Here is a 57,671-nt window from a genome sequence, read left to right as displayed (position 1 = left end):
AATTCTTATGGCACCAATCGCACTTATTGCTTCGACCACACTGGATATTTCGCCGGCGCCATTCTTAATAACTGTGGCTATAAGTGCTTCAACAGCTTGTTTATCTCCTGTAGCTACACCTACGAACGCTATGGTGATGTCTGCCGGTAATTACAAATTTGTAGATTTCTTTATAGTTGGAGCCCCATTACTTTTATTAATGTTTCTTACCACCATTTTACTGGTTCCGGTAATATGGTCTTACTAGAATAATAAATAACCTAAAATTAATAATTATGGAAAATGTTCTGAACCGTCCAAAACCCAATAACCTCATAAGGTATGGATTGAAGGATAACGTGGTACAATGGAATCTCAGTGGAGAGGAACTTCAAAAGATCACTATTGAGAAAGGAATGGGCAGGGAAACCTCAAACGGGACACTTGCCGTGAATACGGGAAAATTTACTGGGAGATCACCACAGGATAGATTTCTTGTACAGGATGAATATACCAGTAAGGTATGGTGGGGGAAAATTAACAAACCTCTTTCACCTGAAAACTTTGATTTATTGTACGACAGGGTAACCGCTTACCTTTCTGGTAAGGAAATTTATGTACATGATGGATATGTTTGTGCCTATCCTGAATATAAGATGGATGTAAGGACAATTACAGAATATCCTGCGTCCAACTTTTTTGTAAAGAATATGTTTTTAAGACTGAAAGAGGAAGAATTAGAAAATTTTGAGGAAGACTGGCTGGTACTTTGTGCACCAGGGTACTCTGAAGAAAATCCTGAAAAGTATGGTTTGCGCCAGGGAAACTTCAGTATTCTAAATTTCACCAGGAAAATTGCCTTAGTTGCAGGTTCTGCCTATACTGGTGAGATAAAGAAAGGGATTTTCTCCGCATTAAATTTTATTCTTCCGCTGGAAAAAAATGTACTGCCTATGCATTGCTCTGCCAACGTTGGAAAAGATGGAGATACTGCTATTTTCTTCGGTCTTTCTGGTACCGGAAAAACGACTCTCTCCGCAGATCCCCAAAGAAAACTTATTGGTGACGACGAGCATGGCTGGACAGCAGAAGATGTGATTTTTAATTTTGAAGGGGGATGTTATGCTAAAGTAATTGGTCTCACAGAAGAAAACGAACCAGATATCTATCGCGCCATAAAACCGGGAGCACTTCTTGAAAATGTGATTTTTAAAGAAGGCACCGGAGATGTGGATTATTTTGACGGTGCAATTACTCAAAACACCAGGGTTAGTTATCCTATAGATCATATTGAAAATATTCAGGAGAATTCTTATGCAGAGAATCCACAAAATATTTTCTTCCTTACCTGCGATGCGTTTGGAGTATTGCCGCCGGTCTCAAAACTCACGCCGGGACAGGCCGCCTATCATTTTATTTCAGGATACACTGCAAAAGTTGCGGGAACAGAGGCAGGAATTACTGAACCTGTTCCATCTTTTTCTGCTTGTTTTGGGGAACCCTTCATGCCTTTGCATCCCACTGTTTATGCAGAAATGTTGAGTAAGAAGATGCAGGAATCAAATGTAAATGTTTGGCTGATTAATACCGGTTGGAGTGGAGGTCCTTATGGTGTAGGTTCCAGGATTAAACTGAAATATACCCGAAATATGATTTCTGAAATTCTTAATGGCAGCTTGCAGGATGTCGATTATGAAACTCATCCAATATTCGGTTTAAAAATACCCAAATATTGTCATGGCGTTCCTTCCGAAATGCTGAATCCAATTAATACCTGGCTTCAGAAGGGGTTGTATATTCAAAAATCTATTCAATTGGCACATTCATTCCATCTCAACTTTGAAAAATTTGCAGAAAAAGCTTCAAAGGAGATTCTTGAAGGAGGTCCACCTATTGATGAACACCACAAGATTTCATCAGATTTTTAAAATTTAAAAAATTGGGATTAACACAAAAAGATCGTAATCTTTTCATGTTCAACAGATTACGATCTTTTGGATTTAAAATCAGTAATTCTATTGAAATTAAAATGAGAGTGGGAGAAAAGCCTTTACATTGCGGCAGAGCTTAGATGCTCAGTTTTAATGAGGAAACTATAATTGAGTGTCTTTGATTCAGCAAAATGATTAAATCAGGCACTTGAAGAATTTAGAAAGAATATTAAACTTTAAAGACTAAACTAAAAGTAGAACCCTTATCCACCTCACTTTTGAGGCTTACAGTACCTCCCAAAGTGTTCATATAATCTTTAACAAGATAAAGCCCTACGCCTTTACTTTCTGTATGACCGTGAAACGTTTCGTGTAAACGGAATACTTTGTCTTCTACTTTATTCATGTTAAAACCCAAACCGTTATCATTATATATTACATGAACGGTATTTGCAATTTTTTTTGAAGTGATTTTAATGATCGGAGGAACGCCGGGTCGTGCATATTTTATTGAATTCGAAATCAAATTAAGAAATATACTGTGTAAATAGAAAGAATTAAAATTGACGAATTTCACTTCAGAAAAATCTGTATCAAAGCTTGTGTTTGTGCTCTGGATGAGATATTTGATAGGATTAATTGTATCCTGAAATACTTTATTTATATCCAGTTTCTCCGTTTTAACCAGAGATTTACCGGTTTCTTTTATGGTATCTATGTAGTTATTTAATATATCCTTTAAACTTTCAGCAGATTCTTTTAATAAATCCATGTAGAGCAGATTATCTTCATTTTTAATTTCAGTAGTATCCAATAAACTGAAGAGTGAGATCAAATTGTTTACAGGAGATTTCAGATCATGTGTAGTCGTATAGGATAATTTAGTTAATTCTTTATTTAAAAATGAAATGTTCTTAATAAGAGTATTCCTTTCTTGCTCCTGGTTTTTAATGTGAGTAATATTCTTGGCAATTGCATAAATAAGTTCCTGAGATGGCACTGGTATGGAAGTCCAGGTGAGCCAAACGATTTCTCCTGTTTTTGTAATATACCTGTTTTGAAAATTTAAAAGTGGAACACCTTCCCTTAATTGTTCTCTTAAATTTGCTGTTTTCGTTCTATCAGGTTGAAAAATTAACTCACTAATTGGGAACGAAAATAATTCCTTTTCTGAATATCCCAATAATTTTACAAAAGCCGGATTTATGCTTCTGAAATAACCATCAAATCCTGCAATACACAAATAGTCCTCAGATAATTCGAAAAAGGGAGCTAAATCGTATGCTGTATCTTCAGGGGGAGATGAGATAATTTTCATAGAGATTAAAGTTATGAAAAATAATCTTAGATGTATAATTCACATACGGTTACTGGACAAAGAAATAAATGTCCTTAATCTGGTAAAGAAAATAATAGAGAAGACATCTTCGCGAAATTCAAAATAATAATAATGCTGTTTAAAAATAGCAAATTAATTGAAAGAATATATTTCACTCAATAACTCAGCAGACAAGTGATGTTAATGAGTCAGTAGAAATAAAAAGCCCCGTAAATCACCCCGTAAATTACTCTATTACAGAGCTTTTAACACTCCGTAATTGGAGGTTTATCAGCTCTAAAAATAGCCAAACTTTACCGTAACAGATGGTAATAGAATCTTTCTTCAAATGAATAAAACAGAATAAAAAAATTCATGGAGGCCAGTCCGAAAATCCAGTCAAAATCCATATTTGGGTTGATTAGTATCTATCTTATTGTGGGGCGTGTGGACATGAAATGAAAAGCAACTTCCCAATTGATGAAATCGTACAAATATTAGGGATTTCAGTATTCTATAAAACTCTTTTGAATGAAACTTTAATCGAATATCGAATAAATTAAAATGACAAAGAACAACTGAACTTACTTGAGTACTAAAATTACGCATCAGTACTAATCCTCAATAACTATTTACTTTCAATCTTTTCAAGCCAATCGGGGTTAATTTCGACCATAAGGCTGGCCAAAATGAATGGACCGGTAGCCTTGCCGTCATTTGACACAACCGGTTCACTAATGTAGTATTCAAAGGAACCGTCTCTTCGGGTATTGCCTTCCGGTCCCAAACCGGCCACACTGCAAACAGAATTTATAGTCAGATTTCCATTCGCTTCGACTTCTATAAAATTTCTCAATATCCCATTATATGCTTTAATGGCAGGTTGCAGATAATTTCCTTCATCAAGAATGCCCTTTTTCATTCCTTTAAACATACCATAAGTAAACATACTTGCGCAGGAAGATTCCAGGTAATTTCCTTCGCGATTTGGCATATTGACAACCTGATACCACAATCCTGTTTCTTCATCACGGTAACGGAGTAGAGCATCTGTCAAATTAGTATACATTTCAACGATCTTTTCCCTGTCTTTGTGGTCTTCCGGCAGAAAATCGAGCACATCTATAAGGGCCATGTAAAACCATCCCATTCCTCTTCCCCAAAAATTTTCTGAACGGCCTGTTTGAGGATCGGCCCAAAAGATACTTTTACTTTCATCCCAGCCATGGTAATAAAGACCTGTTTCCTCATCCAGAAGATGTTTTTCCATAAGCAGGAATTGATTAGTTATGTCGTTGAAAGCGGATGGATCTCCAAAATTCTTCACGTATTCAGCATAAAAAGGGGCTCCCATATATAGGCCATCCAGCCACATTTGGTTGGTATAGATCTTTTTATGCCAAAAGCCCCCTTCTGAAACTCTAGGATGCTCCCTGAGCTGATCCATAAGTAATTCTACGGCGTCTCTATAACGCTCGTCCCCTGTTTTTTCATAAATGGGAAACAGCATTTTCCCTGCGTTAATATGGTCAATATTGAACTCTTCCTTCTCGTATCCCATAATATTTCCCGTGGAGTCTATCAATTGATCTACAAAGGTTGTTTTGACATAATCGTAATATTTTTGATTGCCATTTATTTCCCAGACATTTAGGATGGCCGTATTTACCAATCCGGATACGTAACTCCAATGGGGCTCATCATCCCGTCGCTCCATTTCCGATTCTGCCATCCATTCAGAATAGGTTTTATCAACTTGATTTTCTATTTGTTTTGTTCTTGCCTTGCATTGCACAAGCAACAGTGAAAGGAAAAGTAATAGTGCAACATGCTTTATATTCTTTTTCATGTAATGGAATTTTTCTAGGGATAATCATTTATTTGTAAATTTCCTTTATTACGCAGCTTCGCCAGAAGCACAACTGCCATCCGGTCTGCACGATCTTCCTGAATTAGAATTTCTGATCTCTCAGGCACTTTATTTTGTTTTTATAATAGCTTATTTAATGCTGTTAATATATTTCTCAAGCATGGTATAGCCATCTGGTGCCAATTTATTTCTATCCTCGGGATTATTTAGATCAAGGTTATTTTTAAGTTCCCAATCATCTGGCATACCATCTTGATCTGAATCTTTAGGGGCGGATGTGCTCTTAAGTTCAGGCCATCCTCCTACATCTTCCTGACTTTTAATAATTTTACCTTTTCTATTCCTAACATCATCTGCAATACGTTTATCAACTATATCGCGCTTTGGTAAAATAGCCCCACCCGAATTTACCACCTTTTCATAAGCTATTTGGGCATCTTCCTTTTCCACAGGTTCTGCCGGAAATGGTTTACTTTTCTTGTATGCACGGATTTCCTTATTAGTCCAGCCATCCCGAAAATCCACTAAGCTCCAGGGGTTATCAGGAAGCTGATGGTCATAGTAATTTCCGGAAAAGTAAGCGCTGTTATAGGTCGATCCGGTGCGGTAGGCGATTCCATTATGCTCCGAATTTACGCCAGGTATGAGGTAATTATCTAAGTAATTAAGTCGGGTAGCACTTTTGGAATCAGCATTGTATCCAGCATATCCCCCTCCCCAATTATAAAGCACATTGTTCCTGAAGTCGAGCAGTAAACCTTCCGGGTCCTCATTATATGGATTAGAGTCATAATTTCCCGGCCTGGGATTACGGCCATGGTTATGAGCATATAGATTATGCAAAAAACTGTATTTCGCATTTTCGGTTCCACGGATCAAGGAACCGAAACCGTGTCCATCTACATTTAATCCCTCAGTGATAAAGCACCATTGTACGGTTACATTCGTTAATGTTGGGTTTCTGGTAGAACTGGACAGAACTTCATCAAGGCTCCAGCTGGCAGAGCAATGATCTATAATAATATTTTCACCCTCGGATATGCTGATAGCATCTTTACCCTGTTTACTGCCCTCGCCATGTTTCCCATCACCCAGGCGTACTCGCAAATATCGTATGATCACGTCACTGGCAGCAACAAGAAGGGTTTCCCCTTTTAAAGCGATCCCTTCCCCCGGAGCAGTTTGTCCTGCAATAGTTATAAATGGGTTTTCAATGTTTAATCTATCTTTGAGTTCGATTGTACCGGAAATTCCGAATACCACTGTACGAGGTCCTTCTTGTTCCACGGCCCAGCGAAGGCTACCCGGTCCACTGTCTTTTAAATTAGTAACATATAGTACTTTTCCTCCGCGTCCTCCTTTGGAGTAAGCACCATAACCCTCCGCCCCTGGAAATGCGAGTTTTTGGGACCATAAACTAGACATTGATAAAACAGAAATTAATCCCGCTATAAGTATACCTTTCATATTAAAAAATATCATTTAATTATTTAAAATTAAGCTTTAACTTTTATGTTAAAATTCCGAAGCATTTATCTGTTATAAGAATTATTCCACTATTTCCAAAAGAGCTACACAGGGGCTGTTGGAGGGAGTTTCCAGTGTAATCATTCCTTTAAACCCCCAGTCGTTTTTACCTCCATCCCATTCCACTTCTACCATTTCAGGTTCCGACCACTTAAGATCATTAATGTCAAGCCACTGCAGTCTCAATTCATCAGCATAGACCCAAGGGTCTACATCCACTTTATAGCGTCCCTGAGGAAAATAAATTGCATACTGATGCCCGATGTTGGCGATGACGTAAGCCTCCATCATGGAGGGAACAGACACACGGGGCGACAGCAGGTCATTGTGGGGAGCGCATTCAAAAATATCGAGCTTCTGCAACAACATATCCATTGCCTTCAGGTTTACCTGTACACGCTCATTTAGGCCAGATCCCCATCGCTTCTCTGGCACTGAAGGCCTATGAAATCTTACGGATGCACAACCGGCGAAGATGTTGCGCCAGAAACGATCGATAGCTTCTGTTTCTGAACCCGCGGAAAAGTTTGTACTTCCATCCGTTGCCCCATATATTTTTACGTTGTTCATTGGCATAGGATCAAAGGATGCTATCTTCTGACGTAAGAACATAAGATAGTCCCAATGGGCAGCCCCTCTTGCTCCCTTTGAATCCTGATTGACCTGTGAAATATCCACAAAATCGAAAATTTCCGGATTTGACATGACATGCCTCACGGCGTTAGTGGCTGAAAGCTGCATGTTCGTGACATATATTTTCTGTCCCGTTTTACCGGCCTTATCTTTAATGTACCGGGTCCAATAGTTCTCCCAGCCCCCGCTTTCACTACTTTCGTTATTTATGTTGTAAAGGACATTGTCGTATTTAAAAGTGATGGAGAGGAGCTTATCAATATAACCCTGCTGAAAAGCCAGCTGCTGGTCGTCCTTCCTGTCCACGGTTGAGAAGAAATCTTCCCTGCCATTGAGGGAACCGGTCTTTATATTGATATTTTGATCAGAATCCCAGGGATGTTGATCCCCAATATCAAACTTGTCCCACAGGGTCAACTGAACAATAATACCTCTTTTGGAAGTTTCATCAAGAAAAAAATTGAGCCTGTTCCAATACTCATTATTCCACTTGGTGAGGTCATATTTTTCATCTTTTACTTTTTTGAAGGCGTAGACATTTCCTTCATCTCTGTCAGACATTGTGTTTCTAATGTAGTTCGCACCAACAGAGGTCATTAGGTCAAGATGATCTGTCAGCTTCTTACCTGTCCATTGATAAGGGTTATCATCGTCGCTGCCACCCTTCAAAACTACAGGCTCTCCATTGTACTGCCAATACCATGGGTTTTCATTATATATCTGGATTCCCTGATTGCTTGACATATTTTGTCCAAATAATATATTTGAGGGCATTAAATAAAGGATTAATAAAAAAATTTTAGAATTCATATTTTTCTTTTTATAATGTTCATACTTTAAAATTTCTTGGGATTTTTTTAAAAAGGAGTTTTTAGCTATAGGTATACCGTCATGCTTCCCTTCCGAAAATTTATGCCTAAAAAGATAACATAATTTTTAGTGTAATTTTTTCATCATAAATATGTTATTTAATAATGTGAATTACTAGTAGTACGTTAATTTTTTTAAAATAATCATAATTAACTGATCTTAAACATTCGTTCTTTGATTTCTTAATTCGATTAAAATGTAATTTTCAATCTCTTTGGGAGCATAAATATTGCCTTCATCTCTGTCAGACATTGTATTCCTAAAGTAATTACCACCTATTGATTTTAACAAATCGAGATGATCGGTCAGTTGTTCACCAGTCCACTGCCAAAGGTAATCTTCATCACTCCCGCCAATTAACATTTGGCTCTCCTTTATACTACCAATACCTCGGGTTTTCGTGATAGGGTTAGATGGTATTGTCATTGCTCATATTATGATCCTGAGCAGAGATAGGATACGCTCCGAAAAGTAAGATCCTGGATAAACGATCAGAGATATAAGTTTTTTTATTCTTTATTGATCATGATTTATAGTTATTTAGGGAGCATCCAGTCGGCGCATCGGGCAAAATCTTCCTGGTAGTCTTCCCGCCATTTGGAGAAGCTCTCCGAACCGGGTCCGTCAAACCAGTGGTTTGTGGAGGTATCTGGGGGTACTGCCCGCCCCAGCTTTCCTGACCTGGCTCCTCAGGATCATTTATTCCATATATTGCGATGACCAGGTACAGGAAGGAAGGGATATCGCCCTCCTGCATGCCGGGGCTGTCTGGGTGGTATCCGGTCTCCGGATAGATATTACCTAATAGTCCATGGCCGTTCCGAATATGGGTATTGATCCATTCCAGATTGCCCAATTCAGAGTCTGAGCGGCCATTCCCCTATAGGTGTCCTGGGGGGCAAAGGGGGAGGGGTGAGCGTTAATGGGGTGAGGATCGCCCCGCGGAGGAGGCGATTGATGTTGGGTTAGCTGCCATTATGGCTTCACCCCTTCGGGGTCCGCGGCGGTGAAGGGATCGGCAAGACGGGCCTCTATGAAATTCGAGATATCATCGTGTCCTGCGTCTTTGGAGTGAAAACCGAAAACCGAGATGGCCTCGGTCCCCGTGAGGGAACGGTTGTCGTTGGGCCAAGTGCCTACCCGTCCGTAGCTAACTACGACCATGTTGTCTGCTTGCACGTAGGACTCTCCTCCCACGCCTTCGGTTTGGTTGTCCACGCCCATGTAGAAAACTTGAGTGTCCTTTGGATCTGTATCCAAAAAGTAGATAAACGGAGAAAAGCACTCGCTGGCGCTACACAATTGCCCGTTTTCCGTTCCGTCCTTAAAATACCATTTGTCCACATCAGGCCCTTCCATCTCTCCCCCGATCGGTCCCTCATAAAGAAATGCGTACGCATCTTCGGCTTTAATCACTTTAATCGCAACGTGACTCGGGAAGAAATGATACTCGAGTTCATAGGTCTCATTGGCGGATCTCATTCTGAGGTGTTGGCCTTTCAGAACGCCGTCCGGACCAAACGCGACATCCTCACCATTCTCGTCCACCCATCGCGTGGATGTACCACTCGGCAGTTGCGGGTGGTCGAAGTTGCCGTTTCCGAAGTTCGGCCAACCCCGATACTCATGCTTGCCGTTGCCTCGCGGTGAAAGGTTATAGCCCTTGTCCGCATCATTACCTATCCAGTCGTTTCCTGCCTGGTCAAATGCACTACTAAAACCTGTTTTGCCATCTGTCTCGCCATTTTCAAAATAAAAAGTGCCACCTGCAGCGGCGATTTTCCAACTCATGTTGTCAAAATGGCGAACCTCAGTTACCACAACCTGGCTAGGGTATGGGTCAAATGGCATTCCTGATACAGGTGTTTCATTTTCCTGATTTTGCGCAAAAAGAGAAGTAGCGCTAAGAACTATACATGATAATATTAGCGATGTTTGAATAGATAATTTATTGTTTTTCATTTCGATTTAGTGATTTTTGTTGGGTAATGGGTGAGGGGTTTATTATTCTCTGATACCTTATTTAGGGCACATTGATAATCATTCTTCTGTAAGCATATAAACTGGGCTTACCATCATCAAATAGTTCAAGTATAATATGGATATTTTTTCCAGATGCATTATTGGGAATTTTAATACTTGGTTTTGATGAATTACTATTTTCAATGGTAATTTCTCCGTTGTAGGTGCTTGGTTCATCATAGAAAGACCATCTGTAGTTGAGCTGATCCTTATCAGGGTCACTTGAACCCTTGGCATCCAGGGTAACAGTACTTCCTTTTGCAGCAGTCATTTCCAACACTTGTCTTGTTTTATCACCATTCAATATTGCAATCGGATGATGGTTTGCATCGCTGTATTTAGGAGTTATGCTCCAATCCATTCTGGCAGCGAAGTCATTGTTATATCCATCTTCCCATTTTTCGATGGCATCACTTCCTTCATCTGTATTGCCGTACATATAATATGGATCATATTGCGTTTCTGCCTCTGGATTTATTTTAGCCACTTCGGACATGCTCCGTATCCCTTCCTTTTTATTAAAACTAAACCGGCCACCCCAGCCACCCTGATCGATTTGATCGGGATCATTAAGACCATTGGGATAGACATGCATGAATGCAGGTGTATCTCCCTCGGTAGCATATTTTGTATCAGGATAAACAGCCCCTAGCGGACCATGGCTTTGAATGTCATTACGTTGATAATCGCCATTTTTGGGAGGTTGCCAACCATACACGGATGTTGCACGGATATAGAAAACCTCAGGAAAATTTTTTGCAATCCATGCACCTGCATCATCTTGTCCTAAGACATCATAAAGCCTCAGTTTTGACAAAAAAGTTTTTAATTCTGCTGGGCTGCGAGTTTCTCTGACTTTCCATATTGCTTGCGCAATATTATTCATTCCACCCCATCCCATCACCCAAAGAGGTCTAGGATCATCCTTATCTGCTGCTGCTATAATGAGTTCAGACCCAGGACTATCTTTACCAATACCCACATCACTCATGCCATAGCCATCTTGTCCCATAACAGCAATTGATTTAAGGTATTCAGGTGTGGGGAAATCAGCGGCATGAACAGCTAGGTTTGGATAAGCTTCTTCATAAGCATCCAAAATTTCATCCAACATCCCCGTATTGTCTTGGGTTTTCTTCCAGCATCCTGTGGCCACAATCAATCCTTCAATGTCGAATTCATTAGCGCTAACCAACTGACGAACCATGGACTGTATATCGTCAGGATCAGCCCCTAAATCAGTGGTATTGATCACACGTGGTTTGAATGAACCAGCATTCTTCTGGGCACAAGCCCCAAAGGACATAAATATTACCAATACAACAGAAGTGTATAAAAACAAATGACTTTTTTTCTTTATCATGATATCCATTATTTTGATTTTTCTGATTTGGGAGTAATACACCAGTCCGCCCGATCCTTAAACTCTTGCTGATAGTCCTCACGCCATTTGGATATGGACGACTTACCCGGACCATCCACGTAATGGTTTGTTCCCTTAATACGGGTAAATTGTCCTCCCCAACTGGGCTGAGTAGGGTCTTCCGGATTATTTATTCCCCTGTTGGCACTAACCAAATGAAGAAAAGTTGGAGAGTCTCCTTCGCAGACACCAGTAGACCCCATGCCTTCATGTGGATATACATCGCATAGAGGACCATGGTTGTAACGTACATTCTCATTCACCCAGTTAAGATCTGAAACCGGATCATCGCCACCAAACATTCCCTGGTACGTTTTACGTGATTCTATGATGAACAAATCAGGAAACTCATTCATCATCCACTCATGTGTAGCATCCTGACAGTAAATGAGATGAACTCTTAGTTTACTGACAAAGGTTTTCAGTTCCTGTGGACTCCGTGTATTCTTTACATCCCATAATGCCTGGGCAATTTCCCTTGGCCCTCCCCAAACACCAATCCAAAGGGGTCTGGGATCCGGCTTGTCAACTGCGGCAATGATGGCATTGGAGGCTTCTGAATCCAGTCCTTTTCCAATGATATCGGTATAGGGCTGTTTTTCGCAACCAAACTTGATGCTGATCCCGTTATTGTTTCCTTTGCCTTCGTAAGTAACTGCTCGCAATTGATCTGCTGTAGGAAAATCCGGGTCATAAGTTATCAGATTATCATAAACTTTTTCATACTGATCCAGTACTCCGAGGATATTTTTTTTGTGCGCTTCCATGGCAAAAGTACCGGCTGAAGCAATCAATCCTTCTACATCAAATTCATTGGCATACAAAAGAAAACGAACCATCGACTGCATATCGTCAGGATCACTTTTCATAGTATTAGGTACATCATCTCCACTTTTTACCACACCAATTGGTGGAAAGTCAGATGTCATCATCACACGTAGTTTTTCTTTTTTCTGATTTTGGGCCTTTACGTATTGAAAAGGTACTGAACTGGTAATGACAGTGATCAGAATTAATGAAAAAATTGTTCGCATTTTATTATATATTTAAATTGATAATTAATTAATGGTTTATATAGGTGAAATTCACTTATGTTAATTTTTTGGAAAGCTCTATACTCATTAAGACTCAGTTTACCTAGCTGGTTGTTGAAGAGTTTTTTTCCAATACTCATGTTCCATAATAAAAAGCTAAAACTTTCTTTTCGTAATAGATTTTATTGTACCAATATATATTTTATTTCTTTGGTGTCAAATGAGCCATTGCTCTCTTGACTAGTAATTTGTACCCGCACAACATAGGTTACTGCACTTACGCCATCATCAGGTTCTTGTAAACCTGCCCAATATTTACTTTGAAATTATATACAAAGGAACGCAGTTTATTGCTGCAGTTGGGAAAGCTAAAAGTTAAATACCCTTACGTGATGGTTAAATAAGTTAAGGAAGTGTTAAGTTAGAGTGCGAATTTTAAAGTGTTCAAATTAATGAATTAAAAAAGAGCTTTTTTTAAATTTGTTTACCTGTTGGTAGTCATGTTTTATTTTTTGCATTAGCTAAAATCCAAGCAACTATTAAATCCATCTTACCAGATAAACAAGAAAAGGCTAGCCGATCTTCGACTAACCTTTTATCTAATTGTTTTTAAGTAATTTAACTAGTTAAAGTTGTAGCCAGATTTTTTGGGCTATCCAAAAAAACTCTGGATAATAAATTGTCACTTGAACCGGAATCACTGGCACCAATCGAACCGAATTAGCCACTACAGAACTTCGCCGGAAAATTAACTTTCTTTGTACGCCTAAATATGGCTCTTGGCTAAGCATGATTAAAAGAGCCACCTCTCAAGCTATGAAATTGTGCCAATATTAGGGAACTCAATATTCGATAAAACACCTTTAAATGAGATCTTAACCGAATATTAAACAATTCAAAATGACAAAGAACAACCGGACTATTTAGCATTTAAAAATTAATGCATCAGTACTCATATCTTTTTATCTATTTATTGTCGACCTTGGGTTCTATGATTCCGATAAAGGCATCTCCATTACCGTAACCATCTTCAGGACCTCCAATACCGCTACCCGGGGACATGACTAGAACCCTGTCAGGCCCTACCCATGGTACCTCAGTCCAGTCTAACGTGATAGTCTCTTCTTTTGCCCATTCACCACTGGTTAGATTTAGCCATTTAATGGTTACCTCCTCCATATAGACCCACGGGTCTAACGCAACTGTAGATCTTCCATCGGGAAAGTACACGGCATATGCGTTACCAACATTTGCCAGACAATAATCAGCCCTTATAGAATTACCAATCGTCTCGCAGCCTTCATAGGGTTTTGCGTTGAAAAGATCGAATTCTTCTAAAAACATCGAAGCTGCCTTTATGGTACGTTGTGCTTTTTCAGTGAGACCCAGTCCCCACCTTTCATCTGCCGGCCTATGAAATCTTGCAGAAGCCGAACCAGCAAATATATTTCTCCAAAACCGTTCTATCGCCTCCTGTTCTGTACCGCTTGCAGTGTTAGCACCTACACCCACTCCATATACTTTTACATTATTCATCGGCATAGGCCCTTCTTGCTGAGCGTTGATCATATTCCTCCAATGCAGCAGGTTTTCATAATGTTTGTAACCAACGGATCCGGCGGCATTCTGATTATTTTGAGAGACTTCAACAAAGGAATACAGATCCCTGTTCGTCATCACATGGCGGACCGAATTGCCCGGAAGTAACTGCATGCTGGTAACGTGAAGGTTTCTGGCCTGTGAGTTGGCAGCATCATTCAGGTATTTCGCCCAATATGTTTCCCATTCAGCCCCGATGGTGCTCTCGTTGTTGATGTTATAGAGGATGTGATCGTAGTTCAGGGTTATCGACAGTAGCTTATCAATATACCGGTGCTGATACTCCAGCACTGCTTTTTTGTTCTCATAGATGGAGCCACCATAAAAATCCTCTTTGTCTTCAATAGTGCCTACTGTCCAGTTGACGTTGTTCTTAGGATTATACGGGTGATCTGCAGAAAAATCAAACCAATCCCACAGCGTTAACTGCACGATTATATCTCTCTCCTCTGTTTCGTTAAGGAAAAATTCAAGCCTGCTCCAATATTCTTCATTCCACTGGTTCAGGTCATATAACCCATCTTCAATCTCTTTGGGAGCATAAATATTGCCTTCATCTCTGTCAGACATTGTATTCCTGAGATAATTACCACCTACTGATTTTAACAAATCGAGATGATCGGTCAGTTGTTCACCAGTCCACTGCCAGATGTTATCTTCGTCACTCCCCCCAATTAACATTATTGGCGCTCCTTTATACTGCCAATACCAGGGGTTTTCGTGATAGGGTTGGATTCCCTGATTATTTGACATGGTTTGCCCTAATAAAATATTTGAGGGCATTAAATAAAGGATCAATAAAAAAATTTTAGAATTCATATTTTTCTTTTTTTAATGTTTAATAAATTAATAGTATTAGTTCCTGTAACTGGAGCAATATTTCTTATATAGATTTTGCCGCTTTATTCCATATGCACGATATGTGTGCTTTTCGCAGAGCAAGGACTACGATGGATTATACTGAGATTGCAATAATTACAACATCGATTTTACTTTTTGGTCCAATAACCATGAAGTATCAGCTCTAGAAATAGCCAAACTTTACTGTAACAGATGGCAAATAGAGACTTTCTTCAAATGGATAAAACAGAACTTGACCATAAAAATTCATTGGGTTAGTCCAAAAACGCAGTCAACATTCGGATTTGTCTTTCATTATGTAACTAGCTTATTATGGAACGTGTAAAATATAAAAAGCAACCTCATAATTTATTAAATCGTACGATTACTGGAGATCTATTCGATAAAACTCTTTTTGAATGAAATCTTAATCGATTAACAAACAAATCAAAATGACAAAGAACAACTGGATTTAGTTAATTATTAAAATTAACGCGTCAGTATTATTTGAAAATTTGAAAACACTTGTCCTAAGCCAATTTATTCGATACACCAGTCTGCCCGTTCCTTGAATTCGGCCTGATAGTCATTTTTCCATTTTGAAATAGCAGACGCACCAGGTCCATCCACCCAGTGGTTCGTACCTTCTTTGCGAACATATTCTCCGCCCCAACTGGGTTGACTTGGGTCTTCAGGATCATTAATACCCCGATTGGCACTGATCAGATGCAAAAAAGTGGGCGTGTCTCCCTCGATAACTCCGGGGCCCGCCATGGCTTCCGGCGGGTAGATGGCACAAAGCGGCCCATGATTGTTGATAATGTTCTCCTGGGCCCATTCTTTACTGTCACTGTGAAACATACCATGGTATGTTTTCCTGGATTCGATTATGAACAGGTCCGGGAATTCGTTCATGAGCCATTCATGCGAAGCATCTTGACATGCGATCAAGTAGACTCTTAGCTTGCTGATAAAAGTTTTCAGTTCCTCTTCGCTTCGCGTATTGCTGACATCCCAGATGGCCTGGGCAATTTCTCTGGGGCCACCCCATACACCGATCCATATTGGCCGTGGGTCGGGCTTGTCGGCAGCGGCGATGATGGCATTTGAAGCTTCACTACTTTTACCCTCTCCAATTATATCTTCAACGGGTTGTTTGTCACATCCCCATTTTATTTTAATACCGTTGTTATTGCCCTTGCCCTCATAGGTAATGGCCCGAAGGGCATCGGCCGTAGGATATTTGGCATCGTGCTTTCGTAAATTTTCGTCAACCTTATCGTATTCATCAAGAGCGGCCAAGATATTTTCTTTTTCCGCAACCATATCAAATGTACCGGCGGATGCAATTAACCCCTCCACATCTAATTCATTGGAGTAAAGCAAGAAACGAACGATCGACTGCACGTCATCAGGATCACTATTGGTCACCGGAAATGGTGGAAAGTCAGATGTAATGATAACGCGATAACGCTCATTGGAGGTAGTTTCAGAGGAAGTCGGTTCCTGGGTAGCTAAGGGTTTGCATGCCACAACGGCAACCAGCGCAAGAAGTATAGTTTTCACATAGATTTGCATTTCGATATATTTTAAGTTAATATTATTTAATGTAAGTTATGTTTTTATTGCTTCGTTATGGGATTGAACGGATTCTCCAGACCTGCTTCTATAAAATCGGATACTTCTTGATGCGGGCCTTTCTCATAAAAACCGAATACGCAAATGGCATCGGTTCCGGAATATGCACGTTTATCTTCGTCCCTGCCAAAGCTGAAAATCACCATATTTTCTCCTTGTCTCCAACCTTCGTCACCTGCGGTTTCGGGTCCAACATTTTTTACGCCCACATAGAAAATTTGACGGTCTTTTGGATCGCTATCTTCCAGATAAAAGAACGGGGAAGGAAATTTGTTCCCGAATTCAGGTTCTAAATATCCCAGACCACCTTCTTTTACCTCTCTGTGAATACCATCCTTTAAGACATAGTAATCTTTTTCTATTGAAGCTTCCTGTTCACCACCAATCGGGCCCTCATAAAGAAATGCATACTTGTCTTCAGCCTTTATTATTTTAATGGCGGCATGGGTAGGAAAGAAATGGTACTCCAGTTCATAAGAGGGATTGGAGGTTCTCATAATTAAATGGTCTCCTTTCAATTTCTCATTGAAAGCTATCTTATTGCCTTTTTTATCGACCCACCAGGATTTTGAATTACTGTTTCTTTGGGGATGGTTGAAATTACCTTCACCAAAATTCGGCCAACCGCGATACTCATGCTTACCTCCTTTATTGGAAGATTTATTATAGCCCCTATCGGCATCATTGCCGATCCAGTCGTTTCCGGCCTGGTCGAAAGCGCTGCTAAATCCTGTTTGACCATCAGTTTCCCCATTTTCAAAATACCATGTCCCTCCAGCGGCTGCAATTTTCCAACACATGTTATCAAAATGGTTGACCCTGGTCACCACCACATCGGTCGGAAAAGGTGTGTACGGGGCTCCCGCAGTTGGCTCTACCATACCACCCACTGCGTTTGTTTTTGAAGATCCAACATTAATGATCATTCGGCGATAAGCGTACAAATTAGGGGAACCGTTATCATAAACTTTGAGAATTATATGTATATTTTTGCCCCCAGAATTTTCCGGAATTTCGATCGTAGCCTTGGCAGATGTACTGTTCTCAATGGGAACCGAACCATCAAACGAACTGGGTTCATCATAAAAAGACCATTTATAGGAAAGCGAATCGCCATCGGGATCAGAAGAGCCCCCGGCATTTAATTCAACTTTGTCACCAACGGATGCGGACATTTGCAAAACACTTCTGGTTTTATCCCCATTGAGCACCGCAACGGGGTGGTGGTTGGCATCATTGTAGTTACTCGTGATACTCCAGTCCATACGTGCTGCAAAGTCGTTGTTGTAGCCCTCATTCCAACGCTTTATCGCATCTGCACCTTCTTCAGTATTCCCATACATATAATACGGGTCATATTTAGTTTCTCCATCCTTTTCGATTTTTGCCACTTCGGACATGCTGCGGATACCTGCTTTTTTGGTAAAACTGAATCTACCGCCCCAGCTGCCTTGGTCAATTTGTTCGGGATCATTAAGCCCGTTCGGATATATGTGCATGAACGCTGGCGTATCTCCTTCAGTAGCCCATTTCGTATCTGGATAAATAGCGCCAAGCGGACCATGGCTTTGAATGTCATTACGTTGATAATCACCATTTTTTGGTGGTTGCCAACCGTACACCCCCGTAGCGCGTATATAAAAAGCATCCGGAAAGTTCTTGGCTATCCAGGCTCCTGCATCATCTTGCCCCAAAATATCTATCAACCTCAATTTACTAATGAATTTTTTTAACTCAGCAGGAGATCGGGTTTCGCGTACTTTCCAAATCGCCTGCGCGATGGTGTTCATGCCTCCCCAGCCCATAACCCACAGTGGTCTTGGATCGTCTTTATCTGCCGAGGCAATAATTAAATCGGAACCGGGACTGTCTTTTCCAGTACCTACATCACTCATACCGTATCCTTTTTGCCCCATTACAGAAATTGATTTAAGGTATTCCGGGGTGGGATATCCCTCGGCATGGACTTTTAAATTGGGGTATACCGCTTCGTAAGCATTCACAAGCGTGTCCAACATTTCAGTATTGCTTTGTGTTTTTCTCCAACACCCGGTGGCGACTACCAACCCTTCCATATCAAACTCGTTAGCACTTACGAACTGGCGTACCATTGATTGTTTGTCATCAGGGTCAGCACCCAGATCTGTAGTGTTTATAATTCTGGGCTTAATATAACTTACCTCTGAGGCTGAGTTTTGCTCCTTTTCTTCTACAATGGACTTACAAGAAACTGTAATAGAAAAGACAATCAAAATAATCAATAAATATTTAATTTTTATTCTTATCATGGTTTAAAATTTTTCGCCTAATGGCTATGGGATTTTCAAAAAAGGTAAATTTAGCATCGATATATTTACAATACTAATCTGATATTCATTCAAACATGTCGAATCCCGATAAATTAAATACATTTAACGAAGAACGAAAAGAATTTAACCCATATGGTTTAACATGTGAGCAATGGACGCCCAACTTGATGAAAAAACCAGATAGACACAATGAAATTGAAATAAATTATTTAATAAGGGGAAACATAACCTATCTTTTTCAAAAATCTAAGGTCATCATTCCTGAAAACAGCTTTTCTCTGTTCTGGGGTCTTATACCACACCAAATTGTGAATTTTACAAAATCTGCCCAGTATTTTGTATGCACTATTCCATTGACACAGTTTTTAGAATGGAAACTACCTTCTTTTTTCGTTGATAGAATACTTAAAGGTCAGGTTGTCATAGAAGATTCAGGAGAGCATTCGACGTATGATAAATTTCTTTTTGAAAATTGGGTAAAAGATCTTGCTGAAGATTACACACCGGAAGCTACTTTATACGAAATGCGAGCGAGATTACTACGATTGACCTCTAGGCTTTACCCACTAAAAAATGATGAGCGCTTACAGATTAAAATAGATGAAATAAGCAAGGTTGAACAAATCGCATTATATATCGCTCAAAATTTTATGAAACCCATTAAAATCACTGATATTGGAAGAGAAATAGGGCTACACCCTGATTATGCTAATGTGATTTTTAAAAAAGCTTTTCATACAACAATTTATGATTATATAATTCAGGAAAGAATAATGCACTCTCAACGGAAATTAATTACCACAAATAATAAAATTACCGATATAGCTTTTGATTGTGGATTCAATTCGATTAATCGTTTTAATACAGCTTTTCAAAAATTGAATAATTGCACTCCCAGGGAGTACAGAAAAAAGTAATTCTGAAAAAGAAGAAACAGGTTTATTGCAAAATAGGTCTGGAGGTTGCTTTAAGATATAGCTTAATGCCTGTTTTAAACCAGGATGCTTCCATTTTATATTTTTGGAGAGAAACATGATATTTGGTTTTATGTTCCCTCATTTTCAGTACCAATAGAAATCTAAAAGGAACTATTATACTTCAATATTGTTTTTTGAATAACCATTGCTTATCATAGTTCTAAGCTCCTATAAAGGTTTTATCGCAAGGTGTTTTTTAAAAATCATTCTCCACTTTAAGCTCGCGAATTACTTTAAGAAGCTGGTCTTTCTTTTCCTCTTTCTCTTATTCTTGTGATTTTTAGGCCTTTGAAAAATCCATATCGGCCTCCTTTAGTAAATCTCGCTTCCATGTATTGATCTGCTGAGGGGGCCTTACCATTTACTCCCTGGACTAGATTATCTGTTGTGAGGATTTTCATCTATGTTGTGAGCAATTCCGGAGCGGAGGGCAGGGTAGTCGCTAAATTCCGGTTTTTTTGCTAATATTATTTTCGAGGGAAGAAAAAAAGCTGCCGGTCAGCATCCTTACTTAGCCGTAAGTGGAGATTTTTTGGTTAATTTGGAAGTTCCGGTTTGTGAATAAGCGGATTTTTAGCCGTTGGCGATAAATTAAGTAAGGTTGATAATTGCCATTTTGGAGGCACCTTTGCAACAAAAAAATAACAATAACTGGATTGATCCGAACTCACGATGAACTCACATTAATTTTAACATCGTTTGTTGAAATTTGAACCAAAAAAAAAGGGTAACTACATGTAAACCATATAATTACCCTTAAAATGTTTTAAAATACAACTTATTAAAGTCGGGGTGGCAGAACTAATCTATCAACCTACAATATTTTGATTATCAAACAATTAACTTACTTCTATAAAACGAGGTAACCGAAAAGGTAACCTTCGCTTCAATTCTTTTCCGTAAACCAAAGATAACCGAAATTTTCGATATAAATTATAACAAATGACCTCAGATTAAATAAAATATGCAGGAATAATTTTTACAGCAGATAAAAAGTCCCAAGACGACAACAAGCTTGAATTAGGTTTTATTTCTCCATCAAAATTATTTAATAGTAAGGTTGTCATTTGTGCTTTATGATATACTATTTTACTAAGTCAGATTACTTTACCTGAGGTTCAGTTTCCTATAAATATTTCCTTTATGACTAAATTAATCCTCGTGATGATGTTTCTCTTTCCCTTTTCCTTTTTTATTACCTAAGCCAAGAAAAATCTTTTCCCCGAAAAAGGTAAATACTATAAGGGCTCCGGAAACAATAATAACCGTCAAGTTTGTTTGTGCCCTCACCCAAATAAATCCTAATAACACAACGACGTCCAGCACAATAGCCGTAATTACAATCACCGGGTTTGCCTTTACTTTTTCTTTCATATGTCGTAGCACTCCCACGTGGATGATAATATCCATGATAAGATAGAAAATAGCTCCCATAGCAGCAATTCCCGAAAGATCAAAAAGAATGGTAAGGGTGATGGAAAGCACTGTAATATATACCAGCATGTGTTGCTGAATGTTTCCTGGCATTCCAAAATGTGAGTGCGGGATCAATTTCATGTTCGTAAGCATTGCAGTCATTCGGGAGACAGCAAAAATACTGAAAATAACTCCTGTAATTGTTGCGATTATGGCGATCCCCACCGTAAAATAAAGTCCATAGTTCCCGAATAGTGGACGAGCAGCTTCTGCCAGAGAATAATCTTTTGCTTGTATAATCTGCTCAATGCTGAGGTTCGCGCCCACTGCCAGGGCCGTGAGAAAATATATGGTTGCGCAAATGAGCAGGGAAAGTATAATTGCACGGCCTATGTTTTTATGAGGGTTCTTTACTTCACCCCCACTATTGGTTATCGTGGTAAAGCCTTTATAAGCTAAAATGGAAAGAGCAAGTGAGGCAATGTATTCGCTTATCTTATTCTGCGGACCTTGCGAAGGTAAGGCGGAACCGATATTAAAATCGGCTGCCCACAGCGCCCCTACAGCAAAAACAAGAATTCCTCCAATCTTTAGGGCTGCGGTAGTCATCGCTGTCTTTCCTATTATCTCGTTCCCCAGAATGTTTATAATAAACGCAGCTACCAAAAGTCCCACTCCCAGCGCCGGAACCAGAAAGCTGTCCTGGCTCCCATTGAAGAGCTGCATAGTATAAGTTCCAAAGGTGCGGGCTACGAGGCTTTCGTTCAGCACCATGGAAAAAGCCATTAGAAGAGCTGCAAATGCTGTAATTGTGCCTTTCCCGTAGGCCTTTTTCAGGAACATAGCTATCCCCCCTGCGGAAGGATAAGCATCGGCCATTTTAATATATGAATAAGCACTAAATCCTGAAATTACCCCTCCCACTATAAAAGATAGTGCGAAATATTGTCCAGAGAGTTCAGCGATTTGCCCCAGAAGAGCAAAAATACCTGCTCCAATCATTACTCCAGTTCCCATTGCCACTGCATTGGCAAGGGTTAAACTCCCTTTCTTATAATCACTCATAAAACAATTATTAAATAGAAAACATCACTTCTATAAATCTTTTGATTTTGACCTACAGGTATTTTTAAGCACTTTTACCTATTCTTATATCCATGAACCATCTTTTTTATTGTCAATTTATTAGCAATAATTAGACGACCCGCAAGTATTATTTTGTTGGATAGGAGGACAGGGTACGCTGCCATAAGAACAGAATACACAGCAGTCTCCTGCATTTGGCTTCAGTACTTCTTTGCACTCTTCGCATTCATAAAAAAACTGGCAGGCATCTGTTGGCATTTCTTCTTGTTTAGAGTGGCCGCAATTGGGGCAAGTGATTGTTGATTTGGTGATAAAAAAATTCATTTTTTTATTATTTTTAGTTAATCATACCATATAAACCACATCTGAACTTGATGAAGGATAGGTTAAGATCATGGTTTTTAAATCTTTGGAAGTGAATCCGACTTTTATAGCCAGGGCAAAAAGATTTATTACTTCCTCGGCATGTGGGCCAATGAGATGTGCTCCCAAAATTTTTCCGCTTTCTTTCTCGACGAGTGTCTTATAGGCATAGGTTTTCTCGTTGATCCTTTGGGCGGTAAACCAGTCGGGAACACGGTTCTTGTTCACCTTAAAATTAAGACCTTTTTTAGTGGCTTCTTCTTCAGTAAGTCCTACCGAAGCCATTGTGGGCAGCGTAAAAACCACGGTGGGAATGGCGGTGTAATCTGGTTTTTTAGTGTTGCCTTTTAATATATTGGATGCTACAATATGCCCTTCCATAACGGCAACCGGTGTAAGGGGAATACCATCTGTATCTGCTGCATCCCCGGCAGCATAGACATTTGGATTGGTGGTGCTTTGCAAATATTCATTCACTTCAACTCCTTTTTTACCAAAGGCGATATTTGCTTTCTGCAGGTCCAAATCAAAAATGGCAGGAGGCCTTCCAGCAGAATTAATCACCTGCGCAGCCTCCCATTTCTTTTCCCCACTTTCACCTTTTCCGGTTACGCGAAAAGCCCCATTCGCCTCTTCAATCGCCGTAACGTTGGTGTTCAAAATTAATTGTATGTCTAACTTCCTGGTAGCTTCAGTTAATTGATCTACTATAAAAGGATCAAAATTCTCCAGTGGCCTTTTCCCCCTGTGAATTATGATCACTTTACTGCCAAAACGGGCAGCCATATGTGCAAACTCAAAAGCGATGTACCCACCGCCAATAAACAGCAAAGAGGATGGCAGGGATTTGAAATTGAGAAAATCTGTACTGCTAATAGCATACTCCTCACCCGGAATATCCAGCTTTCTCGGCTTTGCACCCGTAGCTATTAGGATCTTTCCGGCTTCTATAATTTCATTTCCTACCTTCAATTGAGTTTCAGAAATAAATTTTGCTGATTCATGAAAGGTATCAATTTCGTTTTTTTGGTAACCTTTTTCAATTTTAGGTGGCATAGCATCCACAAAATCCTGTTTGAATTTCATTGCTTCTTGCCAGTAAATAGCTGGCACTTCAGAAATTTGCTTCTCGTAAAAATTATCAGCCAAATGTTTTGCTTCAGTAGGGCCGAGCATGATCTTTTTTGGATCACATCCACGAAGGGCACAAGTACCACCATAGGGCAATTCATCTGTTATTCCTACCCTAAGGCCTTTAGAAGCACATTTATTGGCAACATTCATTCCTGCCATTCCTGAACCTATTACAAATACATCATACTTTTTCATCTCACTTTTTTTAGGTTACTTATCTACTACTTTATAACCGGTCCTGCTTATGGCTGTAATAATTGCAGCCTTATCTACTTTTGTTTTGTCATATTCGACTACCGTATTGGCATTTTCATAACTCGCCTTGACTGATAAAATACCCTCTAGTTTATTGACTTCACTTTCCACCGGTGCTTCACATCCTGCGCAGGTCATTCCTTCTACAACAAATACCTCTTTAACAATATTTGATTGTGAGACATAGACCACTTCCTTGTTAGGCTGGCTGTAAAACACCTCGGAGTAAGTTGGAAAAGCCATCATGAGCCCTGCAAATAATGTTACAACCAGTAAAAACTTCTTTGACTGCAAAAAGGATTGTTTTTCATCTTCTGCACATCCGCAATCACTTTCAGCTTCTTTTCTATATCTCAACTTTTGATACCAGGCCAAGCCCAGAACTAACACCGTGAGAGCAATTAAAAACGGCCGGAAAGGTTCCATCCACGAAAAGGTAGTCACCATGCCACTCGTGCCCGCGACTAAAGCAAGAACCGGGGCAATACAACATAAAGAAGCCGCTATAGCTGCTGCTACTCCGCCTAAAGCAGCTCTATTAGATTTATTTTGGGATGTATCCATTTTAAGCGGATTTTTTTAATGATTTAATTGAAGTGAAGATGTTATCCAGAACCTGGATTTCAGATTTTACCAGCGAATAATACAAAGTTTGTCCCTCCCTTCTGGAGGCAATGAAGCCGGCATCTTTCATTTTCCGGAGATGTTGTGAAATCGCCGGCATACTCATTTCTAAAATGTCTGCTATATCACAGGGACATAATTCATTCTCCATATTTAAAAGGAAGAGAATCTTTAAACGCACATCATTACCGGCAATAGATAGGAGTTTTGTTATTTGCTGGAAACCGTGGTCCAAATTTTCAATTGTTGCTTGACAATTTAAAAGCTGTGTATGGTTAGCTTCAGCGCGTGTACAGGTTATTTCAAGTTTCATAAATTATTTTTAATGCTGCTAAGGTATATGTTATTTATTATTTAAGCAACTTATTAAATATAAATGAAAAGATACTGATTTTTTTTCCGGGACAACTGTTGCGAAAAATCTATTCTATAGACAGGTCTCATATCTGACTCCTTCCACTCAAATGGCTGGTAAATATCAGTCTCATTTTTTCTTTTAGTCCCGCTGGATTATATCTAAATTTTATTTCCATGTCCTGTTTCTTAATTCATTATAATTTTTTTAACTTTACCAAAGCCGTAATTGCTCTTCTTTTTATAAGCCCGCCTATATAAGTTTTTATGAATCATCATAAAAAAGTTGCGAAATAGCTTTTTTTCTGGAAGTTCTACTTTTGCACTTCTGTTGTATTTAAATTTTTTATCTTTGCAAGGTGAAAATTCTAACAACCACTTTTTTATCTATCATTTTCTTGTTCCAATCTTCGGGACCAGTGATGGATTGGTGTTGTGAGTTATTGAAAATACCGAATCTTGTTGAACACTATGATGAACAAACAGAAGATAGCGGTATTGGTTTTATTGAATTTCTAGATTACCACTACGGAGATCAGAAAAATTCTGAGAATCATAAGGATGATGAACACCACGGTGAACTTCCGCTACAAGGTCATCACGTGTGTTCTCATGGACTTTCTTTTGTTAATTCCTATACTTTTGAGCTAATTGTTATTGAACCTTTAGAACATCAAAGTACAAGTATATACTACAGGTCCTCCTTCTCTACTGCCAGCTTGGGTAGAATTTTTCAACCACCCCGGGTTTAATTTAACTTTTGTGATAGGATATTTATATCCTAATGTCATTGATCACTTCAATGGCTTACCCTCTTTTTTATAACTGAATTAAACTTTATTTTTAATGATTAATAAAATAATAGCATTTTCTATAAACAATAAGTTTATAGTAGGCCTGCTAACATTGGCACTTATAGGAGCCGGAATCTGGTCTATGATGACCGTAAACCTGGGTTCGGTTCCTGATATTACAAATAACCAGGTACAGGTAATTACCCAATCCCCAAGTTTAGGTACTGAAGATATTGAACAGTTTGTTACTTATCCTGTTGAATTGGCAATGGGTAATCTTCCCGGGGTGACTGAATTACGATCTGTTTCCCGTTTCGGACTTTCGGTTGTAACCATAGTTTTTGAAGATGATATGGGTACCTATTTGCCCAGGCAGCTGGTTCAGGAAAAATTGACAGAGCTGCAGGAAACCATTCCCGAAAACTTTGGTAGCCCAACTATGGGGCCTATTTCCACCGGGCTGGGACAGATTTATGAATATACCATCCAGCCACAACCAGATTATGAAGAGGAGTATACTCCTACGGAGCTCCGAAGTATTCAGGACTGGATTATTAAGAGACAGCTGACACTCCTTGAAGGTGTTGTAGAAGTGAATTCCTTTGGAGGATACATCAAACAGTACGAAGTAGCTATTAGTCCTGAGAAATTAAATGCGCTGGATGTAAGCATCTCCCAGGTTTACGAGGCCCTGGCCCGGAACAATGTAAATACCGGGGGAGCCTACATTGAAAGGAACAGAATGTCCAACTTCATTCGGGGAGAAGGCCTGATCCAGTCTTTAGATGACATCAGGAAAATAGTGGTTACCAATGAAAACGGGATTCCTGTTACAGTTGGAAATATTGCCGAAAAAGTGAGTTTCGGAAGTCAGGTGCGTTATGGTGCTTTTACTCAGGATGGAGAGGAAGCTGTGGGCGGTATTATTATGATGCTGAAGGGCTCAAACCCCAATGCGGTAATACAGAGGGTCCAGGAAAGGATGGCGGAGGTAGAAGAATCCTTGCCGGAAGGACTTGAAATAAGGCCCATCATTGACCAAAGCGCCCTTATTGGAAGAACAACCGATACCGTGACTAAAAACCTGTTGGAAGGTGCTTTAATCGTAATCTTTGCATTGGTATTCCTATTGGGGAGTTTGCGTGGGGGCCTCATTACAGCCACTACCATTCCGCTGTCCTTGCTCTTTGCCTTCATCCTGATGAAGCAGTTTGGGGTTTGGGCAAATTTAATGAGCCTGGGGGCCATTGACTTCGGGATAATTATTGATGGGGCGGTTATTATTATAGAAGGTGCCGTTTATGAAATCCATAAAAGGATCAAAGCCGGAAAAGTCAAATTTAATCAGGCGGTCATGGATGAGGTCGCTTACGATTCCGGAAGCACTATGATGGGGTCGGCATTTTTCGGCCAGGTTATCATCCTTATTGTGTTTACACCCATCTTGTTCCTAACAGGAGTGGAAGGCAAAATGTTCAAGCCAATGGCCTATACTTTTGGTTTTGCAATGATAGGTGCCATTATCTTGTGCCTTACCTACGTTCCTATGATGACGGCATTGTTTATGAAGCCGATTGAAAACAAGAAAAACTGGTATGGCAAGTTAGAACGCTGGCTGGAAAGAGTCAGTGATAAAATCATTGGTGGCATTCACCGTGCTTACCTTCCGCTCTTAAAAGCTTCCCTCCGCCTCAAAGCTGCGGTGATCATAGGATCTATTGTTTTATTGGGGGCTGCAGGCTATGTTTTTTCCGCGATGGGGGGAGAATTTATTCCGCAGCTGGATGAAGGGGACATTGCCATGCAAGCTTTAATCCGTCCAGGTAGTTCATTAAATGAATCTATTGAAGTCTCTAAAAAAATTGAGACCTTACTTTTGGACAACTTCCCGGAAATAGAGACAGCAACAGCCCGAATTGGGGTGGCCGATATTCCTACTGATCCCATGCCGATGGATATAGCAGATATGTACATCATACTCGAAAAAGACAGGGACAAATGGGTTTCTGCTGACACAAAAGAGGAACTCATTGAACAAATCCAGGACCTACTCAATAAAAACCTCACAGGTGTCAACCTTGTTTTTACCCAACCTATAGAGCTAAGGTTTAATGAGCTATTGGAAGGGGTAAGAGAAGATATTGCGGTAAAACTCTATGGCGAGGATTTGGAAGTTCTATCCACTAAGGTTCAGGAAATGGCAGAGATTATTCAAACTGTACCCGGAACAGGAGATGTAAATGCAGAGAGAACTTCTGGTCTCCCACAAATGACGGTACGCTACAATCGTGACAAGTTAGCACAGTACGGGCTGGAAATCGAAAAAATAAATGAATATATAAATACCGCTTTTGCAGGTGGAGTGGCAGGAGTGGTTTTTGAAGGAGAAAGACGTTTCGACCTGGTAGTGCGCTTTGATGAAGAGCACCGACAGAGTATTGAAGATATACGGACTTTATACATTGATCTGCCTAATGGTACCCAAGTCCCGATTAATGAAGTAGCTGATATCAGCTTTGTTCCCGGGCCAATGCAAATTTCCAGAGACGACACCTATCGCAGAACATACGTTGGGGTAAATGTGAGGGGCCGTGACGTAGAGTCGGTTGTGAATGATATTCAGGCAAAACTGGGTGCCGAACTGGATTTACCTCCAGGTTACTACATTTCTTATGGCGGTGAGTTTGAGAACCTTCAAAATGCCAAAGACCGCCTGATTATTGTGGTGCCTATCGCTCTCTTGCTGATATTCGTGCTGCTGTATTTTGCCCTGGGCTCATTCTCGCAGTCTATCATGATTTATATGGCCATTCCATTAGCGGCCATTGGGGGTGTTTTCGCCCTGTGGCTCCGGGACATGCCCTTTAGTATCTCTGCAGGTGTAGGCTTTATCGTGCTCTTTGGAGTGGCAGTACTTAACGGTCTGGTCCTGGTGAATCGCTTTAATTCATTAAAAGAAGAAGGCGTAACCAGTATCAAAGACCGGATTTTTATGGGTACGAAAGAACGAATCAGGCCGATCATGCTTACAGCGGTAACAGATATTTTAGGATTTATGCCAATGGCATTTTCTTCTTCGGCCGGTGCAGAGGTGCAGCGCCCTTTAGCAACCGTGGTTATTGGAGGTATGCTTACAGCTACCCTTCTCACCCTTGTGGTGTTGCCAGTCCTTTATACTTTAATAGAAAATATGAAAAACAGAAGAAATAGTAATAACAATAATGGCTTTGCACCAGCCCCTGCAATAGTGGTGGCATTGCTTTCTGTCGGAAGCCTCTTAGGATTTAGCACCCCTGCAGAGGCACAGGAAAACAGTTCTTCACAGAAAAATTCTCCGGCTCAGGCTGAAATAATTGTCCAACAGGATTCTTTGCCAGTCCTCTCGTTAGAAGAGGCCAAGGAACGGGCAATAGAGGCTTTTCCGAGAATAAGAGCTGCTGCCCTGGAGATAGAAAGTCAGCAGGCTTTAAAGAAAACGGCCTGGGACCTTGGTAATACCCAGATATTCACCGGCGCAGAAGAAATTAGCGGTGGTTCGAGTAATGCTGATCTTGGTGTCTATACACAAATTGGGGTTCAGCAACAGAATATCGACATCTTTGGTATTGCGCCACGCCTGAAGTTGCAGAAGGAAAGGGTGGCCCTGGCAGAAGAAGCCCTTGATCTTTCCATTCTTGAAGTAGAACTGGAGGTAAGTCAGGCCTGGGCGTCGGTATATGCTGCTAAAAATGAGTATGAGACCTTATACAGTCTGGATTCAGCCTTTACCGATATTGAGAGAGCTGCACAGATCAGGTTGGAAACAGAGACAATCTCGAGACTTGAATACCTGGCTACGGTAAACCAGGGCAATGAAGTTGAAATACAAAAAGAGCAGGCCTATAGGGATTATCTTGGAGCCTTGCAGCGATTCAACCTGTGGTTTGCCAGTGACACACTTTACACGGTACCTAATGTTCCTGCCGATCAGTTTGATGAGCCCATTAGCGGATTACTGCAACCCCTTGGGAACCATCCCCTGCTCAATGTGTATGAACAAAGGATAGAGGTGGCTGATGCAACCCTAAGGGAGAGGCGATCGCAGTTTCTTCCGAAATTTCAGGCGCAGTACGGCAGGCAGAAAATTGACGGCCAAACCGGCTTTTATCAATATCAGGTAGGGATCAGCATTCCTTTGTTCTTTGGACCTGAATTGGGCAGAACACAATCAGCAAAAATAAACCGCGAAATAGCTGAAGCTAATTTACAGCAGACGCAGTTTGAGCTAAAGACAGCTTATGCTGAGGCACGCGAAGAATACCTGAAGTGGCTTAATTCCTGGACATACTATCAGGAAGAAGCGCTACCCTTGGCCAGAGAACAGCGGGCAGGGGCCATCATCGCTTATCGGGAAGGAGCAATTGACTATGTGACTTTCCTGCAAAACATACGCGATGCCGTACGCATAGAAGTGAATGCCTGGCAGGCATTGGGCAGCTATCTTGATAGCCGCTCCCAACTCGAATATTATATAAATACTTCAGAATAAGATAATTAATTAATAGACAAAGATATAAAAATGAAAAAGCACATTATAAAACTGTTCACATTGCTCATTACGGTAAGCTTTCTTTCAGCCTGCAATGGCGGAGAAGGCAAAGGTACGGAAGAAGCGTCCCCTGAAGCTCAGGAAGAACATTCTGCAGAAGAAGAAGGAGGTCATGAAGAAGGAGAAGAAGGAGGAGGAATGGGTGAAGTGCATCTTTCCAGTCTCAAGTTCAACAGTTTGGAAATAAAAGTGGACACCCTGCCCACAAGGCCCATTTCCGATATAGTAGAAGCTACCGGACAACTGGAAGTCCCACCACAATATGAAGCTACAGTAACTGCTTTTATAGGAGCCAATATAACTTCTATTGAGGTCATTGAGGGGGATCAAGTAAGCAAAGGTAAGGTACTGGCATATCTATCCCATCCTAACCTCACCAGGTTACAAACCGATTATATGACAGCTTACAGCCGTTTGCAGAACCTGGAGCAAGAATTTAATCGTCAACAAAGGCTTTATGAACAAGAAGTAGGTTCAGGCAAACTTTTTCAACAGGCACAGGCCGATTATCGTGTTGTGCAGGCAGAGGTTCAAGGGTTTGAATCACAGCTCAGGCAGTTAAACCTTAATGTTGCTGGCATACGAGAAGGAAATATTGTCGAGAATGTTCCTGTAGTCAGTCCAATAAAAGGGAGCATTGAAGATGTAAGTGTGCAGGTAGGACAATATGTTGATCCCCAAACCGAGCTATTCGAAGTGATCAACGCCGAACATGTGCATGCAGATTTAATGGTCTTTGCCAAAGATGTATATAAAGTCAAGGAGGGACAAAAGGTCCTGTTACAAATGGAATCAGTGCCCGGCCAGACTTATACTGCTGAAATTTATTCTATCGGCAAGAAATTTGAACAGAATCCCAGGGCTGTCCACGTGCATGCAGAGATACAGGAAGATTCAGAAAACCTGGTACCGGGCATGTACATCAACGGCAGGATCGTTACGGGCACAGGAACAGAAGTAACAGCCTTACCGAAAGAAGCAATTATTGAGGAAGAAGACAAATCCTACATCTTTATTGCTGAAGAGCACGAGGAGGACGGGGAAACCGAGTGGTCTTTTAAGCCGGTGGAAGTGGTGACAGGAGAAGAAAATGAAGGATGGGTGGAAATTAAATTATTGCAACCTTTACCTGAAGGTGCAAAGGTGGCGTGGAACAATGCTTATTATTTGATAGCAGAAATGAAGAAGAGCCAGACTTCTCACGGTCATTAAATTAAAAACTTAAATGGATGGGCTCTCTGTATAATGTTTGTCTTAATTAGTTAACCCAGAGGGTTCATCCTTAATACAAACTATAGCGATGAAAGAAATAAAAGCATTTATAAAACCAAAAAGAGTACAAAAAGTAGTTGAAGCCCTTAGTGATAGTGGCTTTAATAGCATGACCCTTTCGCAAGGGGAAGGGACCGGTGCATTCAAAGCCAAAGGTGCCAGCCCCTCCCTTGATTTTCGCATTACAGATAGTCCCGTAGTGAAACTGGAACTGGTGTGCCAAAATGAAGAAGCACGAAAAGCAATAGACATCATAGTCGAAAATGGAAAGACAACGGATCCTGGCGACGGAATTATTTATGTTTCAGATATTGAAGATGCGTTTCAAATAAAGACGGGAAAATCCATAAAGAAATTTGATTGACGGGGAGCAACAACAATAAAATAAGTCCTGTAAAGGAAGTTCTAACTGTTTGTCTTACTAATGGGATTTCCTTTTCAGGCATAATTTACGGCGTTAATGTGAAAAACAAATTTAAAATAAAGGAACTCGAAGAATTACTGACTGCAAAAAAAGTAAGGACAACGGCCATGCGCTTGTTGGTCCTCAAAACCCTTCAAAAGCAAAAAGCCGCGATAGGTTTGCAGGATTTGGAATCGGTCTTCGAAAAGGCCGACAGGATTACCTTGTACCGCACGCTAAAAACTTTTGAGGAAAAAGGTTTGATACACAGTATAGTGGACGGGAACGGAACAACCAAATATGCATTGTGCAAAGAAGGTTGTGAGTGCGCCCCCAAAGATATGCACGTGCATTTTTATTGCCAAAACTGCCGGGAAACCTTTTGCCTGCCCAAATCAAAAGTCCCCGAAGTGCCCTTGCCGGAACACTTTGTGCCGGTGGAGACAACGTTATTGGTAAAAGGGGTTTGCGGCAAATGTTCAGGCTGAAAAATGCAATTTCATTGCAGGTTTTTAAATATATCTTTGGAATAAGCTGTTTTTGAAGATTTAAAAGAAAAATATTATGAGCGATTGTTGCGGTAGCGGTGCATGTTCAAATGGGGGGATATCCTCCAATACAACTAAAAGTGGTTTTTTACAAACCTATGGGGAGTACGGTTTGGCAATTACCGGTTTTCTCCTTTTGGCCGTGGGTATTGTCTTAAAAGAAGTTGTGGCTTCTAACTGGTTTACGGCACCTTTCCAATTTGTCCTTTTTGGACTGGCGTATCTTCCCGTGGGCGGGCCCGTATTGTGGAAAGCCATCAGGCAAATAAGGAAAGGAAATATCTTTAGCGAATTTTTCCTGATGGGCATTGCCACCATAGGCGCTTTTTTGCTGGGCGAGTATGCCGAGGGGGTGGCGGTAATGCTTTTTTATGCCGTGGGCGAATTGTTCCAGGGGGCCGCGGTAAACAAGGCAAAAAAATCCATTGAAAGTTTGTTGAAAATCCAGGCCGAGGAGGTGGCTGTAGTGGAAGCAGACGGAACCATAAAAATCGTGCACCCGTCCACGGTAGCGGTTGGCAGTATTATCCAGGTAAAACCGGGAGAGAAGGTAGCCATTGATGGAATCTTGATTTCTGAAAAGGCCACTTTCAACACTGCGGCACTTACTGGTGAACCCGCACCAGACCGTAAATACAAGGGGGAACAGGTTTTGGCCGGAATGGTGAATTTGGAAGACCTGGGCACCATAAAAGTTACCAGCCGTTTTGAGGACAGCAAGCTCTCAAAAATTTTGGAAATGGTACGGGAAGCGGCTTCCCGAAAGGCAAAAACCCAACGTTTTATCACCCGTTTTGCCAAAGTTTATACCCCCATTGTGGTTTTGCTAGCCACGGCCATTACTTTGCTTCCGTACTTTTTTGTGGAAACCTATATTTTTGGGGAATGGCTTTACCGGGCCCTGGTATTTTTGGTGATATCCTGCCCCTGTGCCCTGATGATTTCCATTCCTTTGGGATATTTTGGCGGTATTGGCGCGGCTTCCCGCAATGGCATTCTCTTTAAAGGTTCCAATTACCTGGACCAGATGCGGAAGGTGGACACCGTGGTGATGGACAAGACCGGCACCCTTACCAAAGGGATATTTGAAGTGCAGCACATCAGGACCTTTGAATTTGACCGGGAGTTGATTTTGAACCTGGTGGCAGGTCTCGAGAGCAGCTCCAACCATCCGGTAGCCAGGGCAGTGACCTCCTATTGGGTCTCTTTGGGCTATAAAACGGCCCAGGTGGAGCATGCAGAAGAGATTTCAGGCATGGGGATGAAAGGACAGGTAGAAGGGTTTAACATATTGGCTGGAAACACTAAGCTGTTAAAGAAATTCAATATTCCCTATGATCCGGAAATAGACGATTTTGTGGAAACAACGATAGTAATGGCCATCAACGAAAAGTATTGTGGTTTTATTACCATTGCCGATGAGATCAAAGAAGATGCGAAATTGGCCGTAGATGAATTGCGCCAGCTAGGGGTGAAAAACATCGTCATGCTCTCCGGCGATAAAGAGAGGGTAGTGCAGAAACTGGCCCGGGAGCTTGGGCTGGATTTGGCCATTGGAGGTTTGCTGCCCGAAGGAAAGATCAAAGAAGTCGAAAGGTTAAAAAAAGGATCGGCTATGTTGGCTTTTATTGGTGACGGGATCAATGACGCGCCTGTTATCACACTTGCCGACATTGGCATGGCCATGGGTGGTTTGGGCTCTGATGCCGCTATCGAAACCGCAGATGTGGTGGTACAAAACGACCAGCCTTCAAAAATCGCTACCGCTATAAAAATAAGCAAAGCAACAAACCGGATTGTTTGGCAAAACATAGGCCTGGCCTTTGGGGTAAAATTTTTGGTGTTGGCCCTGGGGGCTTTTGGAATGGCAAGCATGTGGGAAGCGGTATTTGCCGATGTGGGCGTTACCCTGCTGGCCATATTAAATGCCATGCGAATTCAGAAAATTGATTTCCGTACAAAGGAAACTTCTGAAACAAAAATTTTAGATAAAACTGTAGCGCCTTTCCCTAAAAGGGAAACAAAAACGGAAAAGGAGTTTGCCTAAATTGAAAGCCAAAAGTGTAGGGGGTTAGAAGGTGCGGGTTGTAAAGAACAAATACCGAAGAATAAATTGATAATGCACAATCGTTCAGCAATTGCTTAAGGGGAACAAAAAAAGTACTAAAGGTGAGGTACAAAAATATTGAACGTCCAATACCATTGAATATGATTTAATAAAATAATTGTCTGATGAACAACAAGGGGTTTTTCTTTACTGTTATTGTGGGCTTTGTGATGGGGGTATTTATTGTTCAGCCCCTTGGGATTTCCCTTTTTTTGTATGACAATCAGGGCGACCAGGGCAGTTGGTGGAATATCCTGGAAATTGTTTTTGTACAAATTGCCGGTTTCGGGGATTTTGACCAGATTTTGAAGAACCTCCTTTTTGGTTGTTTGGGCATCAGCCTGGCATTGATGTTTTACACCAGGAAAAAAATCTTTCAGCTTGACAAATTGAAGAATGAAACAGATATTATAGAAGCACTTATAGCTAAGGGCGAAACCAGTGAAGTAGAGTTTAAATCTACACTTCGCTGCGATTTACGGCAGTCAAAAATAAATAAAGCCCTGGAAGTCGTAGTGGCAAAAACCATAGCCGGCTTTATAAATTGTAAAGGTGGCAACCTGTTGATTGGCATTGATGATGAAGGCCATATTTTAGGACTTCAGGAAGATTACCAAACCTTGAAGAAGCCTGGCAGGGACGGATTTGAGCAGTATATTATGCAATTGGTCTCCGTTACATTGGTCACCCGCTTTTGTCCTTTGATAAAAGTAACTTTTCACGAATTTAAAGGAAGGGACATTTGCCATTTAAACATACAATCCTCAAAAACACCGGTATTCCTCAATTACGAAGATCGGTCCCATTTTTTTATCCGTACCGGAAATGGCACACGCGAACTGGATATTCCTGAGGCATTGGCCTATATAGGAAAAGGAAAGGCATTGTACAATTAGAGAGCGAAAATTAAAAACCGATAGAAAAAATGAAAAAAACGCAAGTAAAACTGCCAATACTACTGCCGGAAATTCCCGATGAGAACGATCAATGTGTGCAGAGGCTAATGGATCACCTGCAAAACAGGGAAGGTATTGAAAAGGTACATATTGCTTCTGAAAAAGAGGATGATACCCCTCAGCTTTGTTTTCATTACGATCCCGACATTATTTCCATTGCCCATATTAGAAAACTCGCAAAACAGGCAGGGGCATCATTGACCAATGAATTTGGACATAGCCTGCTCGAGGTTGAGGGAATTCGACATGCAAGACATGCAAGGAAAATCGAAAAAGGGTTAAGAGGATTAGAGGAGATAATGGAAGCCTCGGTATCCGAATCGGGAATCGTAAGGCTGGAATTTATAAAGGCTAAAACCGATGAAAAAGATTTTAATCAAATCCTGAGGAACGAAGGCCTGAAAATCAAAACCGCCAAAAAGAATGAAAAAATGCCTCCTGAAACGGCTGAAACCCATAAACATTCCCACGAGGAGGCAGAGCTTAAAGATGAAGGCCACGCCCATGACCACGGGGGTATTTTAGGAAAAAATACTGAGATGTACTTTTCCATTATTTGCGGGGTTTTATTGGGCACCGGTTTTGGCCTTTCCTACCTGGAAACTGTGCCGGAATGGGTAAGTCTGGCCTTGTACATAGGCGCCTATTTCTTTGGGGGCTATTACACGGCAAAAGAAGCCATTGAAACGGTTGCCAAAGGAGGTTTCGAAATTGATTTCCTTATGCTGGTCGCGGCAATTGGGGCAGCCGTTCTGGGAGAATGGGCAGAAGGGGCTTTGCTCCTCTTCCTTTTTAGCCTGGGCCATGCGCTCGAAAATTACGCCATGAACAAGGCTAGAAAATCCATTGCAGCCCTGGCAGACCTTGCCCCTAAAACTGCCCTAATAAAACGAGATGGAAAGACGCAGGAAGTAAAAATTGAAGAGCTTCAGGTAGGTGATATTGTTGTAGTGAGATCCAACACCAAAATTTCTGCCGATGGTGTTGTTGTTAATGGCAATAGTAGTGTGAACCAGGCACCCATCACCGGCGAAAGCGTCCCTGTGGATAAGTCCCCCGTACCCGATCCTGACAAAGATTATTCAAAAGAAAGCGAAATAAAAGATGAACACCGTGTATTTGCGGGAACCATCAACGGCAATAGTACCCTGGAAGTAAAGGTGATAAAAACCTCTCAGGATTCTACACTGTCAAGACTGGTGACATTGGTGAATGAAGCCCAGACACAGAAATCACCTACCCAATTATTGACTGATAAGTTTGAAAAATATTTTGTGCCATCGGTTTTGGCCCTGGTGGTTTTGCTGAATTTCGCCTTCCTTGTCCTCGATGAACCCTTTAGCGAGAGTTTCTATAGGGCAATGGCGGTTTTAGTGGCTGCCAGTCCCTGTGCCCTGGCCATTTCCACACCCAGTGCTGTACTTAGCGGAGTAGCCCGCGCAGCCAGGGGTGGGGTTCTGATAAAGGGGGGGCGGCCCCTGGAAGATCTTGGCGTGCTCACCGCTATTGCTTTTGACAAAACCGGTACCCTTACTGAAGGCAAACCAAAGCTCACCAAAGTTATCACATTAACGGACGTAAGTGAAGAGGAACTGCTAAAAACAGCTGTAGCTGTAGAGGCTTTAAGCGACCACCCCCTTGCAAAAGCAGTGGTACGGGACGGAAAAGAACGCTTGGGAAACATACAATTTCCGGAAGCAAGTAATATGGAAGCTGTTTTAGGAAAAGGCATAAAAGCCAGCCTCGGGGAAGATAAGGTGTATATGGGGAATTTGGAGCTCTTTGAAGCGCTCGATGATCAAAAGCCTTCAGAAGAAACCGTAGAAAAAGTAAGGGAACAGGAAGCCGCAGGGAACACGACAATGTTGATACGCAGGAATGAGGAGTATATTGGAATTATTTCCCTTATGGACACTCCTCGGGAAGAAGCTAAAGCAACCTTGGAGGAGCTTAAAAAAATCGGTATTAAACGTATGATCATGCTCACCGGGGATAACCAAAAAGTGGCTGATGCGGTGGCCAAAGAAATTGATCTTACCGATGCCTGGGGGAGCCTGCTTCCCGAGGAAAAGGTAGATGCTATCAAAAAATTAAAGAAACAGGAGGATAAAGTAGCCATGGTGGGCGATGGAGTGAATGATGCTCCCGCTATGGCACATAGTACCGTGGGTATTGCAATGGGGGCAGCAGGATCTGATGTGGCCCTGGAAACCGCCGATATAGCCCTGATGGCAGATAAACTGGAAACCCTGCCTTTTGCAATAGGTTTGAGCCGGAAAGCCAAAGCTATCATAAAACAAAACCTTTGGGTAAGCCTGGGAATTGTAGCTTTATTAATTCCCGCCACCATATTTGGCTTTGCCAACATCGGGATAGCAGTACTTGTTCACGAAGGATCCACTTTATTAGTGGTTGGAAACGCCTTGAGATTATTGGCTTATAAGAAATAAAAGATGGCTTAGTGAAGAAATTCTTGGGAATTATCCGCCCTTATCGGCGTAGCAAGTGGGAATTGGGAGCATTTGATTTGGTTTCAAAAATGAAAAATAATGCTGAAAAAGGATAAATATTATAAACCTTAGTAGAAATAGTTCTACATATAATTTAAATCTATTTAATTATGAAAAATGAAAATCATGAACAACTCGTTCAAACCTTGCTAAACTGTGCTTTAGCTTGTGAAAACTGTGCTGCTCAAAGCTTAGCAGAAGAAGAAACCGGAATGATGCAAAGATGCATTCCGTTGGACATTGACTGTGCTGACATTTGTATACAAGCAGCTAGGTTGCTACAGAGAAATTCTGCCCTTGCGCATGAATATCTTTTGATCTGTGAAAAAGCTTGCAGGATGTGTGCTGAAGAATGTGCAAAACACGATCATGAGCATTGTAAGAAATGTGCTCAAGCCTGTAATGAATGTGCGGAAGCATGCCATAATCATCACGGTGATGTGCAGTTAAGCTAATGTAATGAAAGGTATGCGGTGTTTATAGCATCGCATATTTTCCTTAAAGTAAAAAAACAAAAAATGAAGTGTTACAAGAGAAATAGAGGGCGAACCAAATTTAAAACTAGAAATATACTATGAGGAAGTTCTCTAAAGAAAATTAAGAACTTTTTGTATTAGTTAACCCGGGTTTCCTTTCCAGGCACAATTATTTAAAATCAATGAATATAACTAATAGAACAAAAGACTATCTAAAGTAGATTTTATAATTTAAAACAAGAGAATAATGTCAGAATTTAAAGTTAAACTAGAATGGAATCCCGATTCCGAGGATTTCTCCTATAAGAATTATACACGTACCCATCAATGGATTTTTGGAGGAGGCTCTGAAATCACTGCATCTGCAGCTCCGGAGTATTTGGGGAAAGCTGAATTTGTCAATCCTGAAGAGGCTTTCGCTGCTTCCCTCTCCAGCTGTCACTTATTGACTTTTCTGGCTATTGCCTCCTTTAAAAAGTATATTATAAAGAGTTACAAAGATGAAACCGTTGCTGTGGTTGAGAAAAACAAGGATGGTAAACAGGCTGTGACCAGGGTTTTTTTACGGCCCAAAGTAGAATTCTCGGGTGAACATATACCTGATGAAGAAGAAATGGAAAAAATGCACCATAAAGCACATGCTGAATGTTTTATCTCCAACTCTGTAATAACAGAGGTTGTAGTGGAACCTGTTTTATAATTTCCTTCAGGTAAATTTAGTGTGTAAGGTTTAATTTAAATACCAAAATAGGCAATAAAACATAACTGCTATGAAAAATTTTATGGTTGCTCCTTCCATTCTTTCGACAGATTTTGCCCACCTGGGCAAAACCCTCGAAATTATTAATAGAAGTGAAGCAGACTGGCTGCACGTGGATGTGATGGATGGTATGTTTGTTCCAAATATCTCCTTTGGGACACCTGTTTTAGAAGCTATTGAGCAGCACTCTATGAAACCTATCGAGCTGCACTTGATGATTGTTGAGCCTGAAAGGTATCTGGAAGTTTTTTCTAAATATGGAATAGACCAAATTACTGTGCACGCTGAGGCCTGCCTTCATTTGCACAGCGTGGTGCAACAAATAAAAAGCCTGGGCTGTAAAGCAGGGGTAGCTTTAAATCCGCATACCTCTTTAGGAAGCCTGGAATACGTCATCAAAGATTTAGATACAGTTTGCCTAATGGCTGTAAATCCGGGTTTTGGCGGACAAGGTTTTATTCCCGAAACACTGGAAAAAATAAAGGAATTAAAGCAATTTATACAAAGAAAAGATGCAAAGGCCTTTATTGAAGTAGATGGCGGGGTTAACAGGAATAACGTGAAGGAAATTTTGAATTCAGGAGCTGATGCTGTTGTAGCAGGAAGTAGTATTTTCAATTCCGATGATCCTCTTAGGGCAATTCAGGAGCTTAAAAAACCCATTGAAATTAATGTTACAAAACGGAATAAATTAAATAATAATTAAAAAAGGAGTTATGCTACAAATATTAGGACAAACAGAAGGGAATTTAATAGCCACAAGAGCAACGGAAAATTTGACCGAAGCCGATTACGATAAGCTATTGCCCCTGCTGAACAACATAGTGGAAAAATATAAAAAAATCCGCTGGTATTTTGAAATGGAAGGTTTTGAAGGATGGACACCAAAAGCCTTTTGGAAAGATTTGAAATTCGATGTCCAACATGCCAACGATTTTGAAAAAGTGGCCATGATAGGGGATAAAAAATGGGAAAAATGGATGACAGATTTGATGAAACCTTTTACCTCTGCCGAAGTAAAATTTTTTGACTTAGAGGAAAAGGAAATTGCCAAAAAGTGGATTAAACAATAAAGCTTTTATTTAAACATTTAATTGAAAAACTGCATGTATAATTAAAATTAAAAATCATGAAAATAATAGTTCCGATTGATTTTAGTCAAAGTTCCAAAATTGGAGTTGAGTATGCCACAAAGGTGGCCGAATCTTTAAATTCAGAAATTATCTTTGTTCATGCCTATTCTGAAGGTTATCAATATGCCGGATATGGGGCTATAGTTTATCCGGTACCCGACAACTTTAGTTCTTATCAGAAATTATACAAAGAAAAAATGCTGGAATTTCTCGAAAATTTTCCACGTCTCGCGACAATAAAATATAAGAGTATGGTAGCCTCAGGAAGAATTTCAGGTATTATTTATCAACTAGCAACAGAAGAAAAAGCAAGTTTAATAATTATGGGGACAGAAGGTGCAGGTGAGGTAGAAGGTTATTTTGCAGGAACCACAAGTGAGAAATTAAGTAAGGAAGTACCCTGCCCTGTACTGGTTGTACCGGAAGATTTAGAAAATTTTGGTTTAAAAAGAATTTGCCTGGCGCTGGATTCAGATAACCTGAGACCTGATAGGGAACTAAAGGTGCTGGCTGATCTATTAAGGGCATTTAACCCTCGCCTCTTTATATTTCATTTTTCTAAGAGTAAAGATGAAATTATTAATGAACAGGAGATTAGAAACTATTATAAGGAGTTTTTTAATCTGGAGAATGTTTCTGTTCACCTTTTTTACGAAGGGAAAACTGAAGATAGAATAACCGGTTTTTTGAAAGATAATGCAATAGATATTTTGGCGCTACTTTACAGGAAACATGACTTTATAGAAAAACTAACTGAACTGGGTCTAAGAAGAAAAATGATTTTCAAATCAGAAGTTCCTGTACTTATTCTAAAATAATGGTAGAGTTAACTTTTAATAAAATATACCAGATTTTATAAAACCCACAAGCCTTTTGACAACTTTTGAAATTTGATGTACAATATGCCAACAAATTTGAAAAAGTGGCCATGGTAGGGGATGAAAAATGGGAAAATTGGATGACAGATTTGATGAAACCTTCTACATCTGCCGAAGTAAAATTTTTTGAAATAAACCATGCAAGCGAAGGACAAAAATGGATAAAGAAGTAAAAAAGAAATCTACCCCTGTAAGTTACATGAGGGAAACTGCCCGAAAGTTTCTTGACCGGGAAACCTCAGGCGGTCTTCTGCTCATTTTGGCTACTTTGGTCGCTTTGGTGTTGGCCAATACCGATGTGGCCGATATATACCACCATTACCTGAGTGATGAAATTGTTATAGGAGCACCGGAGCACCTGGAAATTTCCCTTTCGGTGGAAGAATGGATTAATGACGGGCTGATGGTGATCTTCTTTTTGGTGGCCGGTCTCGAATTGAAAAGAGAAGTAATGGTAGGAGAGTTATCTGATTTTAAAAAAGCTTCCATGCCTATATTTGCTGCCCTTGGTGGTATGCTTGTACCGGCTATACTTTTTTTCCTGTTCAACCTTAACATGCCTACTGTCAAAGGTTGGGGTATTCCCATGGCTACTGATATTGCCTATTCTCTTGGAATACTGGGCCTTTTAGGAAAACGGGTGCCTGTGCAGTTAAAGATATTCTTGGTAGCTTTGGCCATTGCCGATGATATCGGTGCGATTCTGGTCATTGCCATTTTTTACAGCAGTCAAATAGCCTGGATGAACCTGCTCATTGCAGGAGGGGCTCTGCTTGTTTTAGCAATACTGAACAGGGCAGGGATAAAACACCTGTCTTTGTATATTTTACTGGGTATTGTATTATGGCTGGCTTTCCTTGACTCCGGCATACATCCCACCCTGGCCGGGGTGTTGTTTTCCCTGACTATTCCCATAAAACCTAAGATACAAAATGAGGACTATAGGCAACGGACAAAATCCCATGTGCAGGAGTTGGAAAAAACCGACCTGGTAAATACCCATCTGCTCACTGATAAGAAGCAACAGAATATTCTGGAAACAATCCGAAGTGACACCAAACACACCCACCCTCCCCTACTGCGGCTGGAAAATGCGCTTACCGGTATCAATGCCTTCTTTATCATTCCTGTCTTTGCGTTAGCCAATGCAGGTGTAGAACTCAGTCTTGGAATTTCAGAAGTGCTGTCTAGTTCCCTGGGTCTCGGGATTTTAACAGGATTGGTGCTGGGGAAAGTTTGCGGCATTACCGCCTTCTCATATCTGGGCGTAAAAATGGGCTTCGCTCAATTACCGGTAGGTCTCAGTTGGAGGCATATAATAGGTACGGGACTTATAGCCGGTATCGGGTTTACAATGTCACTGTTTATCACAAACCTGGCATTTGCAGATCAAAACCTTGTTCAGGTAGCGAAAATAAGCATCCTGCTCGCTTCACTTATAGCAGCCATAGCCGGTGTCCTTGTGCTTCGTCTGGGGAAGACCCGGAGCGTCAAGCAACAGGAGCTGGGAGAAGTTGTTTAAGGTATTCTGTGAAAGCCGGAGGATAGTCAAACCAAAAACAGGAAGGAGTTGGATACTTAGGAACTTCAAAATGAATTAATAAATGCAACAACGGCAACATTGAGTGATATGGGAATTGCTATAGCTGGAGAGGGCCGAGGTATAAATCAAAATAAACAAAAACGTCTCGACTGCGCTCGACGTGACAATTATAATTCAATTTTGCTTATTAGGTTTTTTACCTGACAAGCATATAAAGTATATGATAAACCTTTTAAATTCAAATAGGGACAACCTCATTGCCGTGGAAGTGAGCGGTAAGCTTTCAAAAGAGGAGGTGGAAAATTTGCATCCGCTTATCGATGAAATTATTGCTAAAAATAATAAAGTGGATTTTTATTTTGAACTGCACGATTTCTACGGATACGATTTGGAAGGATTGTGGGTAGATCTAAAAATAGATGCTGCACATATTTCCGACTACGGTAATATGGCTATTGTTGGGGATAAAAAATGGCAGGAAAAAACTACAAAGGTTTTAAATTTCTTTTCAGGCTCTCAAATAAAATACTTTGACATAAATGAAAAGGATACGGCCAAAGCCTGGATTGGTTTAGTAAAGGAGTAGCTTACAGCAAAAAATGCCCTCTTAAGATGGGAAACTGTCAATAAACAGGAAAAAATTGTTTAACAAAAAGAAGTAACTATGGACTGGACATTTGAAGATTTTAAGACAGACTTGGATTCCCTAAACCCGGCAGTGAGGGAGAAAGCTCTTGAAATAGCCAACGATCTTATGAAAGAGGAAAAGTATACAACAAAAGAAGCGATAACCAAAGCCATTAAACAGGCGGAAGAATGGTTTTATGATCTGGAAGGATGAGACCTAAGGCATAAACCAATAACTTTCCTGTAAAACTTATCAGAAAGTATTGGTCAAAGTGGAATGTAATCGCTCTTTCTTAAAAAGTAGACCTAATATTTGGGTTGTTGTGAACAATATTAATTTAAAACTTTAATTTCAAGATATGGAAAAATTTGATGTAACTATTATAGGATCTGGACCGGGTGGGTATGTAAGCGCTATACGTTGCGCCCAATTAGGGCTAAAAACAGCCATTGTTGAAAGGTACAGCACGCTTGGCGGCACCTGTCTTAACGTGGGCTGTATCCCTTCAAAAGCCTGGCTGGAAGCCTCGGAGCATTATTACAAACTGAAACATCAATTTGAAAACTTTGGGATTGATGTAAAAGAGGCCAATGTCGATATTCTAAAAATGAACCAAAGGGTTCAGGATGTGGTAAAGGAAATCATCAATGGCGTTGGTTACCTGATGAAAAAGAACAAGGTAACCGTTTTTGAAGGCCACGGCACTATTAAGGACAAAAATACGATTGAGATTAAGGGCGAGGACAAAACGGAAACCATAGAAACCAATAAAATCATCATTGCCACAGGGTCCAAACCCGCTTCACTGCCCAATATTGAAATCGATAAAAAAAGGATCATCTCTTCCACCGAAGCCCTTGCCCTACAGGAAATACCAAAGCATTTAATGGTCGTTGGCGGCGGTGTTGTCGGGGTAGAGATAGGTTCTATTTTCGCCCGCCTGGGTTCAAAGGTATCGATTGTAGAATATTTTGATAGCCTCATTGCCACTATGGATGGCGCACTGGGACATCAATTGCACCGTTCCCTAAGAAAACAGGGAATTGAATTTTATTTGGAACATAAGGTGACAAATGCAACAGCAACTGAAGGCAAAGTGGCGTTGAAAGCGGAAAACCTATCCGATAAAAAAGAAATGAGTTTAGAAGGCGATTATTGCCTTATGGCCATTGGCAGAAAACCATACACCGCTAATTTAGGCCTTGAAAATATTGGAGTGGAAACCAACGAAAAAGGACAGATAACAGTAGATGAGAACCTCGAAACCAATGTCAAAGGCGTTTATGCTATAGGGGACGTAATCCGTGGGGCAATGCTTGCCCATAAGGCCAGTGAAGAGGGCGTTTTTGTAGCCGAACGGATTGTTGGCCAAAAACCACATATCAATTATTCGCTCATTCCAAATATCGTGTACACTCAACCAGAGGTTGCCGGCGTAGGATCAACTGAAGAAGAACTAAAAAAAGCAGGAAGAAGTATCAAAACAGGCTCTTTTCCCTTTAAAGCTAATGCAAGGGCAAAAATAAGTATGGACACAGACGGTTTTATAAAAGTAATTGCAGATAAGGAAACCGATGAGATATTGGGGGTACATATGATAGGGCCACGAATTGCGGATAGCTATACAGAAGCGGTAGTGGCAATGGAGTTTAGGGCATCTGCAGAAGATATTGCACGAATGTCCCACGGGCACCCCACATTTTCCGAGACCTTTAAAGAAGCCTGCCTGGCAGCTACCGAAGATAGGGCGCTGCATATTTAAATACAAACAAGAACTGCTGTGTTTTTAAAAGTTATTGTATTAATACAAAAGTCACGAATAATGAAAAAGGATTTAGAAAAACAACTTGAACAAAAGAAGGTACGGCCAACAGCCATGCGTTTGCTGGTACTGGATACACTTCAAAGACAAAAAACAGCAGTAGGCTTGGATGATTTAGAAGAGACCCTTGAAAAGGCCGACCTAACCACCCTGTACCCTGCATTGAAAAACTTTGAAGAAATAAAATTGGTACACCGGATAGAAGATGGAGCAGGAGCAACTAAATTTGCTTTATGCGGAGAAGGATGTGAATGCGCTCCTAAAGGTATCCATGTCCATTTTTACTATAATATTTGCCAAGAAACTTTCTGCCTGCCAAAATCTGAAGTTCCGAATGTGCCCTTACCCGAAAATTTAATTCCAGTGGAGACAAAAGTTCTTGTAAAGGGCATTTGTCAAAACTGTGCAAGTTGAAATATGCAATCTCATTGCAAGTTTATAGCAATACCTTCGTGTTACAGCCAATTAAAAAACGATAAAAAATAGATGCCATTTACCTTTTCACATCCAGCAATTGTTTTACCATTTGTTTATTTGCCAAAGCACTGGTTCTCGCTGACGGGGCTTGTAGTTGGAAGCCTAACCCCAGATTTTGAATACTTCTTAAGAATGAAAATTAAAGGGAATTACGGTCACACGATTGAAGGACTTTTATGGTTCGATTTACCCTTAGGACTATTACTTGCTTTCATTTTTCACAACATTGTTCGTGACAGTCTAATTGATAATTTACCGTCAGCTATACAATCACGGTTATCCACATTTAAGAAACTTAACTGGAGCCGACATTTTAAAACAAAAAGGTTGGTTGTGGTAATTTCAATATTAATAGGGGCTGCTTCTCATATTCTTTGGGATGGTTTGGCCCATGACAACGGTTATTCCGCTCAGACTTTTTTAAAATTGCCAAAGATCATAAATGTATTTGGCAACCAAATTTCTTTTTTTAAAATATTTGAACGTTCAAGCACTGTGCTCGGCATATTCTTAATTGCATATACTGTTTACAAACTACCGACTGAGAAAAACAAAAAGATAAAAATTGATCTTAAATATTGGGGACTCTTAATAGGATTGACTTTGGTAATTATATTATTAAAATTTTTGAGCGGACTTGAGATAGACCAATATAAAAATGTAATTGTTTCAATTATTTCAGCGATTCTGTTAAGTCTGACACTGACCCCAATAATATTAAATCAATGCAAAACTGGCGGTAACAACTAAAAACAATGCTATACTTATTGCTTAATCCAAAGTCCTTGCGTACTTGCACCGCCTGATTGTCCTGAGGACAATCTCAGGCTCGCCAGCTCATTTTTTTATATGGGACGTTATGTCTTTAAATAGATGTTGAAAAAGCAGCTGAGCATCAGCCTAAATGTAAGAATGCGAAGTATGAATAGCCTTTATAAGCGAAAAATAAAGCAATTAAAAATTGGAAAAATGGCAAATCGAAAAAAAGAATCAGCAAAATTTTTTACAGGTTTCGCTAGTGCCCAGATAATTTTCCACTGGGGAATAGGATTATTTAATGCGAACCTCCCCCTGGATTTTGGTTTTATTGCCCTGACTGAAGGACTCAATACTTTTTCTATAGTGTTTTGGCCTATCATACTGGTTTTTTCCATGTACTATGGGTGGATTAAAAAAATAAAGAAAAAATGAGCCCTGACACTAAAAACGAAGAAGCTGAGATCCAGCTCGATACGGCCAATAAAGCCGAAAGAAAAACATTAAAACAGGTCCTGGGAATCAATATGTTTCAGGTGGCATTGGCCGGTATTGTTGGCTTTGTTGCAAATTCCACAGGATTATTGGGTGCAGCCCTTGACAATCTGGCTGATTCAGCCGTTTACATTGTAAGCATTTACGCTGTGGGCAAAGGTGTTGCTGCGCAATCACGTGCTGCAAATCTTTCAGGCATACTTTTGATTATATTGGGCTTATTGTTGCTAGGTGAAGTGATCAGGCGGTTCGTTACACAAGCCGAACCAATTGGCTGGGCGATGATCATTACTGCAACGGTGAATGCTGCCAGCAACCTTATAGCTATGCGCTTGCTCAAATCCCACAGTGGAAAAGGAGTCCATATGAAGGCCTCTATGGTATTTACCAGCAACGATATGCTTGTTAATTTAGGGATTGTATTATCCGGTATTGGGGTGATGCTGCTTAACTCCCCTCTTCCGGATTTAATCATCAGCCTTATAACCGTAGGAATTGTATTAAAAGGAGGATGGGAAATCCTTAAGCAAGCACGGAATGCGCGTAGGGGAGCTAAAAAGTAATAATTAAAAAGGAGTTACCAGAGGATACATCTATTTTTAAAAAGAATTTAATTATGCTTTCAAATATTGAAAATAAACTAAAAGAGAAAAATATTCGCCCAACGGCAATGCGCCTGCTGGTTTTGGAAACACTGCAAAAGCAAATAGCAGCAGGAAGTATACAGGACCTGGAAGCAGCTTTTGAAAAATCTGACAGGACGACCCTTTACCGCACCTTAAAAACCTTTGAAGAAAAGAGCATTGTACATAAAATTGAAGACGGCACCGGGGTGGCAAAATACGCACTTTGTGAAGCAGGTTGTAATTGTGAAATAGATAATGACTTACATCTTCATTTCTATTGCACGACCTGCAACGAAACACAGTGTTTGACCGAGCAAAAACTTCCACATATAAGTTTGCCATCAGGATTTAAAGCTATGGACGCCAATTTAGTGGTTAAAGGCATCTGTAATAAATGTAATGGAAGTTAATGCACTACTGTTGCATAATTATTTCCATTAATTTTAAGCCTTAAAATTATTTTCAAATGTTTAGCATAAAGAGTTTTGAAAAATAATTTATGGTACTAAATAAAATTTAAATGAAAAGATCAAATTTTACCATTCAGAAAATGGATTGTCCTTCCGAAGAGCAAATGATTCGGATGAAATTGGAGACTTACCCTCAAGTAAAATACCTAGATTTTGATATACCCAACAGAAAATTGCACGTGTATCATTTGGATGGCATTGAAGATATACAGACATCGATAGCCAGTTTAAAGCTCGGGGATACACTTCAGGGAACCGAAGAAGCCGAGCCTCCCGTATGGGAAGACCAATCAAAACAAAAAAAGATTCTTTGGTGGGTCTTGGGAATCAATTTTGGTTTTTTCGTTATCGAAATGACTACGGGTTGGATTTCGTCTTCTATGGGTCTTATTGCAGATTCCTTGGATATGCTGGCAGATTCTATAGTGTACGCATTAAGTCTGTTCGCGGTTGGTGGTGCTATTTCAAGAAAGAAGAAAGTGGCAAAGTTTAGCGGGTACTTTCAGATGGCTCTGGCGACACTTGGATTTATGGAAATTTTAAGAAGATTCTTTAGTGAAAGTGAAATACCAATGTTTCAATGGATGATCATTGTTTCCATTTTTGCCTTACTGGGTAATCTTATTTCGCTTTGGTTGATCAACAAAGCCAAAAGTAAGGAAGCGCATATGCAGGCGAGCGCGATTTTTACTTCCAACGATATTATTGTAAATGGCGGGGTAATCCTGGCCGGTGTGCTGGTATATTTTCTCGATAGTAAATGGCCCGATTTGGTGATTGGTGGAATCGTGTTCACTTTCGTAATGCGCGGTGCCATAAGAATATTGAAACTGGCGAAATAATTTAAATATATGATCCGCAATATGTATTGGTAACAACAAGATGATTATGAATAAAAGAAATGTAGCATTCTTGATTTTACTGTTGTTGGCAATAGACCAAGCAATAAAGGTTTATATAAAGACGAATTTTTACTATGGCGAAGAAATAAAAGTCCTTGGGCTTGATTGGTTTCGCTTACATTTTTTGGAAAATCCCGGGATGGCCTGGGGCTTTAAGTTTGGGGATGGATACCTGGCCAAGCTTGTTTTGATCCTATTTCGGCTGGCCGCCATTGTTTGGGGGACTTTTTATATCAAAAAGATGATACACGAAGGCTATGCCAAAATCTTTATAATCTCTGCAGCATTTATATACGCAGGTGCATTGGGTAATTTGATTGATGGTGCATTTTACGGACTGATCTTTGAAAAAAGTGATCCAGTAATTCGCAACATTGCAGAAATATTCCCGGCAGGTGGTGGTTATGCTGGATTTTTAAATGGCAATGTGGTGGATATGTGGTTCTTTCCCATTATTGATACAAGGCTTCCGGAATGGCTGCCATTATGGGGAGGCAATGAATTTACTTTTTTCGACCCTGTATTCAATACCGCAGATGTTTGGATTAGCACGGGAGTTTTTTTACTCCTGATCTTTCAAAATAAACAAAGAAAAGAACAGAAAATATCGGATAAGATAAAGTTGAAATATACTGAAGGTAGCAGAACAATTGTGAACGACACTTATTAATGAACGTTTGGCTTTCGGTAGTAGTCTTGAGAATAGTTGCCTGGGTGAAATTCTGTGAGTCTGACCTACTGTTGACATCTTTAAAGCTGCTCTTTAGACCATCGGGACCTTATTTCACAGCGTCAAAACTGCCCGATCTGTTTATACGTACCATTGTGTTTATCATTGTAAACCGTGGTGCCGGAAGAATTTTGAAATTGGAGCGGTAAAGTGCCTCAAACAAGAATTGGATGGATCAAGAAGGAGGAGTTCCTCGAGTTTGTCCATCTGAATTATTCACGTAGATCCCCTTATCCTTTTGGAGCTAAACGAAAAAAAAATCTGTATTAGTGATTATTAATTTTCTTATAAAATCGCAGAACTGTATATTTACCCTTATTTAGATTTAGTATGAATAAATACAAGGTTGTTTTCTTTTTTATTTTCTTTTCAGTAAAGATGTTTTCGCAAAACGCGGTTAATGATACCGATTTGCGCACTTTAGTTACCCTCCTGGATTATATTTCCAAGGATTATCCAGTAGCGGTGGAGGATGGCAAAATAATCAATGAGTTTGAATTCGCCGAAATGAGCGAGTTTGCAACAAAATCCATTGCACTTCAGGAGGATTTATCACATACAATTAATAACACCAGGTTTAAAAAGCTTCATGAACCTCTGCAGGAATTGCAACAAGCTGTTGCGGACAAAAAGGATCCAGAAGCGATTTCTACAATTGCCTTAAATGTCAAAAACAAAATTCTCGATCTTGGAATTTTGAAAATTACACCTAATCGTTATCCCTCGTTAAAGAATGGAGCCTCCCTGTACCAGAATAATTGCGTGTCCTGTCACGGAGGCAAAGGATATGGGGACGGAGCTTTAGCCGGAAATTTAGATCCTGCACCGACCAATTTCCACGAAGCTCAGTTGTCCCCACTTCAGGCTTACAATGTCATCAAATTGGGGATTGAGGGTACGGGGATGGCTTCTTACAATCGTCTTACAGAAGAAGAGCTTTGGGACTTATCTTTTTACGTGTTGTCACTAAAGCACAATGAAGAAATTTCAAGAGCTCAATTGCCATCCAATTTGCATCTTGACAGCATCAGCAAATGGAACGATGAAGAATTGCAACATTTTTTGAATAAATCTTTCAGCAATATAACAGTTGGTCAGGTGCGGAATTATGAACCTGAAAGACCTGAACCTCTAAATATTGCTTTGACCAATCTTGATCTTTCGTATAATGAATATCAAAAAGGCAATAATAAAATTGCTGAAAAATATGCCTTGACATCCTACCTCGAAGGAGTTGAGCTGGTGGAGAATATATTGGGTGCATCTGCGCCTTCATTGGTGAGAGATATTGAGAGGGATATGATTGCTTACCGAAAGGCACTTCAAAACAACAACAAAATAGGTGCGGAAAAGTATTATAATTCCCTAAAAAAAGAAATAAATTCGGCTAAGTCTATATTAGCAGAAAGGGACTATTCCTTTGCATTTATTTATGGTGCTGCATTATCAATCCTTATCAGGGAGGCATTAGAAGCATTGCTGATTATCCTCATTATTCTCCGTGTTCTAAAACCTATGAAAATTAAACGCGCAGTGGTAGCCGTACATTCCGGATGGATTTTGGCCGTACTAATCGGTGTGGTGAGTTGGTTTTTTGTAGATAAACTCATCAATTTAAGCGGAGCATCAAGAGAATTGATGGAAGGTGTTGGAGCTATTCTGGCTGTGCTGGTGTTGCTCTTTGCAGGTGTTTGGCTTCATTCCCATTCTGAAATATCGAAGTGGAAACACTTCATAAAAAATAAAATAAACCGCATTTCAGAAACCGGAAATGGGATAGGCTTGTTTATTTTCTCATTCATCGTGGTGTTCAGGGAAGCTTTTGAAGTGGTCCTGTTTCTTTCATCGCTGAAACTGAGCAATCCCGATGTCGCAAATTCTGCTATTAACTGGGCCTTATTGACTTCCGTTATTATAATAGCCATTATAACAATCGTGTTTGTGAAATTTACTAAAGAACTACCTATAGGAAAATTCTTCAAATTGGCTTCCTATATGGTAGCAGCCTTGGCAATTGTTTTGACAGGCAAAGGAATTATGGCCTTTCAGGAAGTAGGTTACATCCCAATTTCACCCATAGATTTTGCTCCCCGTATAGAACTATTGGGGATTTACCCGAATTTACAGTCCATCCTGGCGCAGCTCCTTGTACTTGTCATTATAATATTTTTCCATTGGCGGAATCGAAATCAAAAAGGTAATCTGCAATCCTCACGAGAATTCGTTACAGAAGAATAAAATGGAAAAAATCAACAAATACCCGTAAGACAGCTGTTCCGGTATTCGTCCTGGATGATCACCCTGCTTGCTATCATACTTATAGGAAAAGGTATACACTATTCAAGAATCGGGTTTACTCTCTGCTACTATGATTCCGTATCAAATGAGAATAGAGTAGTTGGGGATTTATCCTACCGTGGAATCTATTTTGGGGCAGAGCATTTTGTTGATACTTATCCTGGGCTTGTGGTATATAAATGCAGTACGTAAGAAAGTCTATAGATAGTAAAAATAATCTAAATTTTTTATCAAATTAACTAGTTGGCTGATGTCCCTGTAATTACTGGAGCAGTTCGAAAAACTGTAGTCCTTGACTCAAGGTGGAGTACAATTTAATGATAGCTAAATCTTTAAAAAAGGTTTCTTATGTTTCGAAATTTGTTTTTACACTTTCAACTAGTAAGGTTAAAGAAATTAATTGGTCCTCCTATCTTTTCCCTACACCGATTAGGATAACTTACTGAAGTTAAATAATGGAAATATTGAAAAAACTAATTTTCATATTAATCTTTTTTGTAAGTCAGTTATGCTCTGCAAAAGATTCTATTGAAATCAGTATCTTAACTTGTTCACCTGGCAATGAAATCTACTCTGCCTTTGGTCATAGCGCCATCAGGATTTTCGACAAAGAAAATGGTATAGATAAAATTTATAATTTCGGTATGTTTGATTTTGATACTCCTAATTTTACGTTGAAATTTATTAAAGGAAAATTAAAATATAGATTAGGGATCCATCAAACTGAAGATTTCATTAATGAATATACTCGTGGAAACCGAACTGTAATTGAGCAGAAATTAAATCTTGGCAAACAAGAAAAAAATGAGTTCCTAGAAAAATTAAATTTTTTGTACAGACCAGAAAATAGATATTACTTGTATTCTTTTTTGGAAAAAAATTGTTCTACAGAAATTCGTGATCTGTTACTTGAAGTAGGTGTTAAATTCCCGGATCATAAAATAAAAAAAACAAATAGGGAATTGATTAATTCTTACCTTGGAGAAAAGCTTTGGCTTAGGTTCGGAATTAATTTAATGTTGGGGAAATCATTGGATAAAAAAACCAATACATTACAGCGTATGTTTTTACCAAAATTCCTAAAAAAACAAGTTGGGAATTCCTTTCTCCAAGGGAAAAAGCTGGTAAAATCAGAACAGGTATTAAACGATGTGCTGGTTAAAGATAAATTCAATATTTTCAATTGGTTTTCTCCTGTAGTTGTATTCACACTTTTACTTTTAATAATCTTATACTGGTTTCCTAACCCCATAGTTTTGATGATTTGCTTTTCAATTGGTGTGATTGGATCGTTATTATCAATAATATGGATTTTCTCAGAACATCCAGAGGTTAAATTTAATATGAATATTATTTGGTGTAATCCTTTATATTTGGTTTACATTCCATACATCATAAAAAATAAATCGAACAAGATTTTAGCCTCTATCCTGTTAGTTTCAGTATTTGTATCCATTTTTATATGGTTATTTGGAGTGCAAATGTTTGATTTAGCTGTAGCACCAATATTTTTTATTTTAGGAGTAATCAATTTAAAACAGCTAAACTTGGCTCATAATAAAAAAGATTCTGGCTATCCTCACAACAAATTGGATTCCAGCTTGTTTCATAAATTGGATCAATTGCTAAGGAACCTGATGTTACTAGGTAAGGAGAAAATGAAGAGGGATAGGTTCAAAAGAACACTTACAAAAATCAACAGTTATGTCTGTAAATCCAAAAGATAGAAGGAAAACAAAAAAGATAAAAAATAAAAAATCCCCGAAAAGTAAAATTACCAGAAAGGACAGAATAAATGGAATTTTAATGCTTATAGGCTTGTTTGTATTAGCATTTTTATTTTTCTGGTTTGTTTTGAAAGACTTACAAGGCTAATTTTTCTTGGAATTTGTTTTTTAAAGTGTGGAAGAAGAGAAATAAAAAAAGGTTCTAACAGAAGTTTAGGAGAAAGTTCCTTTATCTTTTTATAAATTGAAATAATTTTCAATTTTTAATAGTTTAAGAAACTTGTCCGCAATAAAGGATGTTCATCAGCTAAAAAAACGAAATTTAATTTGAGAACTTAAAAAAATCTTTAAAAGCAGATATGAGTACATGGATATGGGCATTGGTTTTGCTTGCTGCTGTATGGGCAGCCCATTGGGGCGCTGAACATTTAGCCACCCCTTTAAAAAAACTAAGAAAACAATGGGGCTTCTCGGTCGCTGCCGGTGGAGCCTTAATAGGGGTGGCAGCGGCCAGCCCTGAGATAGGCATAAATATCACAAGTGCTATTACCGGGGTTAGTGACATTGGTCTGGGAACCATGTTCGGCTCGAATGTCATTGCCATTCCGCTTATGGTAATTACCGCCTATGTAGCGACCAGGCACCTCAAAAAGAAAAATGCAAAAGAGGCTCATAAAGAGCATCTTTCTGAACATCTGCTTAAAGTGGATCCCACCGCCGTCACCGTACAAGCCATTCCTTATCTGGTAATTATTGCAGTAGTTGCCGTACTAACTGTGCCCTCTCAATGGCGGGGACTACAACCTGTAGATGCCTGGATTATGTTGGGTATGTACTTAGTTTACTTAACGCAGGCCTTGTTTAGAGGAAAAAAAGAAAGCGAAAAGGTAACCTGGAAAAAGAAAGAGATATGGTTCGCAGTAGCAGGTGTGGCAGCTTTGGGCATAGGAGCTTTCTTCACAGTACGTGCCACAGAAAATATTGTTTCTGCCCTTGGAATATCTAAAATAGTCGGTGGTTTATTTATTACGGCACCTATGGCCGCACTGCCGGAAATCTTTGCCACCTGGAGCGTGGCTAAAAGTGGTCAAATAACTTCTGCCGTGACCAGTGTAATCGGAGATCATGCTGTAACACTCACTATAGCCTTTTTCCCACTTGCCATCGTGGGACTTCCGGTAAGTAATTTCCCGCTGTTTGCAACTGTTCTTAGTTTTGTTGGTTTAGTCGGTATTCTTTATGCCGCTTTCATTCATTGGGGAGGGAAAAGCAATGAACACGGATTTAAACGCTGGCAGGTCTTTACACTTTTCGTTCTCTTATTTGTTTATGTTGCGGTTGTCTTGTTTTGGGTGCTGAACATTTTTAGCAGTGGCCAAAGCAATATTTAAGCCTGTGAACCATTTGTTCCTATTAACCATTTGTTTTTTCAGAGATATGCTAAAGATTATAAATAATCCACAAAAGAACTTAATCGAAACAGTTGCCATAGCAAGGCTGACTGAAGCCGACTGGGTACGGGTAATTCCGGCATTGCAAGAAAGAATTGAGCAGTCAGGTAAAATCCACTGGTACTTTGAGATGCAGGATTTCCGGCAGGACTCCGCTAAAACCACTTGGAAAGATGCCGGGTTACATCAATTCCAGGACGCTTTCGAGCGGATTGCTGTTGTAGGGAGTAAAGAATGGCGTGGTTGGATGAGAGATCTTATGGCACCACTTTTTACCGCTGAAATAGGCTTTTTTGAGTCCATTTTTCAGGAGGAAGCTCATAAATGGATTAGAAGCTAATGGAACTTGATTCAATTATACATCAACATTATGAAAGATCAGCAAAGAGAAAAAAACCTAAAAACAGCCAAAAAAATTCAGGAATACAATGTAGGCTATGATATCATTGAAGTAGGTGTCTCACTATTTGCCGGCTTTACCTCGGGCAGCTCTGCCCTAATTGGTTGGGGGCTGGATAGTGTTGTGGAGGTTGTTTCGGCGAGCACCCTATGGTGGCGGTTAAATGGAGAATTAAAGGATATAGAGGAAGAACGGGTGAAAAAAAGGGAAAGGATCACCCTGTATGTAATTGCTACTTCTTTTCTGCTCGTCAGTATATTCATTACCTATGATTCCGTCACCAAATTTATTAGTAAGGAAGCCCCTGACTGGAGTACTCTGGGAATTATCATTTTGCTTATTTCACTAGTAGTAAACCCTATACTGATTTGGTATAAATACAGGTACGGCAAAAAACTGGATAGCCAGGAGTTGATAGCCGATTCTAAAGACACCTTTGTATGTCTTTATCAAACTGTAGCAGTACTCGCCGGTTTACTCGCAGTTCAGTATCTAGACTGGTGGTGGGCAGATCCTGTGGCTGCCCTTCTTATTGTTCCTTACGCACTGAAAGAAAGTTGGGAGGCTTTTAAAAATGGAAGAAAAATTTCAGCATAGAACTCAGTAAATTGCAAATTTCATATACTGGAATGGATTTATAACCTTTAAAAAAACCGGGAACTGATAAAATCAAAAGAAATTGCTGAACTAATAAATCATTGGGAACATTATGCCTTACTTTTTATGGGATAGGCACCATCGTAGGCGCAGGAATTTACACAGAATAATCAGTTAATGAACACATTAAATAAATTTCATACTTTCATAATAGCATTAGCGGTAGGTTTGGGCCTGCTTCTGGGTCAAATCGCAGTTATTAAAATAGTTTCAGAATACCTTATCGTCCCATTCCTGATGGTCATGCTTTTCGGGTTGTTTTTGAATATTCCTTTGAGGAACCTGCTTGCCAGCTTTTCCAATCTTAAATTCATATCAGCCAACCTGGTAATCAATTTCATCTGGACACCAATATTTGCTTATCTATTAGGGCTACTGCTGTTAAAGGAACATTTGAGCTTGTGGATAGGATTTGTTATGCTGATGGTAACCCCCTGTACAGACTGGTATTTGATCTTTACAGGAATAGCCAAAGGAAACACTTCTTTGGCCGCAGCTGTTTTGCCGATAAATTTGATCTTGCAATTGATCCTTCTCCCCGTTTACCTGCTGTTGTTTTTTGGGAAAACAGGCTCTGTGGACCCGGTAATTTTGTGGGAAAGTATTTTACTTGTTCTTTTCATTCCATTTCTATTCGCCCAGCTTATAAAATATTGGGGATCTAAACGGAGAAAAACGATACTGATGAAACAGAAGATCCTTCCCTTTTTTGAAACTGCACAAATCATTTTTTTGGCTTTGGCTATTGTCGCAATGTTTGCATCGCAGGGAGAATATCTTACTAATAATCTAAGCGTGCTTTATATTCTTCTCGTCCCAATCCTAATCTTTTTCATGGTGAACTTCCTGGTCAGCCGTTTTGGAAGTTATCTTTTGAAGTTTAATTATGAGGATTCAGCAAGTCTAAATTTGACGACTCTTGCCCGGAATTCACCTATATCGCTTGCCATTGCTCTGACGGCATTTCCTAATGATCCATTGATTTCTCTCGCGCTGGTAATTGGCCCCTTACTGGAACTGCCCATGTTGGCACTCGCATCTCAAGTGTTACTGCGAATAAGG

Annotated in this window: 50 protein-coding genes and 2 pseudogenes (2 of these 52 cut by a window edge); 35 read left to right on the top strand and 17 right to left on the bottom strand. The window is 40.0% G+C overall.

Annotated features, from left to right (window positions below; translation table 11 throughout):
- A protein-coding gene (locus RM541_RS13635) for an SLC13 family permease (RefSeq protein WP_311500691.1) crosses the window boundary here: on the top strand, positions 1-247 show its 3' end. It extends 1,592 nt beyond the left edge of the window; only the last 247 of its 1,839 coding nucleotides appear in the window; the start codon falls outside the window, past its left edge; its stop codon occupies positions 245-247.
- Between the two features lie 28 nt (positions 248-275).
- Positions 276-1,907, top strand: coding sequence for a phosphoenolpyruvate carboxykinase (ATP) (pckA, locus tag RM541_RS13630; protein WP_311500690.1), 1,632 nt, complete (start codon positions 276-278; stop codon positions 1,905-1,907).
- 232 nt (positions 1,908-2,139) lie between these two features.
- Here pckA and RM541_RS13625 read toward each other — a convergent pair whose 3' ends face one another.
- From RM541_RS13625 to RM541_RS13585, 10 genes and pseudogenes are all read right to left on the bottom strand, one after another.
- Positions 2,140-3,228, bottom strand: a complete 1,089-nt coding sequence (locus tag RM541_RS13625; protein ID WP_311500689.1) for a sensor histidine kinase — start codon at positions 3,226-3,228, stop codon at positions 2,140-2,142.
- 628 nt (positions 3,229-3,856) lie between these two features.
- Positions 3,857-5,077, bottom strand: a complete 1,221-nt coding sequence (locus RM541_RS13620; RefSeq protein WP_311500688.1) for a glycoside hydrolase family 88/105 protein — start codon at positions 5,075-5,077, stop codon at positions 3,857-3,859.
- Positions 5,078-5,227: 150 nt separating this feature from the next.
- Entirely contained in the window at positions 5,228-6,565 is a 1,338-nt protein-coding gene (locus RM541_RS13615; RefSeq protein WP_311500687.1) for a pectate lyase family protein, read from the bottom strand.
- An 81-nt stretch (positions 6,566-6,646) separates the two neighbouring features.
- Entirely contained in the window at positions 6,647-8,002 is a 1,356-nt protein-coding gene (locus RM541_RS13610) for a hypothetical protein (RefSeq protein ID WP_311500686.1), read from the bottom strand.
- A 285-nt stretch (positions 8,003-8,287) separates the two neighbouring features.
- Positions 8,288-8,554: a hypothetical protein gene (locus RM541_RS13605; protein WP_311500684.1), complete on the bottom strand. Its 267-nt coding sequence runs from the start codon at positions 8,552-8,554 to the stop codon at positions 8,288-8,290.
- A 97-nt stretch (positions 8,555-8,651) separates the two neighbouring features.
- A pseudogene (locus RM541_RS17525) lies at positions 8,652-8,990 on the bottom strand (nucleoside hydrolase-like domain-containing protein); the annotation flags it as partial.
- A 113-nt stretch (positions 8,991-9,103) separates the two neighbouring features.
- Positions 9,104-10,090 (bottom strand): hypothetical protein, encoded by a 987-nt coding sequence (locus RM541_RS13600; protein ID WP_311500683.1) that lies wholly within the window; start codon positions 10,088-10,090, stop codon positions 9,104-9,106.
- Positions 10,091-10,151: 61 nt separating this feature from the next.
- Positions 10,152-11,522, bottom strand: a complete 1,371-nt coding sequence (locus tag RM541_RS13595; RefSeq protein WP_311500682.1) for a nucleoside hydrolase-like domain-containing protein — start codon at positions 11,520-11,522, stop codon at positions 10,152-10,154.
- Positions 11,522-12,607: a DUF1593 domain-containing protein gene (locus RM541_RS13590; RefSeq protein ID WP_311500681.1), complete on the bottom strand. Its 1,086-nt coding sequence runs from the start codon at positions 12,605-12,607 to the stop codon at positions 11,522-11,524. Before RM541_RS13590 ends, RM541_RS13595 begins: the two co-directional genes overlap by 1 nt.
- Before the next feature lie 966 nt (positions 12,608-13,573).
- Positions 13,574-15,025 carry a hypothetical protein gene (locus tag RM541_RS13585; protein ID WP_311500680.1) on the bottom strand — a complete coding sequence of 484 codons (1,452 nt, stop codon included), beginning with the start codon at positions 15,023-15,025 and terminating at the stop codon, positions 13,574-13,576.
- A 202-nt stretch (positions 15,026-15,227) separates the two neighbouring features.
- Between RM541_RS13585 and RM541_RS13580 the strand changes: the two are divergent.
- Positions 15,228-15,311, top strand: a pseudogene (locus RM541_RS13580) (transposase); the annotation flags it as partial.
- A gap of 275 nt (positions 15,312-15,586) precedes the next feature.
- Here RM541_RS13580 and RM541_RS13575 read toward each other — a convergent pair.
- On the bottom strand, positions 15,587-16,624 hold the full coding sequence (locus tag RM541_RS13575) for a DUF1593 domain-containing protein (RefSeq protein WP_311500679.1): 1,038 nt from the start codon (positions 16,622-16,624) through the stop codon (positions 15,587-15,589).
- 44 nt (positions 16,625-16,668) lie between these two features.
- Complete coding sequence (locus RM541_RS13570) at positions 16,669-18,972, bottom strand: DUF1593 domain-containing protein (RefSeq protein ID WP_311500678.1); 2,304 nt, start codon at positions 18,970-18,972, stop codon at positions 16,669-16,671.
- A 188-nt stretch (positions 18,973-19,160) separates the two neighbouring features.
- Here RM541_RS13570 and RM541_RS13565 point away from each other — a divergent pair, with 188 nt between their 5' ends.
- Positions 19,161-19,910 carry a helix-turn-helix domain-containing protein gene (locus tag RM541_RS13565; protein ID WP_311500677.1) on the top strand — a complete coding sequence of 250 codons (750 nt, stop codon included), beginning with the start codon at positions 19,161-19,163 and terminating at the stop codon, positions 19,908-19,910.
- Positions 19,911-21,122: 1,212 nt separating this feature from the next.
- On the opposite strand, the gene RM541_RS13560 is transcribed toward RM541_RS13565, so the two are convergent.
- The 5 genes from RM541_RS13560 to RM541_RS13540 all read right to left on the bottom strand — a co-directional run bounded on the left by RM541_RS13560 (position 21,123) and on the right by RM541_RS13540 (position 25,161).
- On the bottom strand, positions 21,123-22,451 hold the full coding sequence (locus RM541_RS13560) for an APC family permease (RefSeq protein WP_311500676.1): 1,329 nt from the start codon (positions 22,449-22,451) through the stop codon (positions 21,123-21,125).
- 120 nt (positions 22,452-22,571) lie between these two features.
- Positions 22,572-22,796 (bottom strand): GDCCVxC domain-containing (seleno)protein, encoded by a 225-nt coding sequence (locus RM541_RS13555; protein WP_139067566.1) that lies wholly within the window; start codon positions 22,794-22,796, stop codon positions 22,572-22,574.
- A 21-nt stretch (positions 22,797-22,817) separates the two neighbouring features.
- Positions 22,818-24,164 (bottom strand): dihydrolipoyl dehydrogenase family protein, encoded by a 1,347-nt coding sequence (locus RM541_RS13550; RefSeq protein WP_311500675.1) that lies wholly within the window; start codon positions 24,162-24,164, stop codon positions 22,818-22,820.
- 15 nt (positions 24,165-24,179) lie between these two features.
- Positions 24,180-24,788, bottom strand: a complete 609-nt coding sequence (gene merTP / locus RM541_RS13545) for a mercuric transport protein MerTP (RefSeq protein ID WP_311500674.1) — start codon at positions 24,786-24,788, stop codon at positions 24,180-24,182.
- Between the two features lies 1 nt (position 24,789).
- Entirely contained in the window at positions 24,790-25,161 is a 372-nt protein-coding gene (locus RM541_RS13540) for an ArsR/SmtB family transcription factor (RefSeq protein WP_311500673.1), read from the bottom strand.
- 400 nt (positions 25,162-25,561) lie between these two features.
- Here RM541_RS13540 and RM541_RS13535 point away from each other — a divergent pair, with 400 nt between their 5' ends.
- The 31 genes from RM541_RS13535 to RM541_RS13385 form a co-directional block, all read left to right on the top strand.
- The gene (locus RM541_RS13535; protein WP_311500672.1) at positions 25,562-25,954 is read left to right on the top strand and encodes a hypothetical protein; all 393 of its coding nucleotides are present in this window, start codon (positions 25,562-25,564) and stop codon (positions 25,952-25,954) included.
- Positions 25,955-26,048: 94 nt separating this feature from the next.
- Complete coding sequence (locus tag RM541_RS13530; RefSeq protein ID WP_311500671.1) at positions 26,049-30,524, top strand: CusA/CzcA family heavy metal efflux RND transporter; 4,476 nt, start codon at positions 26,049-26,051, stop codon at positions 30,522-30,524.
- Positions 30,525-30,554: 30 nt separating this feature from the next.
- Entirely contained in the window at positions 30,555-31,796 is a 1,242-nt protein-coding gene (locus RM541_RS13525; RefSeq protein WP_168025988.1) for an efflux RND transporter periplasmic adaptor subunit, read from the top strand.
- Positions 31,797-31,884: 88 nt separating this feature from the next.
- On the top strand, positions 31,885-32,220 hold the full coding sequence (locus tag RM541_RS13520) for a P-II family nitrogen regulator (RefSeq protein WP_168025987.1): 336 nt from the start codon (positions 31,885-31,887) through the stop codon (positions 32,218-32,220).
- The gene (locus tag RM541_RS13515; RefSeq protein WP_311500670.1) at positions 32,217-32,747 is read left to right on the top strand and encodes a Fur family transcriptional regulator; all 531 of its coding nucleotides are present in this window, start codon (positions 32,217-32,219) and stop codon (positions 32,745-32,747) included. Before RM541_RS13520 ends, RM541_RS13515 begins: the two co-directional genes overlap by 4 nt.
- A 76-nt stretch (positions 32,748-32,823) precedes the next feature.
- Complete coding sequence (locus tag RM541_RS13510; RefSeq protein WP_266069679.1) at positions 32,824-34,854, top strand: heavy metal translocating P-type ATPase; 2,031 nt, start codon at positions 32,824-32,826, stop codon at positions 34,852-34,854.
- 185 nt (positions 34,855-35,039) lie between these two features.
- Entirely contained in the window at positions 35,040-35,810 is a 771-nt protein-coding gene (locus RM541_RS13505) for an AlbA family DNA-binding domain-containing protein (protein WP_311500669.1), read from the top strand.
- Positions 35,811-35,839: 29 nt separating this feature from the next.
- Positions 35,840-38,320, top strand: coding sequence for a heavy metal translocating P-type ATPase (locus tag RM541_RS13500; protein ID WP_311500668.1), 2,481 nt, complete (start codon positions 35,840-35,842; stop codon positions 38,318-38,320).
- Positions 38,321-38,490: 170 nt separating this feature from the next.
- Positions 38,491-38,835 carry a four-helix bundle copper-binding protein gene (locus tag RM541_RS13495; RefSeq protein WP_311500667.1) on the top strand — a complete coding sequence of 115 codons (345 nt, stop codon included), beginning with the start codon at positions 38,491-38,493 and terminating at the stop codon, positions 38,833-38,835.
- A 268-nt stretch (positions 38,836-39,103) separates the two neighbouring features.
- Positions 39,104-39,556 carry an OsmC family protein gene (locus tag RM541_RS13490; protein ID WP_311500666.1) on the top strand — a complete coding sequence of 151 codons (453 nt, stop codon included), beginning with the start codon at positions 39,104-39,106 and terminating at the stop codon, positions 39,554-39,556.
- A gap of 70 nt (positions 39,557-39,626) precedes the next feature.
- On the top strand, positions 39,627-40,322 hold the full coding sequence (gene rpe, locus RM541_RS13485) for a ribulose-phosphate 3-epimerase (protein WP_311500665.1): 696 nt from the start codon (positions 39,627-39,629) through the stop codon (positions 40,320-40,322).
- Positions 40,323-40,332: 10 nt separating this feature from the next.
- A complete protein-coding gene (locus RM541_RS13480) occupies positions 40,333-40,689 on the top strand; it encodes a SpoIIAA family protein (protein ID WP_311500664.1) in 357 nt (118 codons plus the stop codon).
- 56 nt (positions 40,690-40,745) lie between these two features.
- Entirely contained in the window at positions 40,746-41,567 is an 822-nt protein-coding gene (locus RM541_RS13475; RefSeq protein WP_311500663.1) for a universal stress protein, read from the top strand.
- 65 nt (positions 41,568-41,632) lie between these two features.
- Positions 41,633-41,800, top strand: a complete 168-nt coding sequence (locus tag RM541_RS13470) for a SpoIIAA family protein (RefSeq protein WP_311500662.1) — start codon at positions 41,633-41,635, stop codon at positions 41,798-41,800.
- Positions 41,785-43,149, top strand: a complete 1,365-nt coding sequence (gene nhaA / locus RM541_RS13465; RefSeq protein WP_311500661.1) for a Na+/H+ antiporter NhaA — start codon at positions 41,785-41,787, stop codon at positions 43,147-43,149. The genes RM541_RS13470 and nhaA overlap by 16 nt, the downstream gene beginning before the upstream one ends.
- Before the next feature lie 241 nt (positions 43,150-43,390).
- Positions 43,391-43,756, top strand: coding sequence for a SpoIIAA family protein (locus tag RM541_RS13460; protein WP_311500660.1), 366 nt, complete (start codon positions 43,391-43,393; stop codon positions 43,754-43,756).
- A gap of 78 nt (positions 43,757-43,834) precedes the next feature.
- Positions 43,835-44,011: a hypothetical protein gene (locus tag RM541_RS13455; RefSeq protein ID WP_235329315.1), complete on the top strand. Its 177-nt coding sequence runs from the start codon at positions 43,835-43,837 to the stop codon at positions 44,009-44,011.
- 145 nt (positions 44,012-44,156) lie between these two features.
- Complete coding sequence (lpdA, locus tag RM541_RS13450) at positions 44,157-45,560, top strand: dihydrolipoyl dehydrogenase (protein WP_311500659.1); 1,404 nt, start codon at positions 44,157-44,159, stop codon at positions 45,558-45,560.
- 60 nt (positions 45,561-45,620) lie between these two features.
- Entirely contained in the window at positions 45,621-46,034 is a 414-nt protein-coding gene (locus RM541_RS13445) for a Fur family transcriptional regulator (RefSeq protein ID WP_311500658.1), read from the top strand.
- 72 nt (positions 46,035-46,106) lie between these two features.
- A complete protein-coding gene (locus tag RM541_RS13440; RefSeq protein WP_311500657.1) occupies positions 46,107-46,847 on the top strand; it encodes a DUF4184 family protein in 741 nt (246 codons plus the stop codon).
- Between the two features lie 219 nt (positions 46,848-47,066).
- A complete protein-coding gene (locus RM541_RS13435; RefSeq protein ID WP_311500656.1) occupies positions 47,067-47,288 on the top strand; it encodes a hypothetical protein in 222 nt (73 codons plus the stop codon).
- Complete coding sequence (locus tag RM541_RS13430) at positions 47,285-47,911, top strand: cation efflux transmembrane domain-containing protein (protein WP_311500655.1); 627 nt, start codon at positions 47,285-47,287, stop codon at positions 47,909-47,911. The genes RM541_RS13435 and RM541_RS13430 overlap by 4 nt, the downstream gene beginning before the upstream one ends.
- A gap of 53 nt (positions 47,912-47,964) precedes the next feature.
- On the top strand, positions 47,965-48,384 hold the full coding sequence (locus RM541_RS13425) for a Fur family transcriptional regulator (protein ID WP_311500654.1): 420 nt from the start codon (positions 47,965-47,967) through the stop codon (positions 48,382-48,384).
- 110 nt (positions 48,385-48,494) lie between these two features.
- Complete coding sequence (locus RM541_RS13420; RefSeq protein WP_311500653.1) at positions 48,495-49,286, top strand: cation diffusion facilitator family transporter; 792 nt, start codon at positions 48,495-48,497, stop codon at positions 49,284-49,286.
- Between the two features lie 46 nt (positions 49,287-49,332).
- Complete coding sequence (locus RM541_RS13415; RefSeq protein WP_311500652.1) at positions 49,333-50,016, top strand: lipoprotein signal peptidase; 684 nt, start codon at positions 49,333-49,335, stop codon at positions 50,014-50,016.
- Positions 50,017-50,406: 390 nt separating this feature from the next.
- Complete coding sequence (locus tag RM541_RS13410; protein ID WP_311500651.1) at positions 50,407-52,314, top strand: cytochrome c/FTR1 family iron permease; 1,908 nt, start codon at positions 50,407-50,409, stop codon at positions 52,312-52,314.
- Between the two features lie 524 nt (positions 52,315-52,838).
- Positions 52,839-54,101 carry an Lnb N-terminal periplasmic domain-containing protein gene (locus tag RM541_RS13405; protein ID WP_311500650.1) on the top strand — a complete coding sequence of 421 codons (1,263 nt, stop codon included), beginning with the start codon at positions 52,839-52,841 and terminating at the stop codon, positions 54,099-54,101.
- A 359-nt stretch (positions 54,102-54,460) separates the two neighbouring features.
- Positions 54,461-55,492, top strand: coding sequence for a sodium:calcium antiporter (locus RM541_RS13400; RefSeq protein ID WP_311500649.1), 1,032 nt, complete (start codon positions 54,461-54,463; stop codon positions 55,490-55,492).
- 46 nt (positions 55,493-55,538) lie between these two features.
- Entirely contained in the window at positions 55,539-55,892 is a 354-nt protein-coding gene (locus tag RM541_RS13395; protein WP_311500648.1) for a SpoIIAA family protein, read from the top strand.
- A gap of 30 nt (positions 55,893-55,922) precedes the next feature.
- Positions 55,923-56,549: a cation diffusion facilitator family transporter gene (locus RM541_RS13390; RefSeq protein WP_311500647.1), complete on the top strand. Its 627-nt coding sequence runs from the start codon at positions 55,923-55,925 to the stop codon at positions 56,547-56,549.
- Between the two features lie 177 nt (positions 56,550-56,726).
- Positions 56,727-57,671, top strand: the 5' portion of a protein-coding gene (locus RM541_RS13385) for an arsenic resistance protein (protein WP_311500646.1). It continues 24 nt past the right edge of the window; 945 of the gene's 969 nt are visible here — the first part of the coding sequence; the start codon lies at positions 56,727-56,729; its stop codon lies beyond the right edge, outside the window.

Origin of the sequence: Autumnicola psychrophila (genome assembly GCF_031846645.1) — a bacterium.
Classification (GTDB): domain Bacteria; phylum Bacteroidota; class Bacteroidia; order Flavobacteriales; family Flavobacteriaceae; genus Autumnicola; species Autumnicola psychrophila.
Note: the sequence above shows the minus strand (reverse complement) of the source record. Positions and strands in the feature narration are given on the sequence as shown.

Coding starts and splice junctions, on each gene's coding strand:
- RM541_RS13600 (WP_311500683.1), bottom strand. CDS start 10,090: ATGAAAAACAATAAATTATCTATTCAAACATCGCTAATATTATCATGT.
- RM541_RS13590 (WP_311500681.1), bottom strand. CDS start 12,607: ATGCGAACAATTTTTTCATTAATTCTGATCACTGTCATTACCAGTTCA.
- RM541_RS13445 (WP_311500658.1), top strand. CDS start 45,621: ATGAAAAAGGATTTAGAAAAACAACTTGAACAAAAGAAGGTACGGCCA.
- RM541_RS13455 (WP_235329315.1), top strand. CDS start 43,835: ATGGACTGGACATTTGAAGATTTTAAGACAGACTTGGATTCCCTAAAC.
- RM541_RS13395 (WP_311500648.1), top strand. CDS start 55,539: ATGCTAAAGATTATAAATAATCCACAAAAGAACTTAATCGAAACAGTT.
- RM541_RS13530 (WP_311500671.1), top strand. CDS start 26,049: ATGATTAATAAAATAATAGCATTTTCTATAAACAATAAGTTTATAGTA.
- RM541_RS13480 (WP_311500664.1), top strand. CDS start 40,333: ATGCTACAAATATTAGGACAAACAGAAGGGAATTTAATAGCCACAAGA.
- RM541_RS13540 (WP_311500673.1), bottom strand. CDS start 25,161: ATGAAACTTGAAATAACCTGTACACGCGCTGAAGCTAACCATACACAG.
- RM541_RS13525 (WP_168025988.1), top strand. CDS start 30,555: ATGAAAAAGCACATTATAAAACTGTTCACATTGCTCATTACGGTAAGC.
- RM541_RS13500 (WP_311500668.1), top strand. CDS start 35,840: ATGAAAAAAACGCAAGTAAAACTGCCAATACTACTGCCGGAAATTCCC.
- RM541_RS13460 (WP_311500660.1), top strand. CDS start 43,391: ATGATAAACCTTTTAAATTCAAATAGGGACAACCTCATTGCCGTGGAA.
- RM541_RS13585 (WP_311500680.1), bottom strand. CDS start 15,025: ATGAATTCTAAAATTTTTTTATTGATCCTTTATTTAATGCCCTCAAAT.
- RM541_RS13505 (WP_311500669.1), top strand. CDS start 35,040: ATGAACAACAAGGGGTTTTTCTTTACTGTTATTGTGGGCTTTGTGATG.
- RM541_RS13435 (WP_311500656.1), top strand. CDS start 47,067: ATGGCAAATCGAAAAAAAGAATCAGCAAAATTTTTTACAGGTTTCGCT.
- RM541_RS13495 (WP_311500667.1), top strand. CDS start 38,491: ATGAAAAATGAAAATCATGAACAACTCGTTCAAACCTTGCTAAACTGT.
- RM541_RS13610 (WP_311500686.1), bottom strand. CDS start 8,002: ATGTCAAGCAATCAGGGAATCCAGATATATAATGAAAACCCATGGTAT.
- RM541_RS13425 (WP_311500654.1), top strand. CDS start 47,965: ATGCTTTCAAATATTGAAAATAAACTAAAAGAGAAAAATATTCGCCCA.
- RM541_RS13570 (WP_311500678.1), bottom strand. CDS start 18,972: ATGATAAGAATAAAAATTAAATATTTATTGATTATTTTGATTGTCTTT.
- lpdA (WP_311500659.1), top strand. CDS start 44,157: ATGGAAAAATTTGATGTAACTATTATAGGATCTGGACCGGGTGGGTAT.
- rpe (WP_311500665.1), top strand. CDS start 39,627: ATGAAAAATTTTATGGTTGCTCCTTCCATTCTTTCGACAGATTTTGCC.
- RM541_RS13575 (WP_311500679.1), bottom strand. CDS start 16,624: ATGCAAATCTATGTGAAAACTATACTTCTTGCGCTGGTTGCCGTTGTG.
- RM541_RS13490 (WP_311500666.1), top strand. CDS start 39,104: ATGTCAGAATTTAAAGTTAAACTAGAATGGAATCCCGATTCCGAGGAT.
- RM541_RS13555 (WP_139067566.1), bottom strand. CDS start 22,796: ATGAATTTTTTTATCACCAAATCAACAATCACTTGCCCCAATTGCGGC.
- RM541_RS13595 (WP_311500682.1), bottom strand. CDS start 11,522: ATGGATATCATGATAAAGAAAAAAAGTCATTTGTTTTTATACACTTCT.
- RM541_RS13415 (WP_311500652.1), top strand. CDS start 49,333: ATGAATAAAAGAAATGTAGCATTCTTGATTTTACTGTTGTTGGCAATA.
- RM541_RS13560 (WP_311500676.1), bottom strand. CDS start 22,451: ATGAGTGATTATAAGAAAGGGAGTTTAACCCTTGCCAATGCAGTGGCA.
- RM541_RS13400 (WP_311500649.1), top strand. CDS start 54,461: ATGAGTACATGGATATGGGCATTGGTTTTGCTTGCTGCTGTATGGGCA.
- RM541_RS13615 (WP_311500687.1), bottom strand. CDS start 6,565: ATGAAAGGTATACTTATAGCGGGATTAATTTCTGTTTTATCAATGTCT.
- RM541_RS13550 (WP_311500675.1), bottom strand. CDS start 24,164: ATGAAAAAGTATGATGTATTTGTAATAGGTTCAGGAATGGCAGGAATG.
- RM541_RS13620 (WP_311500688.1), bottom strand. CDS start 5,077: ATGAAAAAGAATATAAAGCATGTTGCACTATTACTTTTCCTTTCACTG.
- RM541_RS13565 (WP_311500677.1), top strand. CDS start 19,161: ATGAAAAAACCAGATAGACACAATGAAATTGAAATAAATTATTTAATA.
- nhaA (WP_311500661.1), top strand. CDS start 41,785: ATGGATAAAGAAGTAAAAAAGAAATCTACCCCTGTAAGTTACATGAGG.
- RM541_RS13605 (WP_311500684.1), bottom strand. CDS start 8,554: ATGACAATACCATCTAACCCTATCACGAAAACCCGAGGTATTGGTAGT.
- pckA (WP_311500690.1), top strand. CDS start 276: ATGGAAAATGTTCTGAACCGTCCAAAACCCAATAACCTCATAAGGTAT.
- RM541_RS13475 (WP_311500663.1), top strand. CDS start 40,746: ATGAAAATAATAGTTCCGATTGATTTTAGTCAAAGTTCCAAAATTGGA.
- RM541_RS13440 (WP_311500657.1), top strand. CDS start 46,107: ATGCCATTTACCTTTTCACATCCAGCAATTGTTTTACCATTTGTTTAT.
- RM541_RS13420 (WP_311500653.1), top strand. CDS start 48,495: ATGAAAAGATCAAATTTTACCATTCAGAAAATGGATTGTCCTTCCGAA.
- RM541_RS13390 (WP_311500647.1), top strand. CDS start 55,923: ATGAAAGATCAGCAAAGAGAAAAAAACCTAAAAACAGCCAAAAAAATT.
- RM541_RS13510 (WP_266069679.1), top strand. CDS start 32,824: ATGAGCGATTGTTGCGGTAGCGGTGCATGTTCAAATGGGGGGATATCC.
- RM541_RS13625 (WP_311500689.1), bottom strand. CDS start 3,228: ATGAAAATTATCTCATCTCCCCCTGAAGATACAGCATACGATTTAGCT.
- merTP (WP_311500674.1), bottom strand. CDS start 24,788: ATGGATACATCCCAAAATAAATCTAATAGAGCTGCTTTAGGCGGAGTA.
- RM541_RS13410 (WP_311500651.1), top strand. CDS start 50,407: ATGAATAAATACAAGGTTGTTTTCTTTTTTATTTTCTTTTCAGTAAAG.
- RM541_RS13430 (WP_311500655.1), top strand. CDS start 47,285: ATGAGCCCTGACACTAAAAACGAAGAAGCTGAGATCCAGCTCGATACG.
- RM541_RS13520 (WP_168025987.1), top strand. CDS start 31,885: ATGAAAGAAATAAAAGCATTTATAAAACCAAAAAGAGTACAAAAAGTA.